At 40.6% G+C, this 57671-nt stretch carries 52 protein-coding genes (1 of these 52 only partly in view); 9 read left to right on the top strand and 43 right to left on the bottom strand.

What is annotated here, in order from left to right:
* Nucleotides 1-92: 92 nt before the first annotated feature.
* From thrS to rplT, 4 genes are all read left to right on the top strand, one after another.
* A complete protein-coding gene (gene thrS, locus I5349_RS02555) occupies nucleotides 93-2057 on the top strand; it encodes a threonine--tRNA ligase (RefSeq protein WP_226389160.1) in 1965 nt (654 codons plus the stop codon).
* 88 nt (nucleotides 2058-2145) lie between these two features.
* Nucleotides 2146-2688, top strand: coding sequence for a translation initiation factor IF-3 (gene infC, locus I5349_RS02560; protein WP_226389161.1), 543 nt, complete (start codon nucleotides 2146-2148; stop codon nucleotides 2686-2688).
* A 24-nt stretch (nucleotides 2689-2712) separates the two neighbouring features.
* The gene (gene rpmI / locus I5349_RS02565; protein ID WP_226389162.1) at nucleotides 2713-2907 is read left to right on the top strand and encodes a 50S ribosomal protein L35; all 195 of its coding nucleotides are present in this window, start codon (nucleotides 2713-2715) and stop codon (nucleotides 2905-2907) included.
* 94 nt (nucleotides 2908-3001) lie between these two features.
* On the top strand, nucleotides 3002-3346 hold the full coding sequence (gene rplT, locus I5349_RS02570; protein ID WP_226389163.1) for a 50S ribosomal protein L20: 345 nt from the start codon (nucleotides 3002-3004) through the stop codon (nucleotides 3344-3346).
* Nucleotides 3347-3531: 185 nt separating this feature from the next.
* Here the strand turns inward: rplT and I5349_RS02575 are convergent, their stop codons facing one another.
* From I5349_RS02575 to I5349_RS02585, 3 genes are all read right to left on the bottom strand, one after another.
* On the bottom strand, nucleotides 3532-3756 hold the full coding sequence (locus tag I5349_RS02575; protein WP_226389164.1) for a hypothetical protein: 225 nt from the start codon (nucleotides 3754-3756) through the stop codon (nucleotides 3532-3534).
* Between the two features lie 206 nt (nucleotides 3757-3962).
* Nucleotides 3963-4313, bottom strand: a complete 351-nt coding sequence (locus I5349_RS02580) for a hypothetical protein (RefSeq protein WP_226389165.1) — start codon at nucleotides 4311-4313, stop codon at nucleotides 3963-3965.
* A gap of 169 nt (nucleotides 4314-4482) precedes the next feature.
* On the bottom strand, nucleotides 4483-4734 hold the full coding sequence (locus I5349_RS02585; protein ID WP_226389166.1) for a hypothetical protein: 252 nt from the start codon (nucleotides 4732-4734) through the stop codon (nucleotides 4483-4485).
* A gap of 166 nt (nucleotides 4735-4900) precedes the next feature.
* Between I5349_RS02585 and I5349_RS02590 the strand changes: the two genes are divergently transcribed.
* Together I5349_RS02590 and I5349_RS02595 are read left to right on the top strand one after the other, a co-directional pair.
* Nucleotides 4901-6424, top strand: coding sequence for a DUF4394 domain-containing protein (locus I5349_RS02590; protein WP_226389167.1), 1524 nt, complete (start codon nucleotides 4901-4903; stop codon nucleotides 6422-6424).
* Between the two features lie 133 nt (nucleotides 6425-6557).
* Nucleotides 6558-6743, top strand: coding sequence for a hypothetical protein (locus I5349_RS02595; protein WP_226389168.1), 186 nt, complete (start codon nucleotides 6558-6560; stop codon nucleotides 6741-6743).
* 4 nt (nucleotides 6744-6747) lie between these two features.
* Here I5349_RS02595 and I5349_RS02600 read toward each other — a convergent pair whose 3' ends face one another.
* The 4 genes from I5349_RS02600 to I5349_RS02615 form a co-directional block, all read right to left on the bottom strand.
* A complete protein-coding gene (locus I5349_RS02600; RefSeq protein ID WP_226389169.1) occupies nucleotides 6748-7260 on the bottom strand; it encodes a YdeI/OmpD-associated family protein in 513 nt (170 codons plus the stop codon).
* An 81-nt stretch (nucleotides 7261-7341) separates the two neighbouring features.
* Nucleotides 7342-7983: a hypothetical protein gene (locus tag I5349_RS02605; protein WP_226389170.1), complete on the bottom strand. Its 642-nt coding sequence runs from the start codon at nucleotides 7981-7983 to the stop codon at nucleotides 7342-7344.
* Between the two features lie 11 nt (nucleotides 7984-7994).
* A complete protein-coding gene (locus tag I5349_RS02610; protein ID WP_226389171.1) occupies nucleotides 7995-8204 on the bottom strand; it encodes a hypothetical protein in 210 nt (69 codons plus the stop codon).
* 139 nt (nucleotides 8205-8343) lie between these two features.
* The gene (locus I5349_RS02615) at nucleotides 8344-8613 is read right to left on the bottom strand and encodes a hypothetical protein (RefSeq protein WP_226389172.1); all 270 of its coding nucleotides are present in this window, start codon (nucleotides 8611-8613) and stop codon (nucleotides 8344-8346) included.
* Nucleotides 8614-8767: 154 nt separating this feature from the next.
* Between I5349_RS02615 and I5349_RS02620 the strand changes: the two genes are divergently transcribed.
* Nucleotides 8768-9658, top strand: coding sequence for a DUF72 domain-containing protein (locus I5349_RS02620; protein WP_226389173.1), 891 nt, complete (start codon nucleotides 8768-8770; stop codon nucleotides 9656-9658).
* Between the two features lie 44 nt (nucleotides 9659-9702).
* On the opposite strand, the gene I5349_RS02625 is transcribed toward I5349_RS02620, so the two are convergent.
* Together I5349_RS02625 and I5349_RS02630 are read right to left on the bottom strand one after the other, a co-directional pair.
* Nucleotides 9703-12165 carry a YbcC family protein gene (locus I5349_RS02625; RefSeq protein WP_226389174.1) on the bottom strand — a complete coding sequence of 821 codons (2463 nt, stop codon included), beginning with the start codon at nucleotides 12163-12165 and terminating at the stop codon, nucleotides 9703-9705.
* Nucleotides 12165-13754 (bottom strand): proton-conducting transporter transmembrane domain-containing protein, encoded by a 1590-nt coding sequence (locus tag I5349_RS02630; protein WP_226389175.1) that lies wholly within the window; start codon nucleotides 13752-13754, stop codon nucleotides 12165-12167. Before I5349_RS02630 ends, I5349_RS02625 begins: the two co-directional genes overlap by 1 nt.
* A gap of 124 nt (nucleotides 13755-13878) precedes the next feature.
* On the opposite strand from I5349_RS02630, the gene I5349_RS02635 reads away from it, so the two are divergent.
* Complete coding sequence (locus tag I5349_RS02635) at nucleotides 13879-14772, top strand: LysR family transcriptional regulator (RefSeq protein ID WP_226389176.1); 894 nt, start codon at nucleotides 13879-13881, stop codon at nucleotides 14770-14772.
* Nucleotides 14773-14861: 89 nt separating this feature from the next.
* Nucleotides 14862-15119: a hypothetical protein gene (locus tag I5349_RS02640; protein WP_226389177.1), complete on the top strand. Its 258-nt coding sequence runs from the start codon at nucleotides 14862-14864 to the stop codon at nucleotides 15117-15119.
* A gap of 307 nt (nucleotides 15120-15426) precedes the next feature.
* Here I5349_RS02640 and I5349_RS02645 read toward each other — a convergent pair whose 3' ends face one another.
* From I5349_RS02645 to I5349_RS02810, 34 genes are all read right to left on the bottom strand, one after another.
* Entirely contained in the window at nucleotides 15427-16068 is a 642-nt protein-coding gene (locus I5349_RS02645) for a DUF6266 family protein (protein ID WP_226389178.1), read from the bottom strand.
* A 178-nt stretch (nucleotides 16069-16246) separates the two neighbouring features.
* Nucleotides 16247-16681, bottom strand: coding sequence for a DUF6943 family protein (locus tag I5349_RS02650; protein WP_226389179.1), 435 nt, complete (start codon nucleotides 16679-16681; stop codon nucleotides 16247-16249).
* Between the two features lie 2201 nt (nucleotides 16682-18882).
* Nucleotides 18883-19263, bottom strand: a complete 381-nt coding sequence (locus I5349_RS02655; RefSeq protein ID WP_226389180.1) for a DoxX family protein — start codon at nucleotides 19261-19263, stop codon at nucleotides 18883-18885.
* A 42-nt stretch (nucleotides 19264-19305) separates the two neighbouring features.
* A complete protein-coding gene (gene arr, locus I5349_RS02660) occupies nucleotides 19306-19719 on the bottom strand; it encodes an NAD(+)--rifampin ADP-ribosyltransferase (protein WP_438865886.1) in 414 nt (137 codons plus the stop codon).
* Nucleotides 19720-19759: 40 nt separating this feature from the next.
* Nucleotides 19760-20212 carry a MarR family winged helix-turn-helix transcriptional regulator gene (locus I5349_RS02665; protein ID WP_226389182.1) on the bottom strand — a complete coding sequence of 151 codons (453 nt, stop codon included), beginning with the start codon at nucleotides 20210-20212 and terminating at the stop codon, nucleotides 19760-19762.
* A gap of 351 nt (nucleotides 20213-20563) precedes the next feature.
* Nucleotides 20564-21664: a trypsin-like serine protease gene (locus I5349_RS02670; RefSeq protein WP_226389183.1), complete on the bottom strand. Its 1101-nt coding sequence runs from the start codon at nucleotides 21662-21664 to the stop codon at nucleotides 20564-20566.
* Complete coding sequence (locus I5349_RS02675; protein ID WP_226389184.1) at nucleotides 21661-22257, bottom strand: hypothetical protein; 597 nt, start codon at nucleotides 22255-22257, stop codon at nucleotides 21661-21663. The genes I5349_RS02670 and I5349_RS02675 overlap by 4 nt, the downstream gene beginning before the upstream one ends.
* A gap of 44 nt (nucleotides 22258-22301) precedes the next feature.
* Nucleotides 22302-23417: a serine hydrolase domain-containing protein gene (locus I5349_RS02680; RefSeq protein ID WP_226389185.1), complete on the bottom strand. Its 1116-nt coding sequence runs from the start codon at nucleotides 23415-23417 to the stop codon at nucleotides 22302-22304.
* Nucleotides 23418-23429: 12 nt separating this feature from the next.
* The gene (locus tag I5349_RS02685; protein ID WP_226389186.1) at nucleotides 23430-23981 is read right to left on the bottom strand and encodes a DUF4287 domain-containing protein; all 552 of its coding nucleotides are present in this window, start codon (nucleotides 23979-23981) and stop codon (nucleotides 23430-23432) included.
* Nucleotides 23982-24000: 19 nt separating this feature from the next.
* Nucleotides 24001-24408, bottom strand: a complete 408-nt coding sequence (locus I5349_RS02690) for a DUF1761 domain-containing protein (RefSeq protein WP_226389187.1) — start codon at nucleotides 24406-24408, stop codon at nucleotides 24001-24003.
* A 9-nt stretch (nucleotides 24409-24417) separates the two neighbouring features.
* Nucleotides 24418-25875, bottom strand: a complete 1458-nt coding sequence (locus I5349_RS02695) for a DUF6265 family protein (protein WP_226389188.1) — start codon at nucleotides 25873-25875, stop codon at nucleotides 24418-24420.
* A gap of 149 nt (nucleotides 25876-26024) precedes the next feature.
* Nucleotides 26025-26852, bottom strand: a complete 828-nt coding sequence (locus I5349_RS02700; RefSeq protein ID WP_226389189.1) for a helix-turn-helix domain-containing protein — start codon at nucleotides 26850-26852, stop codon at nucleotides 26025-26027.
* Nucleotides 26853-26882: 30 nt separating this feature from the next.
* On the bottom strand, nucleotides 26883-28982 hold the full coding sequence (locus I5349_RS02705; protein WP_226389190.1) for a Piwi domain-containing protein: 2100 nt from the start codon (nucleotides 28980-28982) through the stop codon (nucleotides 26883-26885).
* Nucleotides 28982-31936 (bottom strand): type I restriction endonuclease subunit R, encoded by a 2955-nt coding sequence (locus I5349_RS02710; RefSeq protein ID WP_226389191.1) that lies wholly within the window; start codon nucleotides 31934-31936, stop codon nucleotides 28982-28984. Before I5349_RS02710 ends, I5349_RS02705 begins: the two co-directional genes overlap by 1 nt.
* A gap of 4 nt (nucleotides 31937-31940) precedes the next feature.
* Nucleotides 31941-32813: a DUF3226 domain-containing protein gene (locus tag I5349_RS02715; protein WP_226389192.1), complete on the bottom strand. Its 873-nt coding sequence runs from the start codon at nucleotides 32811-32813 to the stop codon at nucleotides 31941-31943.
* On the bottom strand, nucleotides 32813-34849 hold the full coding sequence (locus I5349_RS02720) for an AAA family ATPase (protein ID WP_226389193.1): 2037 nt from the start codon (nucleotides 34847-34849) through the stop codon (nucleotides 32813-32815). Before I5349_RS02720 ends, I5349_RS02715 begins: the two co-directional genes overlap by 1 nt.
* A 154-nt stretch (nucleotides 34850-35003) precedes the next feature.
* Nucleotides 35004-36047: a RhuM family protein gene (locus I5349_RS02725; RefSeq protein WP_226389194.1), complete on the bottom strand. Its 1044-nt coding sequence runs from the start codon at nucleotides 36045-36047 to the stop codon at nucleotides 35004-35006.
* Nucleotides 36026-37270 carry a restriction endonuclease subunit S gene (locus I5349_RS02730; RefSeq protein WP_226389195.1) on the bottom strand — a complete coding sequence of 415 codons (1245 nt, stop codon included), beginning with the start codon at nucleotides 37268-37270 and terminating at the stop codon, nucleotides 36026-36028. Before I5349_RS02730 ends, I5349_RS02725 begins: the two co-directional genes overlap by 22 nt.
* Nucleotides 37271-37272: 2 nt before the next feature.
* A complete protein-coding gene (locus tag I5349_RS02735; protein ID WP_226389196.1) occupies nucleotides 37273-39042 on the bottom strand; it encodes a type I restriction-modification system subunit M in 1770 nt (589 codons plus the stop codon).
* Nucleotides 39043-39044: 2 nt separating this feature from the next.
* Entirely contained in the window at nucleotides 39045-39338 is a 294-nt protein-coding gene (locus I5349_RS02740) for a helix-turn-helix domain-containing protein (protein WP_226389197.1), read from the bottom strand.
* Between the two features lie 273 nt (nucleotides 39339-39611).
* Nucleotides 39612-39980: a DUF3703 domain-containing protein gene (locus I5349_RS02745; RefSeq protein ID WP_226389505.1), complete on the bottom strand. Its 369-nt coding sequence runs from the start codon at nucleotides 39978-39980 to the stop codon at nucleotides 39612-39614.
* Nucleotides 39981-39993: 13 nt separating this feature from the next.
* The gene (locus tag I5349_RS02750) at nucleotides 39994-42465 is read right to left on the bottom strand and encodes a heavy metal translocating P-type ATPase (protein ID WP_226389198.1); all 2472 of its coding nucleotides are present in this window, start codon (nucleotides 42463-42465) and stop codon (nucleotides 39994-39996) included.
* A gap of 12 nt (nucleotides 42466-42477) precedes the next feature.
* Nucleotides 42478-43194 (bottom strand): sulfite exporter TauE/SafE family protein, encoded by a 717-nt coding sequence (locus I5349_RS02755; protein WP_226389199.1) that lies wholly within the window; start codon nucleotides 43192-43194, stop codon nucleotides 42478-42480.
* A 14-nt stretch (nucleotides 43195-43208) separates the two neighbouring features.
* A complete protein-coding gene (locus I5349_RS02760) occupies nucleotides 43209-44411 on the bottom strand; it encodes an efflux RND transporter periplasmic adaptor subunit (RefSeq protein WP_226389200.1) in 1203 nt (400 codons plus the stop codon).
* A gap of 14 nt (nucleotides 44412-44425) precedes the next feature.
* Nucleotides 44426-48802 carry a CusA/CzcA family heavy metal efflux RND transporter gene (locus tag I5349_RS02765; RefSeq protein ID WP_226389201.1) on the bottom strand — a complete coding sequence of 1459 codons (4377 nt, stop codon included), beginning with the start codon at nucleotides 48800-48802 and terminating at the stop codon, nucleotides 44426-44428.
* A 600-nt stretch (nucleotides 48803-49402) separates the two neighbouring features.
* Entirely contained in the window at nucleotides 49403-51349 is a 1947-nt protein-coding gene (locus I5349_RS02770) for a DUF3987 domain-containing protein (protein WP_226389202.1), read from the bottom strand.
* Between the two features lie 92 nt (nucleotides 51350-51441).
* Complete coding sequence (locus I5349_RS02775) at nucleotides 51442-52416, bottom strand: BT4734/BF3469 family protein (protein WP_226389203.1); 975 nt, start codon at nucleotides 52414-52416, stop codon at nucleotides 51442-51444.
* Nucleotides 52403-52699 carry a helix-turn-helix domain-containing protein gene (locus I5349_RS02780; RefSeq protein ID WP_053224400.1) on the bottom strand — a complete coding sequence of 99 codons (297 nt, stop codon included), beginning with the start codon at nucleotides 52697-52699 and terminating at the stop codon, nucleotides 52403-52405. Before I5349_RS02780 ends, I5349_RS02775 begins: the two co-directional genes overlap by 14 nt.
* On the bottom strand, nucleotides 52696-52995 hold the full coding sequence (locus tag I5349_RS02785; RefSeq protein ID WP_073093951.1) for a helix-turn-helix domain-containing protein: 300 nt from the start codon (nucleotides 52993-52995) through the stop codon (nucleotides 52696-52698). The genes I5349_RS02780 and I5349_RS02785 overlap by 4 nt, the downstream gene beginning before the upstream one ends.
* A gap of 231 nt (nucleotides 52996-53226) precedes the next feature.
* Complete coding sequence (locus tag I5349_RS02790) at nucleotides 53227-54243, bottom strand: DUF6617 family protein (RefSeq protein WP_226389204.1); 1017 nt, start codon at nucleotides 54241-54243, stop codon at nucleotides 53227-53229.
* A complete protein-coding gene (locus I5349_RS02795) occupies nucleotides 54240-55334 on the bottom strand; it encodes a site-specific integrase (protein ID WP_226389205.1) in 1095 nt (364 codons plus the stop codon). Before I5349_RS02795 ends, I5349_RS02790 begins: the two co-directional genes overlap by 4 nt.
* Entirely contained in the window at nucleotides 55331-55684 is a 354-nt protein-coding gene (locus I5349_RS02800; protein ID WP_226389206.1) for a helix-turn-helix domain-containing protein, read from the bottom strand. Before I5349_RS02800 ends, I5349_RS02795 begins: the two co-directional genes overlap by 4 nt.
* Before the next feature lie 242 nt (nucleotides 55685-55926).
* Nucleotides 55927-57309, bottom strand: coding sequence for a tRNA uridine-5-carboxymethylaminomethyl(34) synthesis GTPase MnmE (gene mnmE, locus I5349_RS02805; protein ID WP_226389207.1), 1383 nt, complete (start codon nucleotides 57307-57309; stop codon nucleotides 55927-55929).
* Nucleotides 57306-57671: the 3' portion of a thioredoxin family protein gene (locus I5349_RS02810; protein ID WP_226389208.1), read on the bottom strand. It continues 78 nt past the right edge of the window; the window shows 366 of its 444 coding nt (coding positions 79-444); its start codon lies beyond the right edge, outside the window; its stop codon occupies nucleotides 57306-57308. Before I5349_RS02810 ends, mnmE begins: the two co-directional genes overlap by 4 nt.

Consider the following 57671-nt stretch of genomic DNA (forward strand, 5'->3'; position numbering starts at 1 on the left):
AATATTTCGCATTGCAGCGTGATATTTGCATATTTGCGCTATTCTATAGGTCACCTGTTTGTTTAGGTGATTTTTCATTCAAAGATTAAAACATGTTACAAGAAATCATCAAAATCACATTGCCTGATGGTACTGTGAGAGAGTATCCTAAGGGATCCACTAGCTACGAAATCGCTCTTAGTATCAGCGAGGGTTTAGCGAGAAATGTATTAGCTGCCAAAGTAAATGGAGAAGTATGGGACAGTCTACGTCCTATTCATGGTGATGCTACCGTGCAGTTGCTCACTTGGTCGGACAAGGAAGGTAAAGCTACTTTTTGGCATTCATCTGCTCACTTGATGGCTGAAGCGCTTGAGGCGCTTTATCCAGGAATCAAATTTGGCATCGGTCCATCGATTGATACAGGGTTTTACTATGATGTAGACTTTGGCGATATGGACTTTGATGCTAGCCAGTTGGAAAAGATCGAGCAGAAGATGCTTGAGCTAGCTCGTCAAAAGAATGAGTTTATCAGAACTGAAGTAAGTAAAGCTGAGGCACTTCGCTACTTTACAGAAAAAGGGGATGAGTATAAATTAGACCTGATCAAGGACCTCGCTGATGGGACGATCACTTTTTATCAGCAAGGTAACTTTACAGATTTATGCAGAGGGCCGCATATTCCTAATACAGGCTTTATCAAAGCGGCTAAGATCACTAACGTAGCAGGTGCTTACTGGAGAGGAGATGAGAAAAATAAGCAACTGACAAGACTCTACGGGGTCAGCTTCATGAAGCAAAAAGAGCTGACAGAATACCTAGAGATGATCGAAGAGGCTAAGAAGCGTGACCACAGAAAACTGGGTAAAGAGCTTGAGCTATTTGCGTTCTCTGAGAAAGTTGGGATGGGACTTCCTCTTTGGTTGCCAAAGGGTACCATGCTACGTGAGCGTTTGGAGAGTTTCATGCGTAAGGCACAAGTCAAAGCAGGTTATCAGCCGGTAGTGACGCCACATATTGGTAGCAAGGAACTGTATGTGACTTCTGGCCACTATGAAAAGTATGGTGCAGATTCTTTCCAGCCGATTCGCACACCAAATGAAGGAGAGGAGTTTTTCCTCAAGCCGATGAACTGTCCACACCACTGTGAGATCTATAAGACTAAGCCACGTTCGTACAAGGAGCTTCCTATTCGATTTGCGGAGTTTGGTACAGTATACCGCTATGAGCAAAGTGGAGAGTTGCATGGATTGACTCGTGTGAGAGGTTTTACGCAAGATGATGCACATATTTTCTGTCGTCCAGATCAGGTGAAGGAGGAGTTTACTAAGGTAATTGACCTTGTACTCTATGTTTTTTCTGCTTTGGGATTTGAAGATTACACCGCACAGATTTCACTTAGAGATCCAGAAAACAAAGCTAAATATATTGGTGCTGATGAAGCTTGGGAGAAGGCAGAGACTGCGATCATCGAAGCAGCAGCAGAGAAAGGCTTGCGTACTGTCACTGAGTTGGGTGAAGCGGCTTTCTATGGCCCTAAGCTTGACTTCATGGTTAAAGATGCCCTAGGCAGAAGCTGGCAGTTAGGGACTATTCAGGTCGATTATCAATTGCCTGAGCGCTTCAAACTAGAGTACATAGGCGCAGATAATCAAAAGCATCGTCCAGTGATGATCCACCGAGCGCCTTTTGGCTCATTAGAGCGATTTGTAGCGGTATTGATAGAGCATTGCGCGGGTAATTTTCCACTATGGTTGAGCCCAGAGCAGATAGCAGTATTACCGATCTCAGAGAAGTTTACTGACTATGCTGAGAAGGTCTACAATCAACTGCAAGAAGCAGATATCAGAGGAAATATCGATCACAGAGATGAGAAGATTGGTCGTAAGATCCGAGATGCAGAAGTAAAGAAAATCCCTTTTATGTTGATCGTTGGGGAGAAAGAGATGGAAGAAGGCATGGTTTCTGTGAGGAAACATGGTGAGGGAGACATCGGGTCTTTCAAGGTGGGAGATTTCATTCGTTATTTTGAAGAAATTATCCAAAAATCATTGTCTGCGACAGACACTGAGAAATAAATGTTCGTAGGTTTCTTTTTATTGAAGAGAAATTTTTCGGATATTTGCAGACTAATTGTAAAATCAAAGTTAAACGTAAATCAACTAAGTGAGAGGTAGATTCAAGCCGGTCGAAGAACCATACAAGATTAATAACAGAATTAGGGTAAGAGAGGTAAGGCTAGTAGGAGACAATATTCCCGATGGCAACCTAGTGATAGCCACAGACAAAGCCATCAAAATGGCAGAGGAGCAAGGCTTAGACCTAGTAGAGATCTCTCCTAATGCTAGTCCTCCTGTATGTAAGATAATCGACTACTCCAAGTTTAAGTACGAGCAAAAGAAGAAGCAGAAGGAGATCAAAGCCAATGCTGCTAAGACTGTACTGAAGGAGATTAGATTTGGTCCTAACACAGATGATCACGATTTTGATTTTAAATTGAAGCATGCGATCAATTTCTTGAAGGAAGGTGCAAAAGTGAAAGCTTATGTGCATTTCGTGGGTAGAACAATCGTATTTAAGGAAAGAGGAGAGATGTTGTTGTTGAAATTTGCCCAAGCACTAGAAGACTATGGCAAAGTAGAGCAACTACCAAAAATGGAAGGTAAGCGAATGCATATCTTCGTAGCTCCTAAAGCAGCTAAGAAATAATTCAATTTTAATTAAATAAATAAAATGCCTAAAGTTAAAACCAAATCTGGAGCGAAGAAAAGGTTTAAATTGACAGGTACTGGCAAAATCAAAAGAAAGCATGCTTTCAAAAGCCACATCCTGACCAAGAAAACCACCAAAGCGAAAAGAGCTTTGACGCACATGGGTCTTGTAGACAAGACTGACGAAGGAAGAGTAAAAGATATGTTACGTATCTGATCAGTTCCCCTTCTAAAAAAGGTTTATTTAAATGTTTCACCAGATGCTTGGCTTTAAGAGCAAATGAGCCGCCAAGAATCAAAAAATCAACACTATGCCTAGATCGGTAAATGCAGTTGCTTCAAGAGCAAGAAGAAAGAAAATCCTCAAAGCTACGAGAGGTTACTTCGGAAGAGGTAAAAACGTATGGACAGTAGCCAAAAACAAGTATGAAAAAGGTCTTCAGTACGCTTATAGAGATAGAAAAGCGAAGAAGAGAGATTTCAGAAAAATCTGGATCCAAAGAATCAACGCGGGTGTAAGGCAGTTTGGTTTGTCTTATTCTCAGTTCATGGGTTCTTTGAAGAAGTCCAACATCGAATTGAACAGAAAGGTATTGGCTGACTTAGCGATGAATCACCCTGAAGCTTTCAAGGCGATCGTAGACAAAGTAAAGTAAGTCGATCTTATCGATATTTTGAGAATCCCAGTCTTTTGACTGGGATTTTTTTATGCACTATATTTTTTAATCTTTTGATTTGAGCTTCTCAAACTGATTGTGAATCAATAAAATAAATAATCCGAATAGAAGAGAGGAGAATATCAAAACGGTGTTTACCAAGCCACTTGCTGAAAATGAAAGTCTCAGTAATATGGTAGAGATGATAAAGCCTGAGTTTCTGATGACCTTATGGAAACTGTCTGTATAAAAAATGACATCAAGAGTAAAAGCACATCTACGATGATCAGGATATTGAAGAACTCCTCAATGAAGATGTTATTGACTTCTACTTCTCCAGAGGATAAGAGTTTCATATCTGAGGACCAACTGAGTGTTCCTATCCAGTCAGTCAGAGAATAAGCTGCCATGAATACTAGTCCTGGAACTAGCAAAATGGCTAGTAACTTTTTTAGTGTGATGAAAAAATTAAAATTTACTTCTTGCTCAACTGTAAGCTGCGATTGAGGGATATTTTTCTTAAATAAGTAAATGATATAAAACAGTAAAAAAGACAGAATGATGTCATAGGTAAACTGGAGATCACCTTTGATATCTAGCCAGTTAATTGAGAGTTCTAAGTTTGCAAAGTCTTTGAAAGTCTTCTGATGACTATCAGCGTGATGATTTCGTATTGTTTTCTCACATAGGTAGTGACTGACTGAGGGATATAAAATACCAAGAGGTAAACCTCATAGATCAAAATGAAAGAAAATGGGGTGTAAATAGCTGCTATCGGATTTTGAAAAAACTCCTGTTCAACCTCCTCACTAAAGTGTATAAAGTCATGATTCACCAAATAGATCAAGGCCAGATGTCCTAAGAAGCCTATGATAGCGAAAACTAGGAATATGCGCTCAATATGCTCTTTGGTATGAGCGGAAAGTAGTTTATTGAAAATGCGCTGTATAAGTAAGCTACTTTTCATTAGCGAGTATTTTTGGCTCATTTACAGAGGTTTAGTATCGCTAAAGTCTTTGTAAGCTTATATTGTTTGAAGTAAACGCTGATATCTGACTTGGGAAGTGTTGTTAATGAATACTTTAAAAAAGGCGCACCTGATGAAGATGCGCCTTTCGTATTGATATGACTTTAGGTTAATAACTCTGTGAGGATAAGAATGCAGCCCCTATAAACATAAAAAGCAGAATATAAAGACCTATTCCTATAGCCAGCCAGATGAGACTAGCTTTAGCCCATGTTTCTTTGCTAGGGTGTGCATTTCCTCCAAAGGCCCATACAAACAACATGACGAGATTGACTAAAGGGACAAAAGTGATCAGCATCGTGACTACCCAGTCACCTACTGTCATTTGATTGTGTTGATTTGTGGTTATTGTGTTTTCCATAAGTTTGTTTGTTTTGTTACATAATTATAAAAGAAAATTTTTGAAATCAAAAGTATAATGGTTTGAAATGCTTGATAATCATACTGATGTGAAAATAATCATCTAGCTAGATCCAGCGGTTTAGATCGCTTCGTATATAAGGCGTTAACCTAAAATCATTTATATCATGTCTTATAACAATCTAAAAAACAGCCTTCGTTTAGCAGGATTATTAGTGCTCTCAGGAGTGATTTTTTCATGCAACGATGATGACACACCAGCACCCGTAGAGATGCCTGGGATGGCACCTGAAGTGGTGATCACTACCCTCACAGAAGACAATCGAATACTTTGGTACAATGCAGATCAATTAAACAATCCAACTTCCTCAGTAGAAGTAAGTGGCTTAGCTAGTGGTGAAAGCCTTCTAAGTATTGATTATCGCCCAGCTACGGGACAGCTTTATGCACTTGGGTCCTCCAGCAGAGTATATATCATCAATGAGACTTCAGGAGCAGCTACTGCACTTGGTCAGTCATCATTTAGCCCTGCTCTAGCTAGTGAAGTAGCTTCATTGGATTTTAATCCTACAGTAGACCGTATCAGAGTCGTAACTGGCAATGGACAAAATCTGAGATTGCATCCAGAACTAGGTACTGTAGTAGCTATTGACGGCTCAATCAATGGTGGGATGTCGCCTAGCATAAGAGCGGTAGCTTATACAAATAGCGTGGCTGGAGCTAGCAGTACGCAGCTCTATGATATAGACTTTAATGCTGATAAAATTTACTTACAAAATCCACCAAATGATGGAGGTTTACAAGAAGTGGGAGACCTTGGAGTTGATTTTGAAGGAGTTGGAGCATTTGACATCCAATCGGATAATGAAGTTGCCTTGGCAGTAGTGAGAAATGATGTTGATAGCAGACTATACACAATCAATTTAGAATCTGGAGCAGCTGAGTGGGTTGGTACTTTTGGTCAGCCAGTGATTAGCTTAGCGATCAAAACTGAACCTGTAGCCTACGCTAGTACAGCTGACAATCAGTTGCAACGTTTTAATCCTACTACAGCCTCTATGAACCCAATAGCATTTGCAGGTTTGATGGAAGGCGAGACGATTATAGGTCTAGATTTCAGACCTGTCAATGGTCAATTGTATGCTTTGTCTAGTATGAGCCAGTTATATACTGTCAACACAGCTAATGGACAATTGACTGCCGTTGGAGATGGATTAACTCCACAGTTAGAAGGGGAGGCATTTGGCTTTGATTTTAACCCTACAGTAGATAGAATCAGGCTGGTCAGCAATACTGGACAAAACCTAAGATTGCATCCAGACCTTGGTACAGTAGTCGCTACCGATGGAGATCTCAACCCTGGAACACCAAGTGTCACGGCAGCAGCATATACCAATAGTTTTGCAGGCACAACGAGTACAGTGCTCTATGTCATTGATTCAGAAAACGACATGCTTTATAGACAAGACCCACCAAATGATGGGGTACTTGTACCCATAGGCGCACTAGGAATCGATGTCACTTCAGCCAATGGCTTTGACATAGGGGGGCTTTCAAATGAAGGCTATGGATTATTGACAGTGGGTAATACAACAAGTGTTTATCGCATCAATCTAAGTACTGGCGCTGCCACCAAGGTAGCAGATTTCCAATTTGCTGCACAAGCAATGGCGCTTGGATTAGGCTTTTAAGCGAACCGTTTGTGGTTAGACGTGGAGCTTCTCTCTTCGGAGGGGGCTCCTTCGTTTTGTTGAATATACCTACTTATGGGTATTGTAGAGGCATTTTAGGAGTATTAGCTTGCTGTAGTCCAAACGTACGCTTATGAAGATCTACTACATTGATCGCAGACCTGACAAAGAAGGTGTATATCGAATTCATATTCAAGGCTGTCCTGATATTCCACTGGATAGACTTTTCCTTGGGAGATTTGAGGAAACAGCTGCTGCTATATCAGCTGCTAAAGCTAATCGATCTCAAATAAAATGTTGTGAGACTTGTCATACATAGCTTCTCATAAATTGTTGTAGTATTTGATGAGGGTATTTAGCTGCTTGAAGTCTAGTTTACCTTCCGATTCTTTGAGATGTCGGATGATAGCAAGTGATTTATTGAGTCTGCTTTGTGAGTTTTTGACTGATGTGACGATATAGATGAGACTCCTTTGCTTACCCATCGTCAATTGTTTGAATATCTTATAAGCCTCTCCCTCTTGATCGAATAAGACTTGTAGCTCTTCTGGGACTTCATGCCCATATTCTGAGTGATCTTTTTCTAGTAGAACATTGACTTTATCACCTTCGTAAATATTTAGTTTCGTCCTTATCTCCTTATTGACAAGAACATACCAATAGTCTGTAGACTTCATCAAGGCAGTTTGATAGTGAGTTTGTTCATTGAGTCGGCAGATGACACGCTTATTATCTCCTATGATCAAACTCAGGGCTATTTCTTCTGGAATGGGCAAGTGATATTGCCATAGATTGGAGTCAAATTTCTCAAGTATACTTTCGAAAATATGCATCATGACATTTGAAAAATATAAAAAATAAGACTGCCAGTGATGAGCTTGGCAGTCTTATGACATTGATACTTTGATAGCATTGGATTACTGATCAGCTTCTGTCTCTTCGACTTTCTTTTTCAGCTCCTCAACTTCCTTCTTATTCTTTTCCACGATTTCTTTCATTTTCTTCACTTTCTCTTCTGCCTGCTTGATTTTTTCAGATTTAGCAGCTTCTTCTGCGGCTGTGATTTCTCCTTTTTCTTTTTGTTGCTTTACTTTTTCTTTTGCAGCCTGAATTTTCTCCTCATTAGCTTTCACTTGATCTTCTTGAGCTTTTATTTTAGCTTCTGCCATGGCTCTTTTTTCAGTAGCCATTGCTTTGGCTTCTGCCGCTCTAGCTTGACCAAATTCCTTACCTGACATCTCACCTTTGTTTTTACCATAAGCATTGCCTTTAGCTTTTACACTATCTGCAGTTGCCTCAGATAGACTGTCCAAGCTTTGATTTGCTTTTTCTTTCGCTTCATTTTTCTTTGTCTGAGCAGCTTCCTTTTGCTCATTAGCTTTTTCTTTTCCTTTGGTCTGTAAGCTATCAGCAGTTTTTTCTACTTCATCAGTAGCTTTTTTGCCTTTAGCTTGAGCTTTTTCCATTTTCTCTTTTTGAGGGCCTTTACCTTGACCTTGTGCATAAGCACCAAATGCTGTGATGCTTAAAGAGAGGGCTAATACGATGATTTTTTTCATGGTTACAGTATTTAAATGTCGTTTAATAATGAGTCAATATCACTTTGAGTTTGCGACATTTCTGCTTCAGATGACTCGATGGATTGCTCTAGCTGTTCAGTAGATTGCTCGATGACTTCTATTTGTTCGGGAGTAGCTTCCGCTGACTCTTCTGCTTTTTTCTCACCAGTACAAGCAAACATTAACGCAATGACTGGTAGTAGGAGGGCTTTCTTTTTCATTTGTTGAGTTGTTTTGTTAGATTAAGTTGTTGCTATTGAAAGAATAAAATTAAAATAAAAAAGTGTGAGTCACAAAGACTTTAGAATTAAGGATGGATCATTATAAAATATGTGATTAAATATTTTGTGAAACCTGTAATTAAGATATCTTTTCAATAACTATTCCTCCAAAATAAGCTTCATCTGCGTGGCATGCTATGCCATCTATGTAGCATGTATGACTGTTATAAAGCTCACCTGATTCCTGATACTTAGCTAAGAATCCCCCGTGATAGTCGAGATTGCTAAACTTTAGGAACTTTCCATTTTGATCGGTAGCTTTGGTAGCACAGGTTGAGCAGACATAGTTAGGATAGCGGTTATTTGGCTTGACCGCTGTACGGCAAATGGAGCATGATTGATGAGACATATTTTGATGGTAAGTTTAGTCATTATACCTTTTTTCAGGCATTTATTCAAGATTTTCAAGCTTTATTAGCTTATTCAAATCTCACTTCATGGTATGTTCAAAAGCCTGATTTTTCCTACTTTAGGAGTGTTAAGATAAACTAAAGAAACCCATTATGATATTCGGAAAAGTTGATGATCCTGATAATGTTAACTTCAATTTGCCACCAGATCATCTACAGACCAAAGAGGTTTTGAGTCGATATCCATCTGATCAAAATTTGGAAGTGTATGTAGGGTGCGCTAAGTGGAATAAGAAAGATTTAAAGGGATTTTATCCAAAGGGCGTAAAAGATGAGTTAGCCTATTATGCTACTCAATTTAATTCGATCGAGATGAACTCCACTTTTTACAATATGCCTGGTGCTGCACAAGTAGATGTCTGGGCTAATAAAACGCCAGAACACTTTAAGTTTTTTCCAAAGATTACCAATTCTATAAGTCACTTTAGTCGTTTGAAAGATGTGGATCAGGCCGTTGAAATGTACTGTGATGCGATCAGTCATTTTGAAGATAAACTAGGATCTGTCTTTCTTCAACTTCATGATAAATTTTCACCAAATGAATGGCCTAAACTGGAGTATTTTATCAAATCTTTTCCAAAGGGTATTCCACTTGCCGTAGAAGTGAGACATGAAGATTGGTTTAGCAAAGCAGAAATAGCTGATGCGCTGTCTGAAGCACTCATAGCTGCCAATCAAGCAAATATCATCGTAGATACTGCGGGTAGGAGAGATATGCTACACATGCGCCTGACAAATGATGTGGCATTTATCCGCTATGTAGGTGCTAATCACGCTAAAGACTATGATAGACTCGATGAGTGGATAGAGCGTATCAAAGTCTGGAGATCTCAGGGTTTGCAAAAGCTTTATTTCTTTGTACATCAAAATGTAGAGCTCGAATCCCCACTTTTATCAGCACATTTCATTAAGGGATTAAATAAAGCACTTGCGCTAGATATACCTGTGCCTAAGATGGGAAGTGTAGGGTCTCTATTCGATTGATATGATGATTGCGTTTTTTACTTCCTGATTTTATTGGCATTCAATTACTGTACTCTCCCCCAATTGAGATCACCAGTATATTGATGAGATATTTTGCCCTCTTTATCCATAGCGAAGAGAAATATCCATTGATTGTCGCAAAGTGCTTTTACATTTTGATGCTTCTCTAGGATATTATTCATAGCATCTATAGGTGCTTCTATGACTACATTGAGTCTTAGTGGTTCGTGTTGATATTTGATGCCATCATGCACTGACTGCATCGGTAAGCCTATCCTAAGATCACCAGAGAATCCTTCTAAGACTCCCAGACCACCAGTTACATTATGTAGCGTCTTATTGCCAGCACCATATACTTTGTTATCCACTGTAGAGGCGTAATACTGCAAATTAATCCAACTAGTTACCACCATCGGTGCAGTCATGATCAATTCTAATACGCTATAATTAGTGTCTAACTGAGATTCATAAGAGTGAAGAAAGGATTGTCCACCTAAATCCAGATGTTTGGTTCTTTTGCGTGAAGCTACGATGAAATTAGAACATCCAGCCAGTCCCCACTCAGGTCTCACTTGTGACCAATCTCGGCTTCTCATGAATATGTTTTCTGAGACAGGTCCATTTATAGACATTCTGACTGCACGTTCTGTTCTTGTAGCTTCTCCAGCCTTTTGCAGGGAAATTTTGAGTGATTCTAATTCAGTGATTTTTTCATTTGGTACTGCGTACTCATTGAAGATACTGACGATATCCGTAGTAGTATCATGTAGACAAGCTAGAAAAGTAGTAGTTTTTGGAATATCTATTCCTAAGTCTTTCAATCTTGTTCTGACTTCTGCTTCATTCAAAATAGCAGCAGCTACTTTGGCGTTAGGTTCGCCAGAATGACCTCCGCAAGCACCACAATCAAGCCCTGATGCATGTGGATTATTTACAGAAGTAGCACCATGCCCTACGATGAGCACAAAATCTGCAAAATCAGCTGTGAGGGACATGGCTTTCAGGGCGTTATAGGCCATTTGTACTTGCTGATCAATAGACAAGCCCATTTGCTCATGCTGCGTTATTTGGACAGATTTCTCTGCAATTTTCGACTTGCTCATACTCATTTTGTATGGATGAGGAACTGGTCTAGAGAAACCAAAAGAATCAGAAATCAATTTTGGCAGATAGGTGATACCAAGTGGGCTTACAAAGCTAAAACATGTTACTGCTCCTGATTTGAAAGATTTCCAAATCTGCTTGAAACTGCTTCGGAGTACACGTTTTTCTACGATGGTACGATCTACTTCTTCTGAGATGGTCTCCTTTATTTTTGGTCCTGACTTGATCAGTACTGGGCATTGATCGATTCCTTGTGTATGTGCTAAGGGAGTAAAAGAAATAGGGAAAGCAAAAAAACCAGCAAAACCTAAAGTGTCTATTTGATTATCGACTAGTTCTAAATTTCTTCTGTAAACCTCAGACCTGACATCTATACAGAATATAGCTTGTGCTTTGGGTGTGTAAGTCTCTCCTGATACTTGATCGCTTGATTTATTTATTTTGGATATCAGGGATTTCTGTGCTGCTATATCAAAAGCTTCTTGAAGGATCAGCAGATCTGCTAATGTCTCATTTGTTAGCGAGCTATCTTCTAACCTCTTCTTTGCGTCTAGCCATGAGACAAATAGTTTGGCACTTTCTTGACATTGGTAGACTGTGGCTTCCCAGCTGACAAGTATGGCCAAAAATTGTAACGTCTTATCAGATTCTTGCCCATTTAGTCGAGCTTCCCAATCAAGTCGTGCTGCGTGCGCTGCCCAACCACCCATTTTGAGCAAAAGGCTATGGAGATAGCTATCAAGACCCTCTTGAGGAACAAATAAGATGTCTAGTGCTAATTGAGTAGCTTTAATATAATCTTTTGGGAATGACTTTATTGTTTTTCGAAATTCCTTCAAACCTGCGATTTCAGGAGTCAGATCATTTTCTGCTTCCAATCGCCAAGCTTCATAGAGATCGAGATTTGTATCTGCTGCAGACCATTGTGCTTGACCATTATCAAAGTAGGAGGATGCCCAAGCAGATATTCTAGCGATCATTAACCTGTTGTAGTCCTTATTATCCACTCGTGATGCTACATCTAGCATGGTGAGAGTAGTATCAGGTAAAAGAGGCCTTTGTTGACTTTTTACTCTGTTAATAAAGTCTGTTTCCCGCTCGTTGACTAGTGTATGCTTACTGATGGCTTGTTTGATATCCTCTTTTGTGATGATACCTTCGGCTATTTTTTCAAGATAAAAGGAGATAGGCAAAGTCATATTGATACCACCAAGCTGTGATAGCTGCTGGGCAGCAGCACCAAATGACTGATCAGCTATTCCTTGATAGGGATTGACCGCTACAAAGTGTTCTAATGGCCAAACAGGGGCTATTTTTTTACATGCAAGCTCTAGTGTTTCCTTCAATGTCTCAGTATCTATTTTCTTTCTATACAATAGCATCTCTTCTTTCATCAGATTCATTAAGCTTTAGTTGATTTACTATTGTTTAAATCAAGAGCACCGATGAGTTTGTCAAAGAGTGCATTGGCATAAAAACCGTTTCTAAAGTGTATCGCAAAAGCTTTATACTTTGGATTTGATTTTAGTGTAGGTGCTATCATTTGGATGATCACAGCGATTATGGAAAAGAAAAGAATGAATCCAAACAAATAGAGCTTTGCCTGACTTGGTGTCGTCAAAAATGGAATTTGACTTGCTATGATATGATGCATGGCTGATTCTAAAGAGAAAAAGGCTAAGCTGACAACTGACGCAAGGATGATTGCTTGCAGTATCAGCTTTGGATTCCATGCTGTAGAGATAGCATCAGTGAGTATTCGTGTTAGTCCAAGACTGATCACTGCTCCGACTAGCAATAATGATAATTCTTTGTCAAACTCTATTCCCCAGAGTAAAGCAAATCCAGTGTACATAAGTATGGCTAAGCATAAGCCTAATAAGACTTTCCATAATTTAACTTTTTTAGGAAGCTTGCCCACTCTTGCGATTTTAACACGATCTATGACACTGCCAGTGGATAAGAAAGCATGTGCTTTATAGAAAGAATGCGCAACTAAGTGGAGCATGCCAGCAGCATATACACCCAAACCACCTAGCATTAAACTAAAACCCATGTGGCCTACACTGGAGTAGCCCAGTGCTGTTTTGACGGAAGTTTGTGTCATGTAAGCGATGGAAGCAAAAATAGCTGTGAATCCTCCTAAAAATATCAAGAACAGAGGAGCTACTGTGCTGACATCAAGCACGTATGCCATCCGAATGATAAGAAATGGTCCAGCATTGAGCAGACCAGCGTGGAGTAAAGCTGAAACTGGTGTAGGCGTCTCCATGACTTCTACCAGCCAGCCATGCGTAGGAAATTGAGCTGATTTAAGTACTGCTGCTAAAGCTAGAAAGAGTGCCGCAACTTCGATTTGCCAAGAAATCATAAATGCTCCTGATTGGATCGACTCAAATATCAGTTGAAAGTCTCCACTGCCAAATGCCTTGTAAAGTAATAGTATAGCGATTAAGAGACAGGCATCACCTAATCTAGCCAAGATAAATTTCTTTTTGGCAGCATTTTGAGCGGTAATTCGCTCTGGATAAAAGATCAAAAGTCTGTGCAGTGTCACACTAGCCATCACCCAAGCCAAGAAAAGTAAACCTAAATTACCAGCAGTCACTAATAGGAATACAGTAGCAAATGTAGCTGCAAGACGACCAATAAAAGCTCCATGCTTGGCATCTCCATCTAGGTAATTGATGCTAAACTTGATGATAAAAAAGCTTAGAATGGCAATCATATTCATCATCAAGACGCTTAGTGCATCGAACCGGATGCTTAAACCAAGCTCATTGATACCCAATGTTTCTGAGGTGAAATAACCGTATTGATAAACCCCAAAGGCGCAGATCAAAGCAGCAAGCATACTGATGATAGAGGCTATCTGAGCAAAAAAGATGGTTTTTAGTGGCTTGATACCTGGCTCAAACCATGAGTAAAGGGCTACTAACAAAAAACTAATTGGTGCTGACAAACCAATAAAAACTAAAACATCTTCTGACATGCTATTGGGTTTAATGAAACTGAGATAGTGAGTCCAAAACGTTATATTTTTCTCTCCACAAAATTGCCTCAAAAGATTGATAAGTTTTTATTTATATTAGCTATCTGAATCATAAACTATTTTTATGAATTACACTATTCATCAATTAAAGATCTTCTTGAAAGTCGTACAAACGAGAAGTATCACCAAGGCATCGGAAGAGCTTTTCATGACACAGCCTGCTGTGTCTATACAATTGAAAAATCTTCAAGATCAGTTTGATATCCCATTGACAGAGATCGTAGGCAGGCAGCTTCACATCACGGAGTTTGGAGAGGAGGTAGCCATCATCGCTGAGCGTGTGATCCAAGAATTGGAAAATATCAACTACAAGACCCAAGCTTTTCAGGGGATTTTGACAGGGAAACTCAAAATCTCAGCGGCCTCTACGGGTAAGTATGTGATTCCATACTTTTTGAGTGGGTTCTTAGAAAAGCACACCGGTGTAGACCTTGTGCTAGATGTGACTAATAAAGGGAAAGTCATCGAAAGTCTAAGAAACAATGAGATTGACTTTGCGCTCGTGTCAGTGCTTCCTGAGAAGCTCGCTGTAGAAGAAGAGATCTTAGTAGAAAACAAGCTTTACCTGATGGGCAACGAACCTGATCGGGAAGAGGGCAAGCCACTCATCTATAGAGAAGAGGGATCTGCTACTCGTGTCGTCATGGAAAAGTACTTTATCTCTCAAGAAGGGCAGCATCGCAAGCAAATAGAACTTACTTCCAATGAAGCAGTCAAACAAGCGGTGATCGCAGGGATGGGTCACTCGATCATGCCACTGATCGGTATGAAAAATGAACTCATTAGTCAAGAAATATACATTTATCCTGTAGAAGGTTTGCCGATCAAGACAGACTGGCGCTTGGTATGGCTTAAAGGGAAAAAGCTCTCTCCAGTCAGTCAAGCCTTCCTAAAGCATGTCCAATCAGCCAAAGTGGATATCATCGAGAAATACTTTAGTTGGTACTTGAGGTATTAGATAAATGCTGGCAGACATGTGCTTATGAGAAAATTATTTCTATATTTATTCATATTATTAAAGTGGTACTGTTTAAAATTAAGGTAATTATGAATAGAATAAAGCTTATAAATATAATCTCTGCCATTTTGATGGTCATGATTTTAGTCATCGTATTTATGCTTAAAAACTTTGTATGGGTGATTCCAGTATTTGCAATAGGTCTTGTCTTACAAGTGATGCTTTACCTAGAGCATAAGAAAAATGGAGCACATCAAGCTTACCTAAAAGAAAAAGGCCTAGTAGTCTTATGCTCTATTGGCTTGATTGTTTTCTTGTTCATCAAGCATACTTGGATTGATGGGTAAATCACTCGACTATTCATTTAAATAAAGAAGCCTTCCAGAAAGCATTTAACTTTTAGTAAGGCTTTTATCATTTAAAGAGATTGACCTTTGAATGATAGTGCTTTAAGAATTACTTCCCGATGCAAAATATTTGAAACGCTTTTAACATACTGAAATTCAGCGTGTTGCTAAAAGTGTAGAAACGCATTAGCAACAAAAAACGCTTAGGAATGTCAAACTAAGCGATAATAAAGGAAAAATCGAGAGGTACGGACATAAAAAAACCGCTCCACAAAGGAAGCGGTTTTCAAGGAAAACACCAATCGCTTTACGCAACTGTTACAGAGCCTAAATAAACGCTGTTAGCGACTTTAGTTCCGTCTTCTGATACAAACCCTAAGAAGACTTCAACATCTTCTCCTGAGTACTCAGAAGGCACTGGAATGGTCGCTGATCCGGCAGACCTTGCTGGTCCCGCAGTGGTGAACACTGCTTCCCCTCGGGTAGTGTTCAAAAGAGCAATCAGAGCCTTGTCTGTTGCTTGAGCACTTCCGCTTCCTGAATTGTCTGTCCAGGTTGCTTCTACGTTTCCAGCACTTGGAGAAGTAGCTGCACCGTTGGCCGAACCTGTCAAGTTACCACGAGTAACCAATGCACTTGCATAGTCAATCATGAAGTTTGGATAAGCTCCGGTAACTGCATTGTTCAGGTTGTAAGACATGGCCGCATTGAATTGGGTCATACGGTTTGCATACAACTTGAAACCTACTCTCAGGAAGTCTGTCATTGGTTGCAAGAACCTTAAGACAGTTGAGAATTTCGAACGCTGGTCAACTTGACCTTCTGTTCTTGGGTTCGCTACACTGGAAGGTTTGATGCGCAGGTAATCGATGCCCTTCCAAGTTCCACCGATTACATTCCCTACTTGGCCTGATACGCCACCGAGAATACCTTGATTAATTTTTCCCATCTCTTTACGATTTTTAAGGAGTTAAACATTTGCTTGGACTTGACACGGACTTACCATGGATTTGCCCTTCGCCAACTAAATTACTTCAAGAATTAGGCGGTAGTTCTCTTTTGGGTGCTGTTGCGGTAGAGTGCTTTATTTTGCTTTTGTTGCCCTGTTTTTTTGGCAGGGCAGGAAGTTACCCTGCACCTGTTTCTTTCATCATGTTATAAAATATGGCTTGTCTGGCAGTATCAATCATCTTTAGTGTGACCTTGATTTTTTGCTCGTTGGTATCGAGTAATTGAAGGGCTTGAATTGCCTTTTGAAATGCCTGGGCTTTGCAGCTTGCTTTGGTGGAGCTTTCCCGGATCAGCTTTCGGATTTCATCAATAGTCACAAATGGAATCACGGAGCCTTTCAGGAGATAATGAAATGATTTTGACCTCCATAATCCAAAGCAAAGCCAAAAGAGAAATTCCCTGTCCTCTTGGTTGTCGGTGAGGCAAACAAAGCAATTCGGGCAAGCGTTGTTGAGCGGTTTCCCGCTATTCAATCCTTTATTCAGGATAAAGAAGTGCGGCTGTTGGTAGCTGCTTTCCAGTCGGTGTGTTTTGATACGAAACGATTTCATACAGTGAGCCATTAAAGTTTTGCTCGCTGCGCTTCGCATAGATTTTTTCAAAAGAGAAAAGAAAAAAGGGAAAAAAAGAAAAGAGAAAGCTGACTTTTAGGAGGGTGAGGCTCGGCTGTCAAGGTTTTTGGAAAAAATACTACCCGAAGGGTGGAGATTTTTTTCAAAACCCGTAGGGCTTGACCTTGACTGTCCGAAAGTGCGGTTGGCATGTGCGAGCCCGCCTATCTTTGCTTTTCTCTTTTTAAAATTTTCCCTTAACGAGTAAAAAAAAGAGCCCCCTTAAAAGGAAGCTCTGAAAGGCACAACTCGAACCAAAAAACACGAAGCGTATAATCTGTGATACCACAACGCTGAATGCCTGCATGGAACGGATGGCCTGAGGTGCGAACGCCCGCCAACAACCACCGGCTGCCGAAACGGACTCTGAATAATAACTTAAACATAATGCCCTGTCAATACAGGACGGTGCGATTGCAGCAAGGGCTGTGGGAAAAAAATACTACCCGTAGGGTGGAGATTTTTTTACCAAACAGGCGAAGCGAACCCTTGCAGCTCTCGCATCCGCACGCCTGTAACTTTGCTTTATGTTTGAGTTATTTATTGACCAGAATTAAGGTCGAATTGAAGGATTAGAAAATTGGAATCTGTTGCTATGAAGATGCTATTGCAAGCATGAAACACATAAATCCTATGAAAGCTACTATCAGAATTTTAACCCACAAAGGACTGTCGGTATCTGTCTTGTAAACACCTTCTTCATCCCTGGGAAATATCAGATAATAAAAATCTTCAAATAGATCTTTCATGGTCAACGAATTTACTGAATTGTGCGGTGGGAAAAAAGCGGGAAACGCAGGTAAACCAAGGCGAAGCCATTTCTGCGAGCCGCCTGCGAGCGGAGCAAGGGTGGTGGCTGCAAAAGCCCGAAGAATGAGGGCGGCAGACGCCTACCGTTTACGGCAGGGCTGGCGTGTTTTTTTGCATCAGGGTCGGCAAAGGCAAGGGTAGCGACTGAACGGAACGAAACGATTGTTTGAAAGGAATGGAGCAATAACTGCCTGCAATAGCATTGGTAGGGTTTGTATTTTTTGATTGTAGTACAAACCCATTGGAGAAGGATTGCAGGCAGATTGCGGAATGACGGTGCGTTGGCTCGTGTAGTGAAGTGAAAGAGCTACTCTTGTGAGCGGTGCTGAAAGTGGCTGAGTTGAAGGAATGAGGAACGAATGACTGAAACGAAGCGACTGAAAGCACATTGGGGAAAGCAAAAAACATGACAGCCCGATCAGCCCGCAGCGACCCGCAGGCGAGCAAAAACAATAAGCAGCGGCAGACCCCCAATAAAAAATATTGTGAGTGTAGCGAACACCTTAGAAGGGGTTTGGGGGGATGAAATAGCTGCGAGTGAGGAAGGAGAGAGTGTGTGAAGCAAAACAAGTGAACGGCAGTGAGTGAGCACCCACTGGAGCGCAAACGAACTGGTAAGTGAACGGTATATGCAAGGGTGACCACCGATAAAAATCGGCATAAACTCAGGGAGTGCATTTTACCCTTGCAGATATGTTTTTGCGGAACAAAACGGAACGACTGACGAACACCGCTTTACCTGCGTTGGGGGGTGCGTTGGGAAAAGCAAGTGTGGCACGGTATGGAATGCAGCGTAGCGGAATGGAATAACGGGCTACTCTTGCTGTGCGGTGCTGGAAGTGGGTGAATGAAGAGAGTGAGGCACGAACGAGCGAAATGAACCTACTGGAAGCATTTGGGTGTGGGATGCATTAGTGAATGAGTGATTAATTTAGTCTTTTAATATGGATATTTTAATCTCCTATTCTTCTAAAAGATTAATAATTTCTGAAAGGTTAACCCTTGACTTAGATTCGATTCTTAGGATATTGTCACAATCGTCTAAGTCAAAATTAACTTTATAATGCGGAAATCTTTTGGTCAACGAACGAATGATTTTTAGTGCGAGTTTTTCTGAATCTACGTTGGTTTTGAAGACTTCTACAAAATTGATAACCGGGCTGTTGGATAAATATTTAAAAGTCAATTGTTTAATGGATTTGTCTTATAAAATATTATTGAGAACATTATTTTTCTTCTTGACATTGAATATGGGTACTATTCTTCTTAAATACATAAATACCACATTGCTCTATCAAAAAAGCAATGTGGATATAGGAAAAACCTACAGATTAGTTTTTCTGAACCATCGGCAAATACCTTTGTCGATTCTCTACAATCACCCAAACCAAAATTGCAAACAGGATAACAGGGAAAATAATATTATCGCCCAGTGTAAAGTGTTGAGCAAGTATCCCGACCATGATGGGTGTAATAAATACTGCTCCAAATGGACGAAAACGAGGAATAATAAATAGAAGTCCTCCTATGATTTCTGTGATGCCAAGAAGAGGCATAAGCCATGTGATTTCTTCCATTGCTCTAATCATTCGCATGGTATCTTCTGGCATATTATCAGGAACTGGGATGTAATTAAGGAGTTTGTTAAGACCTGCATTGATAAAGACAATACCCATTAACAGGCATACCACGAATTGAATTTTATTTTTCATTTTGATTGAGTTTTTACGTATTTATATTCAATGGATATAGCTCTATTCTATTGCACCTATTCCTTGTGCGTTTAGTTTGGCAATGCCTTCTTTCATTGCGGTAATCTGCTCTGAAGTGTGACCACTCCAAATCGTTACTTCTCCAACAACCTTTAGAGGATGTTTTGAACGAAAAGACATAGAAGGATTCCCCTCGTATTTTTGATTGGTTAGGTTAGGATCATTTTCTATTGGGCCAGTTGGTTCAACCAAATAAATTCTTTCTTTTCCATCACCAACCGCTAATTCTGCACCCCATACAGCTGGGTCTAATGTTGCAGTGAAATAGATGTATTTTGCATTGTCCTGTTTGCCAAAATTTGAATTGTATCCCACTTCAAGCAAGTCTCCAAGTTTTAAATCTGCTTTAGTACCATGTAAATAAACCTGGGTGAATGGGGTGTGTATAGTTGTCACACCATAAGGTATTTTATTTTTTTGAGTCATATATCTTTCTTTATTTTAGTTTTCCTAACGTGTCATCTGTTAATTGAAGAGCTTTGGTTAGGTATGCTTTAATTGTTTTCCTTTCTTCTGAGGTGAAAGAAGCAATCAGCTTTTCGGTTTCATCTTGAAAAGTTTGGTAGAAAGGCTTCATTAATGCCATGATTTTCTCTCTTTTGGGTACTATGAATACTTTTCGCCTATCCACCGAATCATGTTCACGGTGTACTAAGCTTTTTTTTTCGAAACGGTCTATTAGGGCTGTAACTGACCCTGTTGTTAAACCTGTTAATTCGGCTAATTCACCGGGAGTGAGTTTTCCTTTTTGAAGGAAAAAGCCCAAATACTTGTGGTCTGTACCAGAAAATCCAGCTTTTTTAGCGATGCCTGTATGCATTTCTATGGAGTTATAAGCGTACTTCTGGCTTAGCTTACGGATTTCCAAAACTTGCTCATCTTGTGTCATACTATCTTTGCTATAAAGTATCTTGATTACAAAGATAAATAATTGATTTGAATTTGCAAAGTGCTACTACAAAGATTTAGAATGGGTAGTGAGATTATTTAATTGCAACGAGATACTCGAAAGACCTGAAAACACTGAATAATAAGTATCTAATATGTAGGCTTTTAAATACGCTGGGGTGTACTTTGGGAAAAGCAAGTGTGGCACGGTATGGAATGTAGCGCAGCGGAATGGAATAACGGGCTACTCTTGCTGTGCGGTGCTGGAAGTGGGTGAATGAAGAGAGTGAGGAACGAACGAGCGGAATGAACCTACTGGAAGCACATGGGTGCGTAAGGATTGTGGGCAGGCTTAGTCCGATAATTTTTTATATACTAGTCCTCCGATTAAATAATCATCTCGTTTATCTGCTTCTAATTGAATGAGATACGTTCTACTATTTGAGAGAACTGTAAAAATCAGGACATTATTTTTTGCCTTCCTAATTTCTCCGATTTGAGGATTCTCAAGACTGTTAGAGATTCCTTGAACAAAGCCTTTCAGATCAAATGATTCACGAAAAGATTTGTAAAAAACTTGCTCCATGAATTTATCAGTGACTTTATTTGAAGTAATTGCGTCCATAAAAAGGTTTGCTTTTTTACCAATTTGTGTATCTGGAAAACCCCAATTTGATTCAGTCTTTTCAAATGTATATTGTACCTGAATTTTTCCTTCTATTACCTCTTCTATCCATTGAGTGTATGATGAAACCCTAGTGTAGTACTCAATAACTCCGTATTTGCCTTCCTCTACTCCAATTTGTTCATTCAGTTGGTTAGAGCTGATTCCTGAAAGAAATTGCTTTCCGTTTATTTCAATAAATGCTGGACCTCCACTGTCACCTGAGCCGCTAATTCCTTCCAAATCTGTTGAGTTGGGATTGGAAGGTTCATCAAATCTAAATTTTATCCAATAGGACGAAACACTATCTATTTTATTAGTAGCTATTCTGAATTTAGAGTCATATTGAAGTGGACCCGTTTCACCTGTACCTGAACCACCTCTTCCCATAATGGTTATTAGTTTTCCCAATTCATTTGTGTCACGGTACAATGGAATGGGTTCAATACCAATAATTTTTCTATCTAGTTTTATAAGAGCAATATCATGTTCAAAACCTTCAAAACTTGGATGAGTGATAATTTGAGATATTTGATAAAGGCTATCAAGAATGGATATTGTTTGATTCGCATCTACTGAATTTAAACCATGAGCTGCTGTTACAATCCAATTTGGAGCAATTAGAGTACCTTCCATTTCAACTAATCCCGTTAAGTCACGAAGCCGTAATTGAATAGCGGCTGGGTAATCTGAAGGATTTTTGAGAAATAGATTTTCGTCCTTATCATGCCTAGTTACAATTGGTGGAAAAAAGTATAGAACAATTAATATGGTCGTTAAAAGTTTCATTGGTAATTTGACATTATTTTTGATGAACCTGTTAATGCTTTAGCTATCATAATCCACTGAATAACATTTATGGTAATGGCTACCTTTATAAGCAAATTAAAACCTGAACCCAAACAGAAAAAAAAATAGGAAACAGGAACCAGTGCGATTACCCACATAGTTTGTTTTAAATTAATTTGATTCCATTGGCGTGTTTCTATGTGCTCAATAACGCTACGTTCCTTCACTACATACCAAACAGTTAAAGCAAAGAAGAATAAAAAAGGAATAGTAAGCCAAACAACCGCCATATTAATGCCCCATGCACCAAACGTTATTGTTGAACCGCTATCAATGGAGGAAATGGACGTTCCGAAAAGTAATGCAAAATGCCATATCAGCAGCATTACATAGAACACTCCCCTGGCTCTTCCTCGCCCTTCTAAATAAAATAAGATTATTGAGTAAATAATTACTACAATAGGAAACCAGAAATCACCTGAAAACCCTTTTCCTGAAAACCCAAATACTGCCCATTCTGAAATTTCAGGTTTGTAAAACAAGCGCATTGAGGTTGTCCAAAAAAAGGCCGTTGTTATGATTGTCCAAATCATAACGAAAGACCTTAATTTATTTATGTTTGACTTCATCCCAATTATCAGTTTATAAACAACTCTGCGATTTTAAACACAAAGAATTGGTCGAAATTTGTACTTAAATTACAGGTTATAGCAATGACCAATTCTTGATCTGGATAAATTAGAAGAAAAGAACGGCCACCTATTGAGCTGCCTCCATGATGGACGTATGTTCTTCCTTTATCATCGGTATCGATTCTCCATCCTATTCCGTAGTTAGTCTTATCTCCATTCGAAAGTGTATTTGGAGTCCATAACTTTTGCCGTGTAGCTTCAGAAAGAAAATTATTACCTAATAGGTTTTGTCCTAAAATGGCCAAGTCTAAAGAAGTGGAAAGATAACCTCCTCCTGCCCATTTGTTAGAATTGTCAACATAATATCCGTTTACAATTTCTCCGTTTGATTCGTCATAGAAAGAGGATCTATTTGCTATGATTGGTTTGTTTTCATCTGGGACTGTATTCATCATACCTAAAGGTGTTAGAATGCTATCCTGCATGTACTCTAAATATGGCTTTCCCGTAATGCCTTCAATCACACCACTCAATAACACATAGCCATAGGTTGTGTAGCTAAATTTAGTACCAGGTTTGTATAGGAGTGAATCATTTTTGAACACATTGATGCTTTCTTCAACAGATTTGAAATTCGTTCTACTAAGAAATTCTCCGTTTCTGTAATTGTAATCTCTGATTCCTGCGGTGTGGTATACAAGGTTGCCAATAGAGATTGGCCATTTGTTTTCAGGGAAATAGGAGACGTATCGTTGAATGGGATCATCTAAACTCATACGTTTATTCTCCAAAAGTTTGCTAATTGCTATACCTGTCAAGGTTTTAGATATACTACCAATGCGAAATTTGGTATTCAATTTGATAGGTACTTTTTTTTCCAAATCAGCGTATCCAAAACCTTGCGCCCAAATTATTTCTTCTTTTGTTGCTACCGTAATTGAGAGGCCGGGTATTTTTTTCTGACTCATTAATTCAGCTATGACCTTCTTGCTTTTCTCAATATGAGTAGAATAATCATTTTGAGCAAAGATGGTGTCTGTTTGGTTTATCTGACCAAAAGAATACTGATAGGACAGAAATGCCCATAAAAAAACAATTATTTGATGGCTTATTTTACCCATTGAATACTCTCCTTATCCAGCTTTTTCGTAGGCTATATGTAGCCAATCCAATACTTCTTTATCAACTTCTTCAACACTTGAAATACAAATCTTATGAGTACACATAGCATTGGGTTTTTCTGCCTCTAATTTATCGGAAGCAGCAAAACCTTTCAGATTTAACCCTATTTCAAAACGGGTTTTCGTGGCAGGATTGAGAATTGCAAACTGCTTTTTCCTTCGCAAACTGACATATGAATTTTTAGGAGAAACTTCAATGTCTTTACCAAAGGATTTGATTTTTGACATTAATTCTTGGTAAATGGGTTTGAAATGCTCTTTGCCCTGATATTGTTTTGTTATTAAGTCGCTTGGGCTATCTGCTGAATCAGCATCAGACTCTTTCGCTTTATGAGCAATCAGATTTGCAAATCCATGTGTTAAACCGTGTGTTTTCTTTAAGAAATTAACAGCTTCACCATGTTTTGAAAAGCTTTGAGATCTGACTATTTCTACCCAATCTTCTAAAGATGTGCCTGTATTTTTATACAGGTTTTCAATCATTGTTTGTGTTGCTTGATCCATATCCAATTTTTTTAATTACCTATCTCCAAACACCTAAAATGAGACCCATAACAATAAAACTTATTGTGACATACCCTCCGTGAATCAACATGTATTTAGTTGACTTCCTTTCAAATTGACCTATTACAAATAATGCCATGGCTACCCAACCAAACCCTGCTAGGAATCCTGCAATAGCTCCCCAAGTTATTGTTGTAGCTTCATCATTAAGAAACATTGCCAGGTTAAATGCCATCACTATTGAGAATAAAAAAGTAAGGCCAAATATTTTAGGCATATTACCTTTTTTAAGTGATTCTTCCGTAAAATTATTTTCCTTCATCCATGCCTTTCCAAATAACATTGGTGAATACCATAGTCCTCCAATCAAGAAATTGGAAAATGCAGCTGTAATAACTGCAAGCCAGTTGAGTGTTGATATATCCATCTTTTCAATTTATTGTTCTACAAACTTCTTTAGATTGTTCAAAGTCATTTCATTACCCTGAATGAAAAATTTCAGTAAGTCCAACCAGCGTTGTTCATTTTTATAACCTACACCATAGAGCGTTACTTTGGTTGTACTGTTGCTTATTGCTGAAAACTCAACTATGCTATAAAGGTTCTTTTCTTCGCCTTTCATGAACGCAGGGAAGTTTTCGGCAACCTCTGCTTGCATGGTTATCTGTTTGTTAGGAATGTAATTCAGTATGTGAATCACAATTGTGCCTTTGTCACCAATTTTTGCTTTGGGGTCATAGTGGGATTTTATCGTTCCGTTTATCTTAAAATCCATTTCTACAATAGGAGTTACCCATTCTTTCCAAGATTCAGCAGTAGTATAAGCATTCCAAAGTTTTTCAACCGGAGCGTTAAGAGTAATTTCCTGTTTCAATATCAATTCTCCAGATTGCAATGTATCCACCTGGCTAAAAGCCTTGTCTGATTGAGATGTAGGATACCATTTGTAAGTTCTGTTTGTGAGCCAATTGCCACTTGCATCCATTGTGAATGAAGTAGTAATATGCTCAGTTGGTTTAGTAATGCTTTGGTGCTTTGAACTTTCTGATTGGCCATTGCTATAATGAAAAACTCCTAAACTTTGTTCTATTGAGTCTGAGAGCATTTCTGATTCTGCTATACCGTAGGAACCATTTGGACTGATTTGAAATACAATTGCTTTCCTTTTTACAGCATCCCAGAATGTATTAAAATGCCAAAATTCCACTTTTTCTTCACCTTCTTGAATACCGTATAACTTTCCAGTTAAAGAGTTTCTACCTTCGTCAAACTTCCATTGAAGTTGGTATTGATTATAAGGTTCATTTTGGCTTTTGTATTTAGAATTGTCTGTAGTCCAGATACCCGAACTACTGGTGAGAATTTTCCAATTTTCCATCAATTGAGTTGGTATAGCGGCTTGTTTACTTTGTGCGCTATTAGCGGAATTGGAAATATTAACTTGATTTGTGACTTTAGATAAAATGTATGAAAAGCCCTTTTTGCCTCCATCTGAAACAGTGACTTTTACTTGATTTTGATTTAAAGGTTGGTAAACGATTCTTTTTGGGAAGTCATGAGAAGGATTTTCAAAAACATAGGCGCTATCTGATTTCGTCAGTGAAAATGGAATACCTTTACCTTGATTCTGATTAATAACCGTTGCGGTATAAATTATTTTGTCGGAATTTGAAGAGATTGTAAGGAACTCAGAGACTTTCATTTCTCCATTTTTTAATTGATACGAAAAACCATTAAAGCTTGAATCATCTAATTTGCTCCAATGCTCATAGGTTTCCCGGTTTTCCATTTTCCAAGTTCCTTGAAGGAAATTTGATATGTGGATTTGAGCAAAAAGCGTATTCCCCAATAATGGGAGGAAGAATATGCTAGCTAAAAACAGTTTTCGTTTCATAAAATCTGATGATTAGTGCTTTTAATGACCTACAAGATCCTTGGCACTTAGAGGCTCATGCAGGCTTTTCAAATACTCAAACACTCTAATCCAAAGAGTTCAGAGAGTTGTAAAGGTAGTTAGACCAAAACCTCTTGTATTGTAAAAAATTAACCTTCTGGGTCTAATGGGAAGAAATTGGGAATTGATTCATTATAGCCCATTTTGATGTACTTGGAAGGGTTAAAGCCACTGAACTCCTGAAATTCTTTGATGAAATGAGATTGGTCTGTGTAACCAGTTTCGTAAACAATATCAGTCCATTTAATTTCCTTGCTTTGATTAATGATCTGAAGGATGCTGTTGAACCTGATTATTTTGTGCAGTGCTTTTGGCGAAAGGCCACTGTATTTTTTGAATTGATTAATTAGATGCTTTTGAGTGTTTGGATAATCCTTAATTAATTCACCATGCTTTGAGAAGGGGTTACCTTGCAGCACAGACAACATTTCAAGTAATGATTTTGATGGGGCTAACTTCTCATCAATCAGGCTATGTAACCAATTTTTAATTATCTCAAACTTATCGTTTATCGAATTTTTGGTAAGTAGAGTCTCACGAATATCTAGTATTTGATCACCAAAATAATTCTCCGCTGGCATTATGGATTCACTGAAACTTTCGATTGGGATTTTGAATAAAGGATAAGCACCTAATGTTTTTAGTTGAACCACAAGCATCTCGGAATTTTTATGGGCAGAGATGTTGAGGTATTTTTGGTTTATTCCAGACACCCAAACTTTAGTAAATGTAGCATTTGGTTTAAGATTATGGTCGAATGTGTGCCTTGGGAAATTGTCAAGCTCAAAAAGAATAAAAATGTGCCCGGTAGGAACCACTCTTTCAATACTGTGTTCAGGCATGTAATCTTTATGGTAAAATATGCTCTCTACATATTTTGTCAAGGGTTTTTCTATATTGTAAAATTCAAAAATCATAACTGCTTTATTTTCTGTTTATACCTTCTCTCACAAAAACCAAAGATTGTCTTTACCGTAATCAGGAATCTCGTTGCCTTCAAAGTAGGGGAGCATTTCTGCAACCATTTCAGGGTACTTGATTGTTACGGGTAAATTTTGTTGTCTTACTGATTTCCAGTACATGCGGCTGAATTGATATACCTGGTCGATAAGCTCTTTGACTGTTTTATACTCTTCAACCAACTCTGGCTTTGAGCAAGTTATTTTGAGCTTTACAGGAAATGAAAAACCATCATGGTAATTAAATTCCGAATCAGGGTACCTGGTATTATTGAAAAGCAAAAATCGATTGTAGCCCAATTTGATGAATGTACCGCTTACAGGCATTAAGTCCATCCATCCCATATCAAAAGCAACAATGTCTGAGGATTCAGTTTTGTTGATTGTAACAATAAAGACTGGGATATTTAATTTTAATTCTTTCAATCCTTTTTCAATAGGTTCAACCTCATTCTGACTCATTTCTTTGAAGAAATGGATTATCAAGCGACTTATGTGGGAATTTACACTTACATAATCCTTAACCGCTCTAAGGATTGAACCTGCCAACTCTTTTGTTTGATCTTTCTGAAAGCACTCAAAGCGATTAAATTTTCCTGTATTAGAGAAGCTAAAAGCACTGCCGATATATTGAACGTCAATATCAGTATGTTTGAAAGCACCTACACCTACTACAAGTTCGTTTTTTGGCTTGGTGTTTAATCTCCAAGGAATGCCATTGAGCTTTGCGAGAATCGCAATAGCGATATTTGGAAGGCTGTAATGATACTTGTCGTTGGTAATTACCTTTTCGGGGTCAATAACCTGAGAGGACACGCCTTTTTTTAGAAGAAGTTCTTTCAACTTATAATAAACTAACCGTTGAGATTTGACAGGTACATTCTTGCTTATTGGGCTAATGTATATTGCTAAATGCTGAACGTCCGGGTCAAAGTCTTTATCGTTGATTTGGTCGTAGAGTTCTGGCCAAGGATTTTCCCTGTCATTAAAATAAATTGCAAGGCTTTTGTCTGGATGATATGGTATACTTATGAATTTGGTAAGTCCTTTGAATGTTGAGAAATCACCATTAAGGTAACGATGAATAGTAGCAGCTACTTCTTTGTCGTCTTCATGAAGAATGAAAAAGAAATGGATTTTTACAGTTGGACTAAGCGCAAATGGCCCGTGTTTAGATATTCCGCTGAAAGGGACTACATGAAGATTTTGCTCACCAAAGATTAGTTTATTACTTGCTTTTTCTACGGAACCAATTCTTTTTTCATCTACCTCAATAAATCCATTAGAAGACAATGGAATAATTGCTTTAAATTCTGGGGTATTTAAGAATTGGCGGTTAAATTTATCTATTGCAATTTTAAATTTTTTGTACTTGTTGGTTTTGTCAGGTGCTTCAGTGGACTGGTGGAGTGCATCACGAATGTCAAAATTCCATACTGGATAAACCTGATCGTATTGCCTTCTGGCCTCTTCAGGTAATTCATCATAGTGGTAAAGGCATCTATCAAAAACAACCCAATTGAAAGCCTTCTGGGGTACTTCTTCAAATAAAGCCGATACAGGTGTTTTAAAAATCTTAGACTTGCCTTCAAAGGTCACCAGTAATTCGAGTTCCTTTGATACTGTTTTGAATTGGACTCTAAGCGTAAATTTATCAAAGGTTTTATAGATTCCTTCTTTGTCTTGGGTATCACTTTTTAGCCAAACTTCTGTATCTCTCACAAAATTAGGTTTGACCAAACAGCCCTTAGTTTTGAAATGGTTATGGATTAATGAATTGTAGTAGCGTTTGAGAATAGATGAAGACAATGCCGAATTTGAAACCTGAACGGATTTTTCAGTTCCTTCTTCGGTAGTGATTTTCTCATAGGTGGGTATGGTTGGCTTAGTGACCGGAATGAATCCTTCTTTTTCTTGGCAAAACGAAGTGTAGTAATGCTCCTGCTCCCCATACTTATTAATGACCTCATCAGGAACCAATTCATGGAATATGCGTGTGGTTCCTTCTTCCTCTTTATCCGAAAAATAGAAGGTGAGCGAATTGCTCGGGTGATTGAATGTTAGTATGTTGAAACAGTGCTTAGGCATTATTTAGGTCTGTTTTGAAGATTAGATTGTTGGTTCCAAATCTTGTCGAATACAAAGTCTAAATACTGACGTTTGAAGTCTGGGTCGTCCGTGAATTTTTTATACAAGTCGGTGTATTGGAAAATGACGTCCTGCATCAAATCCTCTACCTTTTTATCAGACGTTATTTTTGCATTCTGTTTGTCGCTGTTCTTTACGGCATTGACAGTAGCTTGATCACGGGCAAAATCTGCAGGCAACTGCTCAAACAGAAAATTCTTTACCTTATCATCATCAGTCCAGTTATCAATACCAAACTTTGTATTAAACTCTTTGAGGATAGCATCCAACTCATTAAAGCCGGGCTCACCTTTTGTTCCTTTCATTACTGGTGGTGTAGGGTCTAATTCTTCATTACCACTTAGTTTGATATTTTCCTGAGTTGTTCGGGTTAGTCTATAACTATCCAAGTCAATTGCTTCCAGAATGCCTTTGGCTAAATCCTCAATTTCATCTGGTTTGATTTTTGGAATCAGGAATTTTAGAAACCAATACAACCTTTCCCAATAGGAATTATTGAAGGAAAGCAGCTTAGAAAGGAAGGCATACATTCTGAAAAAGGATTTCGCCTTTACATAGAAGTCAATCTGGGCATCTTCATTCAATTCATTTTTATACTCTGCAACGCACTTATCAATGATTGGGTCTAATTCCTGTCTTTCCGCTTCTTTGAAATACAATTCGGTGAAGTTTACCACATCATCCTGTGAATAGACCTGAGCTTTGTCCAAAGCATCCTGTAGGTCATTTAGTTTGTTTGCATCTGTTTCCTCACTAAGGATAGTGGTAGTATAGAATGGCTCAAATGCCTTTTTAATATCTTCTGTGGTATTAAAGAAATCCATTACAAATGTGTCTTCTTTGTAAGGTTTGTATGCTCTATTGAGTCTTGATAAGGTTTGTACAGCCTGAACATCCGCTAATTTTTTATCTACATACATGGTATGCAAGAGCGGTTGGTCGAATCCTGTTTGAAACTTATTGGCTACTATCAGAAAGCGGTATTCTTTTTTCTTAAACTCGGTTGGAATGTCATTGCTCGGGAAACCGTTTAATCTGGCCTCATCCCAATCTTCTCCGTCTATTTCTTTTGTGCCTGAAAAAGCAACAATGGCTTTGTAAGGTGAGTTTATTTCTTTCATGTATTCTTTGAAAGCCTGATAGTAAAGAATGGCGTTTTTAATGCTTTTGCAAACAACCATCGCTTTTGCCTGACCATTGATGAGCTTTCTAATATCCGCATGGAAATGGTCTAACATGATTTTAGATTTTTCCATGATGGAGAAAGGATGGCTTTCTACATAAGCACGTAGTTTCTTGTTGGCTTGGCGAGTTTCAAACTCGGGGTTATCTTCAACCGCTTTATCTAATTTGTAATAGGATTGATAAGTGGTGTAATTCTTCAGTACATCAAGAATAAATTCTTCCTCGATGGCTTGCTTCATGGTATAATTATCAAAAGCAATGAATTTACCTTCGGCTGTCTTTTCACCGAAGGTTTCTAGAGTCTTGTTTTTTGGGGTGGCCGTAAATGCAAAGTAGCTACCGTTTTTAAGCATTTTACGGTTCTCAATCAATTCATTGATAATATCTTCAGATGTAGGGGGCTCTTTTTCTTCACCGTAGGCCTCTTCTTTATCGGAAAGGACCCAATTCATTTTGCTGGCCGTTTCACCACTTTGGCTACTGTGGGCTTCATCAATGATGATTGCAAACTTCTTTGCCTGTAATGTTCCAATTTCATCTATTATGAATGGGAATTTTTGCACTGTGGTTACAATAATTTTCTTTCCATCTTCAAGGGCTTGCTTTAATTGACTGCTACCTTTATCTATGGCTTCAACCACGCTGCTGACCTGAGCAAATTGTTTGATATTATCTCTAATCTGCTTATCTAAAACACGCCTGTCTGTCACCACAATAACACTATCAAAAACGGTCTCAGTATTTTCGCTATCATGTAAACTCACCAGCTGGTGTGCTAACCAGGTAATTGAATTTGATTTGCCTGAACCAGCTGAATGCTGAATAAGGTATTTTTGGCCAACACCGTTTTCTTTGGAATGGCGCAGTAGCTTTTTTACTGCTCTGAGTTGGTGGTATCTTGGAAAAATGAGTTTGCGTTTGATTTTCCCTGTGTCTTCATCCTTTTCTTCAACAATTTGAGCAAAGTTCTCTACTATGTTGCTCAGGCTTTCCTTGGTTAAAATATCCTTCCATAGGTAATCAGTTTTTAAACCTTCGGGGTTAACAGGATTGCCAGCACCATCATTGTTGCCTTTGTTAAAGGGTAGGAAAAAGGTCTTTGAACTATTGAGATGTGTGGTCATGTAAACCAAATCTGCATCTACGGCAAAGTGAACCATACATCTACCAAAGGCAAACAAGGGTTCTTTCGGATCTCGGTCTGTTTGGTATTGGCGAATGGCGTGTTTTACATTCTGACCCGTCCATTGGTTCTTTAATTCAAAAGTGCTCAACGGCAAACCATTAATAAATAACACCATGTCTAAAGAGTTGCTATTCTCCAGACTGTAGTACAACTGGCGAGTAACAGAAAAAATATTGCTGCTGTATTGCTTTTGGGCTTTATCGTTAAGGAGTGAGGTTGGCTTTTTAAAGTAGAGCTGTACTCTTAAATCCAAATCTTTGACTCCATTGCGCAAAATTTCAATAATTCCTTTCTGACGAATTTGGTCAGAAAGGCGTTTCAAGAATTTGTCTTTGCCTCTTTTGATTATTGTATCATGGGCATTAGGTTGCGTTGCTGCCAAAAACTCGAACAACAGCTTTTCATTAATGCAGAGGTCACGGTCATAGTCGGCACTATAGCTTGCAATAAAGCCATTGTGATTGATTAAATGCTTTTCTATGATCGTTTCTAAGCCCTTTTCTGATGTATCTGTTGTATGCATAATTCTACACTAAAACTTTCTTGATTGTTGCGAATATTTGTTTGCAAACATCATTAGCTAAAATCTTTTCTTGATTTAAGTAGTCAGTTTGGGCAATACAAACTGTATTGGTCATTCCCGATTTCTGTAACTGTCCTACAGTTCCTACTAATGATTTTTTATGACTGTATTTGACTTTGTTTACTTTAAGTAATACAGTGCCACTTTCATCATAAGTTAGCTTCTCTTTGAATAGATTGCAGGATGTATGAATACTTAGGAATTTTTCTGCTTCACCGAAAATATCATCATTATCTTGACGCATTAATGGAATGATAACATCTTCTAAATTCCCACAGTCTGTTTCACCTTCTTGAAACACATACAGGCCAATCTTGATGTCCTCCAATACGGGGAATTGACTAAAGTCTGGTATAGGGTCGAAAGAAGCTTTTTTGAAAACCTCTTGACATTCGTCAAGTACTTCTTTCGCTCTCCGGCCATATCCTTTATCATCTGCATCTAAACAATAAAGCACTGAAATGGTGGTATCAGGTAACGCTTGAATTTGATCTTCATCAGGCTCATTCAAGTCATTTAATCGTTGAAGCAATTCCTTTCGTTTTAATGATGTATCTCCGCCAACTGTATAGATTATGACATAGTTGGAGTCCTTAACCATGACATATTGTGGCATAAAACGAGAACGAGCTTCTTGTATGTTAATCGAATCAACATCACTTAGGCTTAAATCTTTTAGAAAGAAATTAGCCAAGTAATTCGGGTACTCATTGATTTTCTTTTCTTCTCTTTTGAGACCGTTCGCTTTTAATATGCGGTACAAAAATGCTGCATCATGGGAGCCTTCCGTTAATATGTACAATAAATTCTGAGCCATTATCTTATATCAAAATTTATTGAATCAATTAATCTTTCTAAACGGCCTCCTTCAATGTACTTGCAAGCTATTTCGCCATCTACTTCCGAAAGGGCATAAGCTCTTATGAAATCATTGTGGTAATCATTCTTTACAAAGGCGTCAATACATTCTTTGCTGTGGGTAGAAAGAAAAACCTGAACATTGAATTGCTCTGCTGTTTGCTGGATGAACTTGGTAAACTCTATCAATAAGGACTTGTGAATGGCACTGTCCACCTCATCAATACATATCACCCCATCCTTGCTGTAAACCATTAACAAGGCTATCTCGAAAACCCTTTGTAAGCCTTCTCCATATTTGGTAATATCCACTACCTCATTAATGCGAGAGGAAGAAACCATAAATCTGCTTTCACCCTCATCACTAATCATCTCAATCTTTTCAATGCTTGGGTCTAAATTGACTTGTATGAACTCTATCACCTGGTCAAAGTATTTTTCTTTTACCGCATTGGCGTGGGCTTTTTTGAGCAATTCAGTGTTGTATCTGAAAGGACTTGTAAAAGTGGCTGGACACAATACCTGAGACTTTGTGAAATGAAGTTCCGGGGCTTTATTGGTGTATAGATGAATAGAACTCTCTAAAGTAAGGTCGTTTACTTTGCCTTCTGATTCTATGGTAGATAGGTATCCAGACTTTTCTATATTCTCCTCGGTTTCTGTTTTTGAAAGGAACAGACTGGTTTCAGCTCCATTAAATGAGCCTTCTAATTCAATATCTGAAAGAAAGTTTTTATGAATCCACTTTGAATGAAAATCAGAATAGAACTTACCTCTGTATTTTTCTAAGTCCAGAAACGCATTTATGTCATTCAATTGGCTCAATAGGTAAAAGCATTCCAGTATGGATGTCTTTCCTAAATTATTGCCACCTACAAATATGTTGACCTTAGACAGGTTCTTAACTCTTATTTTACGGAGCTTTCTGTAACTGTGGACGAATATTTCACTGAAGTGATTTTCAACGGAAGTAAAGTAGCTTGCCAATCGTTTATCGTTGATAGCGACAATTGCTTTACTTGAAGGTATCAATCGGTCTAACTTATCTTTTAGACGCTGTATTTCTCCATAATCAGGTTCTGTTAAATGCTCACTAAAATTGAAAGCGACTTGTACCTCTTTGCGAAGGGTATCTAAAGCATTTCTTAGTCTATTCTCGCCAATTACATCACTGTAGGAATAAGCCTCAGCTATGCTGCGGCTTTCTTCCATAAGTTCTATTGCTCTAGGGTCGTTAATAAACTTTGCAATCTCCTTGATTTGTCTGTATTGGCTGATAATGGCCTCTTTGGTTGAGATACGTTCATTACCATCTTCATCAATTTCAATATCTTCGCTTTGAGATATCCAGCTAAACAGTCTTTCTAGGTTTACTGCATTATGAGCGGTCATATCTTCATTGCTCCATTCAATCCAGCTTCGCATTTCAGGTGTAGAAATAACTGTCTCAAAAATGGTGTACATGGGCGATTCAAATTGATCACCATAGTCACTCTGCTTGTATTGTTGGATGAGGCTAAGTGTTCTTAGACCTCTACGCAGTTTTACTGTAGATATACCAAGCGCATCACAGACCTCTTGTTCTGTTTTGTTATGGTTACTGATGAGGTCACTAACTAATTGAGATTCGTTTACGGCATTCCATCTCTTTTTACCACTAATGTGGTGAAGCCCCATTGAGATTAAATGCTGAATTGGCTCTTCGTCTTCTATCGATACAAGGTTGACACTTTTAAAGTCTGATTCTGAAAGACGACCGACATCATTTCCTTTTTTAAATTCGTCATATAGATACTTTAAGGTGGCAATTCGTCTGTTTCCCTCAAGTACCAAGAAATTTTCACCAACTTCTGTTACTTGTATTTGGTCAATATCTAAAAAGCCATTGGTAGTGAAGCTGCTTATCAGGTCCTTTACATTACTGTTGTTTTTGCCAAGGATAAAATTTAGCGTCCTCTGTTGTACACGAGGGTCTGCAACATTTTCCAGTTCCACAGGTCTGTATTCTGGTCTGTCTTTGAACCTATAGTTGTTAGGATCAAGTATGAGACGGTCGATATGTCTGGTTATCCGTTTACTTGGCATGTTCCATTTCTTTTTTAGTGTGAACCTTTAATTCTCGTTTTCTCAGCATTTCTTCTGGAAATTATTAATCATCTTTTGATTTCTTCCCTTTCTTCAATCCCTTCACCATTTTATCAAAATCAGATTCTATTTTTTGGGTTTTGTTAAACTTGTCGTATTCGGAGTGGGCTTTATTCTCGGCCTGCTTTTTAGATTTCTTACCCGATCCTTCTAATACCTTATATTCGTTAAATTCTAAAAACTTGTTGACGCTCAATGCCAATTGCTCCATGGTAAAGGTGTTTTCTCTTTCTATCAGTCCTTCTATGTAATCAAAGTAGCCGGTTACGGTGCGTTCCAATTGTTTGATTTCTTTTTCCTGCAAGTAGTTTTTGGCAATGCTGGTATCCGATTTCAGGATTCTGCCTTCAGGAGCATTTTTCCAGGTGGTTAAGCCCATGTTTTCTTTTTTGCTATCGGCTTTTAGGAAAATGATTTCGGCTGCTGTTTTGCCTGTGATGGCATAATGAAATTTGTTTTGAACCGTAGCATAAAATTCTTTTGTAATGGGCGATTGGGGGTCGTAATCGATGCTACACTCGGCAAAGATGTCGGTCACTTGTTGGTAAATTCTTCGCTCACTGGCTCGGATAGAGCGTACCCGCTCCAATAACTCTTTGAAATAGTCCTTGCCAAACAGGGTTTTACCTTGTTTCAGGCGTTCATCATCGAGGGTGAACCCTTTGATGATGTATTCTTTCAGGGTTTTGGTAGCCCATATACGGAATTGGGTTGCCTTGGCAGAGTTTACCCGGTAACCTACCGAAATGATAGCGTCTAAGTTGTAATACTCTAAGTTTCGGGCAACCTCTCTGCCGCCTTCCGTTTGAACTGTTCGGAATTTCCGAACAGTTGCTTCTTTTTCCAACTCTCCGCTCTCATAGACATTGCTAAGATGCTCACTGATAGTAGATTTGGCTACCCCAAAGAGGTCGGCTATTTTTTGCTGTGTAAGCCAAACGGTTTCGTTTTGCACATAAATCTCCACCTTCACTTCACCCGAAGGGGCGGTGTATAAAATAAACTCGCTCAGTTCATTAGTTGGTTTTACAGGCTTGTCGTTTGACATACTTCCGGCTTTATTATTTTATGATGTAATTTCCCCAACACCGCTTCGGCTATCATGGCTTCCCGATACTCTTTGATGAGTTCTATTTCTTTCTCTGCTTTCGCAATGGCTTGGTCTATTTTGGCGGTTTCGGTTTTGATCTCTGTGATTAACTCCATTTGGCGTTCAATTGAAGGAGTGTAGATATAGTAGTTTTTTAAAGTACTATTCGTTAAACCTTCTCTGGAAGCTCCTTCAATAGTTTTTATCTGATTTTGAATCACATCAGATTGCAATTGAAGCATCAAGAATTTTGGTAAGATTTTATCCTTGATTGGTCTCAAAATGCAAACGTGTTGATTGACGTTTGCTTCTTCGTCTAATTCAAATACATAAGTTCTTCCAATTGAAGCACCAGTGATATTTATCAAAACATCATCTTTTTTGACCTGGGAGCCATTCATACTATTGTGAATGTCTTCTGTGATAAAAGCAACATCATCAAGTCTCAAGCCATCATTATGAATATTTTGGCTTCTTAAAAAGATGACACCACTGTTCTTGTACACTGTAGCTCCACCCGTAGGAGTTACGCCAGCTCCAATCTTTGTAACGCAGTACTTGATTTTTACCTTTCGATCTTCAATAATTAACTTATGGTTTATTACCGCCTGACGTTGCTCTTTCAGCAACTCAATAAAGGCTTGCTTTTTCTGGATGAAGTGTTTTATTTTTTTGGATTGCTTGTCTAAGTAGTTGGCAATTGAGATTTGTTCATCTAATGGAGGACAAGGAACTTTTATGTATTTCATATCGAAATACTTGGTGCTCCACATATCATCAACTATGCCTTTTCCAAACTTGTAGAACTCCTCTTGGAAGAGAACATTTGTAAGTAGATAATTGGTGTACCTATTGTCGTATTTTTTATTCGGTTTCAATACCGTGTTAATCAAGGAAACTGAACCATCATACTTTGACATACCGCCACTGCCTTTTCTATCACTTCTGCTATTGATAACAAAATCGTTTATACAAACTCGCTTTCGATTTTCACCATTTGTTGTTTTCGCAACATTTTCTAATTGAGGCACAACACCCTTCATTGTTACAGAAAGAGGGGCATAGTCTTCATCACTCACTTTTTCTGTACGTTCAACAAAAACGCTCCCAATTCTAAATGAGTCCCAATGAGCAGGTAAGTGCTTTGTTAATATTGATATGTAATTACTTTCTACTATCATAACTACGCTTCAACTATTTCTTTTAATAGATGCTCGGTTTCTTCCTCAATCTTGAAAATATCGGCAGATATTTCCTCTAAGCTCCTTGGGGCTTTGTGCTGGTAGAAGTACTTGGCAAAGTTTATTTCATAGCCAATTTTGGTTTCGCTCTTTTTATACCAGGCATCCGGCACAAAAGGGGTAACCTCCTTGGCAAAAAAGGCATCAATATCGTCCTTTAAAGGAATGTTTTCTTTGTCTTTAAGGGCATTGTCGCTCTTGGGTTTGCCTTTGGCATCTTTGATGATATTGCCTTGTTCATCACGCTGTGGGCGGTGTACGGTTATCTGGCTGTAGCCAAAATCCTCGTTATCCAGAATGATGCTATGCTCATTGTTCTCAAAATTCAAAAACAGGTCGGTAATCTTGCGAATATGGTCTTTGCTAAACTCTACCCGCTTTTTACCCAAAGGCTTGCGCATTTTGCTGTAAAACTGCTCCGAGGTAACATTGATGAGTTGTAGTTTTCCCTTTCGCTTTTCTTCCTTTTTGTTGTTAAGGATAAAAATGTACGTGGGAATGCCCGTGTTGTAAAACAAATCATTTGGTAGCGCAATTACCGCTTCCAGCAAATCATTCTCAAAAAGGTACTTGCGTATTTCTGTTTCTCCTTGACCTGCATCACCAGTGAACAATGCGGAACCATTATGGATGGTGGCTGCTCTACTGCCCAAATCACTATTGGTTTTCAGCTTAGAGACAATGTTCATTACAAACAGCAGTTGCCCGTCATTTACTCGGGGGACACCTACTGTAAAGCGAGGATCTATGATGTCTTTTTTATCAAGAATGGCATCTGCATCTACTTTCCATGTTTTCCCATAAGGTGGGTTACTTATCATGAAATCAAATTGCAGGTTTGGAAAACCATCTTTACTCAATGTAGAGCCAAAAGCAATCTTTTCCGGGTCTTCATCTTTTATCAGCATATCTGCTTTACAGATGGCATAGGTCTCTGGGTTTACTTCCTGACCGTACAAGTGGAAAGTAGCTTTGGGGTTGAGTTTCTTGGCGAAGTGTTCCGCTTCGGTAAGCATGCCACCACTACCACACGCAGGGTCGTAAATCAAATACGTACCGTCCTTAATCTTTCCTTTGAGCGGTTCAAAAATAAGGTGGGTCATTAAGCGAATGATTTCCCTTGGGGTAAAGTGTTCTCCGGCTTCTTCGTTATTCTCTTCGTTAAACTTGCGTATCAGTTCTTCAAACACATAGCCCATCCCTAAATTGGTCAAGCCTTCCATGACTACATTGCCGTCTTTATCTGTGATAGGCATTGGGCTCAGGTTAATAGTGCTTGAGCAAAACTTTTCAATCAGTGGAAAGGTAATGTTGCCTTCTTCCAAGGTCTCCAATTGGTTTCTTAACTTGAACTTACTGATGATGTCCTGCACATTGCTACTAAAGCCATCTAGGTAAGTTTCTAAGTTTTGACGAATATTGCCCGGTTCGTTTAATAACCTTTTGAAGGTGTATTTTGAAGTATTGTAAAAGACATAACCAGAGGTTTTACGCAATTGAGCAGATTGGTTATCAATCTTCATTTCGTTTAGTTTTTGATGCATTTCCAAGACTGTGTCTTTGGAGGGTTCCAAAATGGCATCTAATCTGCGAAGCACGGTAAAGGGCAAGATTATATCTCTGTATTTTCCTCGTGTATAGACATCACGTAACACATCATCAGCAATACTCCAGATGAAATTAACGATAGCGTTATGTTGTACTTGGTTCATTCTTATTTGGTGTTTGCTTGGTTTATATCCTTTTGAGCGATTTTCAATGCTTGTAATGCCTGATCTTCGTCTATTACAATTTCCTTGATTTGGTCTGCTAACCACAAAGCCAATAATTCCTGTTCGCTTGCTTTGAGGATTTCGGCAATTTTCAGTACCTGTTCCCGTTTGGCTTTGCGTTCGCCACGTTCAATTTTACTAAACATGGGGGTGTCTATTTCAAGGTTTGCCGCTAACTGTCGTTGTAACAATCCCTGGCTTTCTCGCAGCTCTCTTATCCTTTCACCAAAGTGCATGACCTGTTAATTTATGACTTGTCAAATTTAGGACAATATAGGAAAAGAAAAAGATAGTAAGAGAAGAAAGAGTCCTTTTTTTGATTTCAGGATTTTGAGGAAATGGAGGAAACTAAGGATTATTCGTCCTTAGTTTGATCAAAGGTGTTTGATTTCAATGGTCTGGTCGAATCTTCGGAAGAAAAGCCCAACGGGCTTATTCTTCCTTGGTTTCCTTAGAATCCTGAGATTCCTTAACCCTGTTCCAGTAGCGGATTGATTTAAGAATTGCTATCATACCTTGTAGTTGTTCATGATCTGCTGCAGGTCTTCCGGTATTTCCATTGGCAAAAGGGGTGGTACATTGGCTCCTCCTGTATTACCGACAGGAACCTTTCCTACGAAAGATTTTACACCTCCTACAAAGAGCCGGAGCAACTGCCCCCGAATTTCTTTCCAGTCTTTGATTTTAATACCAAACCGGAGCATCAACCAATGCGCTTCGGAATGTTCGTAAGGATAGGGCTGACCAAGTATGTGTGCCCGCTCCAAATGATGCCAGGCTTCCTGGAAGTAACCTTTATTCAGCTTTTTGCGGTAAGCGTCCAGTTCCTTATGATAATGTGGTTTTAAGCCTTTCGGCATGGTGGTATTGAATCTCATAAAATCCATTTTATTAGGGCTTATACGCCAATAATCTCAACGCATTAAATACAACCAACAGGGTAGACCCCTCGTGTATCAACACGGCCGGGCCTATGGTAGCAATGCCTGAAATGGTGAGGGGAATGAGCAAAGCTACAATGCCCAGGCTCACCCATAGGTTTTGCTTGATAATAGTCTTGGCCTTTCTGCTCAGTCCAATGGCAAATGGTAAAGTTTCCAGCTTATCGGCCATCAGTGCAATGTCGGCTGTTTCCAGTGCCACGTCACTGCCGGCCGCACCCATAGCGATACCTACCGTACTGTTGGCCATAGCCGGGGCGTCATTCACGCCATCACCTACCATGGCTACTTTGGATTCCTTTTGCAGCAGCTTCTGGATGGCTTCTACTTTTTCTTCGGGGAGTAAACTGCCCCAGGCGTCTGTAAGTCCTATTTCTTGAGCTACTGCATCGGCTACTTTCTGGTTATCACCCGTGAGCATGATCATACGCTTAATGCCGATCTTTTTGAGTTGCTTCAATGTATTTTTAGCTTCAGGCCTGGGCGTATCCATCAGGGCTATGATACCGATGTATTCGGTATTTCTACGGATCAACATGGTGGTGTTTCCGCCTGCCTCCAATGATTTTACTTTTTCTTCTGTATTTTTTTCAGGCTTTTTATCATCCAATGATTCAAACAAGTCCAGGTTGCCTATGTATATTTTGTTGTTGTCCAGTGAGGTTTTGATCCCTTTTCCAAGCACCGCTTCCAGGTCTTTTGCCTCGGGTACCTGAACACCTTTCAATCGCTCTTTTCCATCTCGTACCACGGCTTTGGCCAGGGGATGGTCGCTGAGATTTTCTACGGCTACTGCTATTTTTAACAGTTCTTCCTCGGTTACACCATCTAAAGCAACCACCTCAGTCAGCTTGGGCTTACCTTCGGTGAGTGTGCCTGTTTTGTCGAATGCCAATGCTGTAAGTACACCCAGGTCTTCCAAAGGACGACCACCTTTGATAAGTACCCCGCTTTTGGCTGCCCGTGCTACTCCGCTGAGTACGGCACTGGGTGTGGAGATAGCCAAAGCGCATGGACTGGCCGCTACCAATACGGCCATGGCACGATAAAAACTCTCGCTGAACGATTCGTCTATAACCAAAAAAGCGAAGTTGAGTATAACCACCAATCCCAATACAGCCGGAACAAAGTATTTCTCAAACTTATCGGTAAACCGCTGGGTGGGCGATTTCTGTGTTTGGGCTTCATTGACCAACTTGACAAGTCGCGAAAGCGTGGAGTCTTTGGCTTCTTTGATCACTTTGATCTCCAATGTATTGTTGCCGTTGATGGTACCGGAGAATACCCTGTTTTCGTCTTTGATGTCGTCTTCCTGCGACCAGTCCTCTTCGGGATTTTCTACTGCTACTTTATCCACGGGTACGCTTTCTCCTGTAATTGGAGCCTGGTTGACAGTGCTTTTGCCATTTACCACGATGCCATCGGCTGCTATTTTGCTATTGGGTTTTACAACAATGGTGTCGCCAATAGAGAGTGCTGAAATATCCACCTCCTCGGTTTTGCCATTTTTCTTGAGCAATGCCGTCTTAGGTGCCAGTTCTGCCAGTGCCGCTATGGATTTTCGGGCTTTATTCATGGCGAAATGTTCCAGTGCGTGGCCAATACTGAACAAGAACAGTAAGAGTGCACCTTCGGCCCATTCGCCTAAAATGGCTGCTCCAATGGCTGCCACCAGCATAAGAAAATCTATCTCGAAACCTCCTTTTATCACCGTTTCTATCGCTTCTTTAGCTGTAAAAAAACCACCAAAGAAATATGCTCCGATGTAGAGTGCCAGGCTTACCCATGAGGGGACAGCTTCTACGAATGACAGGCCAAAACCCAGCCCCAATAGAGCCCCGCAAATCAGGGAGAAGTAGAGTTCGGTATTTTTACCCAAAAGCCCTTCATGAGCGTGGGCATGTTCGGCAGTTTTTTCTTCTGAAACACCTTTACGATCTGTTGTTTTCTGGAGATAGCGGTCTACCGCTACTTCAGTGGCCAGGATAGTAAGCCCTTCTTTCCGCAGGAATTCCCGGATTTGCACTTCGCCTATTTTTGCCGTTTCATATTCCAGGCCAATCATCCCTGATGCAGAAACGGCTGCTTGTAAAATTCCATTGAGATGGTTGAGCGATTGCTCTATTTGCCGTGCGTGTCGGGTATGGCGTATGCCCTCTACCTCAATCAGCTTATGCCCGTATTTTTCAATTATGTCAGCACCTGTTTGCTCGGCCAATGCCCGAACATGTTGTAGAGAAATCACATCAGGGTCATAATGAAAACATAGCTGCGGTACACCACTATCAGGTTTATCGACTATATGTACTTCCTCAAGGCCTTTTTCATTTTGAAGTCGGCTGATCAGCCGCTTCACACATTGGTCTTTTTCGTCTGCCACTTCGGGCAGTATTAAGGGTATATCAATCTGTATTTTTTTCATTGTATCTGCATTTTAAAATGAACTCCAAAGCATTTGCAGCCCGGAAATAACGAGCAAGACTTCCACAATAAGTAGGAAGTGTTCCCGCCTTATTCGTGTGATAACCTGCTTACCTGTCCAGCTCCCTGCTATCATCGCCATGCCTAAAATAGCCCCCCGGATAAAGCCATCCAGATTGATGAGGCTATACTTATTGTAAATCACCGTTTTGGTAAGGTGGGTCACCACAGCGGTGAATGCTTCACTGGCCACATACGCCCCCGCTGGCAACTGAAAGCTGAAAAAGAATGTGGCAGCTACAGGGCCGCCCACGCCTGTAATACCGGAGAGGAATCCGCTTAAAGCTCCACCAAGTCCCAGTAATCTGAGCGGTATGGGCGGAAGATCTTTTTTGATCCTCCGCCAAAGCACAAGTCCGATCAGCAGGACTCCAACTATTCTTGAGATGTGTACTGCCGGCATGATGCTCATTACATAACTACCCAACCATGCTGCCGGTATGGCTCCTAAGATGAAAACGCCTACGGCCTTCCATTGAATCTCTCCCCAGCCAAAACCTGCCCTGGAAAGATTCCCAAATATTTGAGCTACGGTAAGTACAGGTATGGCGGCCTTAATGCCTATGAAATAGGTCAGCACCGGAAGCAAAATGAGTGACCCTCCAAATCCTGCAATACCGGAAATGGTGGAGGCAATAAGACTAACGATGATGAGGATTAACCATTCCATAGTTATTACCTTACTTAATGCCCATGTCCTCCGCCTTCTTCTTCGGTGTTTTTGGCTTTCGCCAAAAGTGTGAAAGCACCTTTGGTTACCAATTTCAGGCTGTTGATATCCAATGAACTATCTGCCGGACTGATTTGTGTATAACCGTCCTCCGTATATCCTTTTTGTACTTCTACCATTTCAAAGTCATGCACCTGTTGGCCGTTCTCTGACTTTTCGCCTGAATAGGCAAAGACGTAATGCTTGCCGCCAAATCTCACGATGGACTCTTCCGGTGCCGTCCAGGTTTCATTGCTGTCGGTCTCGACCTTAGCTGCCACATACATGCCCGGTTTTAGATCCTCATACATCTGCTTCAGGTGGCCGTGTACGGTAACAGAGCGGTCTTCTCTGACCCCACTGCCTATCAGGAATACTTCGGCCTCACGCCACTCATCGGGTGAATTTGCCAGGGCAAAGCGGATGCGCTGACCTTCCTTGACCCGTGGAACATCGTTCTCATAAACGGTGAGTTCCACATGCAGGTCTTCCGAGTTGGTTATGTCCATGATGACGTCCTGTGGGTTGATGTATTTGCCCACGTTGGTGTACACCTCACGAACAGCGCCTGTTACCGGTGAATAAATGTTGACGGACGCAGAAACGTTACCCTCTTTGATCTTGGGGATGCTGAAACCGATTAATTTCAGCCTTTCCTCCATGCTTTTAATACGGGCTTCATTGGCAAGGTAGTCGCTTTTTGCCTGTTGAAAGGCTTTGCCGGAGGCCACCTTTTCATCAAACAACTTCTTTTGACGGTCATATTCTGCTTTGAGAAATTCCTGGTTGGCTAAGCCTTCCAGGTAATCTTGTTGAAATTGAATGAACTCCGGATTTTCAATCACCACCAATAGCTGGCCTTTTTTTACTTTGCTACCGGGCAACATCTCGGTGTATTTCACAAACCCGCCATAGGGCATGTTGATGGAAACATTGCTTTGCGGAGGCACGTCAATCACTCCGTTGACCCGAAGTTCTGAGCCAATAACCCGCTGTTCCACGTTTCCTATTTTGATACCCGCCTGCTCAAATTGTGCCTGCGAAAGTTCCACTGTATTTTCACCTTCTTCGTGGTGCTCTTCTGTTGTTCCTTCGTTTTTTGAACCACAGGAAGCAATGGTCAATCCCAGGAGAAAAACCATTGAGATGCTTTTGATGTATTTGAATGTATTTTTCATTGTTGATTTCTTTTTTATTGAATGCCTGAGATGAACTCGATCTGAATGATGGTTTGGTTGTATTGGTTGAGGATGTCCAGGTAGTTGAACCGGACGGTTAAAGCCCGGTTGAGTCCCTGTATGTATTCCACGTAACCAATTTCCCCGCTTTCAAAACCTCTTTGAGCTTGTTTGAGAATTAGCTCTGCCTGAGGCAGGGCGTTTTGCTCATAATAATCGAGACTGGTTTGAAATTTTTGGTACTGCTGAACGAGCGACCTGAATCTGCCTTGCAGTTCATTTGTTATTGCTTGCAGCCGTGCTTCACTTTCCTGTTTCCTGAGTTCAGCAGCTTTGATTACCGACCCTTGTGCTTTTGCTCCAAAAAGGGGAATGGCCACACCCACCTGAAAACCTGTAAAACGGTCGCTGGAAGTGAAAGTGATAGGATTGCCATCAATATCCTGGTTAGGGCCGTTCAACGATTGGTTAAAATAACCCACTGTCAGGTCTGGCAGTAGTCGAGATTTCTCCACTGATTTTTCCCTTTCGGCCACTTCCATTTGTTGGCGGAACCATGCCAAGGTAGGGTTGTTGGCAATACTTGTGGTATCAAGAAGGACAGTGCTTTCCCGTACTTCGAGCTTGCCCACCGTGATGTCCACCGGACTTTCTACATTGAGTAGGGTTTGTAACTGCGTCTGATAAATCTCGATATCCGACAAGCTTTGTTGCAGCATGGCCTTGATCTCAGCGACCTGCGATTCGGCTGTGGCCTTTTCAAGCAGGTTGCTTTCCCCTGTTTCGTAGCGAAGGTTGGCAGCCCTCACGAAGCGTTGGTAAATGCTGTCCTGCTCCAGCAACAATTGTCTTTTGCTTTTCTCCAGCCAGAGGAAATACCAGGTTGTTTTTACTTGCTGCACCAGTTCATTTTGGGTGGCGTTTTTTCGCCACTCGCTGGCTTCCATTCTCGCTTTGGCCAACTTGCTTTGGTTGGCATAAAAAGAGGGAAAAGCAAAACTTTGGCTAATGAACAGCCTACTGTCATTATTATATATGCTGTTGGTCTGCCCATATTCCATTCCTAAATCAGTTTTGGGCAAATTCCAACTTGCCCCTTTTAATGCTCGTTCCTGCTGTGTTTGCAGGTCTGCAGCTTTCAGGTTAGGGTTATTTTGAATTGCTACCTGAACTGCCTCTTCCAGCGATTGATAGTTGACCGGTGATTCCTGCGCCTTTACTTCCGTAAACTGGAAGAAAAACAGACCGATGATCAACAAAGGTGCTACGGCTCCCGGTTTTACTTTTATTCCTCTTTCAAAATAGTAGTAAAGGATGGGCAGCACCACAAGCGTTAAGAAGGTGGCTGTAATTAAGCCGCCAATGACCACTGTGGCTAAAGGGCGCTGAACTTCCGCACCCCCTGATTGGGAAAGCGCCATAGGCAAAAAGCCCAGAGAAGCTACGGAAGCTGTCATGATCACTGGTCGCAGACGTATGCTTGTGCCTTTGTAAATCCGCTCGAAAATATCTGTGACCCCTTCTTTTTTCAGGTGGTTGAACTCGCTGATCAGTACGATTCCATTCAGTACGGCCACCCCAAATAAGGCAATGAAGCCAACGCCTGCCGATATACTAAAAGGCATATCCCTTAGCCATAAGGCGAAGATGCCCCCGATGGCAGAAAGCGGGATGGCTGTAAAAATGAGTATGCCTTGCTTGATGGAACCAAAGGTGAAATAGAGCAAAACGAAAATCAGTAACAAGGCCAGAGGCACGGCAAAAGCAAGGCGTTCACGTGCTTCCACGAGGTTTTCAAACTGGCCACCATAGGTAACTGAATAACCTGGTGCGAATACGACTGATTCGTCAATTTTATTCCTGAGCTCATCCACCACGCTTTCCACGTCCCGGTTGCGCACATTAAAAGCTACAATGATTCTTCTCCGGGTGTCGTCCCGCTGGATCTGGTAGGGGCCTTCCTTGATCTCCACATCAGCTACCTGGTACAGCGGTATCTGATGGCCATCTTTTCGGGCAATGTATAAGTTTCGGACAGACTCCACATCCTCCCGATTGGTTTTGTCCAGTCTGACTACAAGGTCAAAACGTCTTTCGTTTTCATACACCAATCCTGCGGAAGCCCCGGCAAAGGCTGCCTGTACCGAGCGGTTTACATCCCGGATACTGAGCCCATATTTTGAGAGTTGGTCTCTCTTATAGTTGATAACGATTTGCGGAATACCCGTTACCTCCTCTATGTACAGGTCTACTGCGCCTTCTACAGACGAAGCAAGCTGACCAATCTGTTGGGCATATTCAGAAAGCTCGTTGAGGTCTTCTCCGTAAATTTTCACAGCCACATCCTGACGAACCCCGGTCATCAGCTCATTAAAGCGCATTTGGATAGGCTGTTGGAAGCCAAAGGTTACCCCAGGTATTACTTCCAGAGCTTCAGCCATTTTATTGGCCAGTTCTTCCCGATTGGAGGCCGTGACCCATTCGCTCTTATTCTTTAAAATGATCATCAAATCTGCCGCTTCTACGGGCATAGGATCAGTGGGTATTTCACCTGCTCCGATTTTTGAAACCACTTGTGTAACCTCAGGAAATTGTTCCAATAAGATTTTTTCTGCCTGAGTTGTAGCATTGATTGTGTTTTGCAATGAACTACCTGTCATTACCCGGGTCTCCACAGCAAAGTCGCCTTCTTCCAGAGTAGGTACAAATTCACCACCCATATTTGAAAATACCCAAAGCGATACCCCAAATAATCCCAATGCAATGCCTAACATCAATGGTCGTTTATGCATAGCCCAACGAATGGCCGGATCATACAAGCGGTGGAAGAAGCCCATGATCTTGTCTGAAATATTGGGCTTGTATTCCGTCTTTTTGCTCAGTACAAGTGCCGACATCATGGGCACATAAGTGAGTGAAAGAATAAATGCCCCAAGAATGGCAAAGCTCACCGTTTGTGCCATTGGGCCAAACATTTTTCCCTCTACACCCACGAGTGCCAGAATAGGCAGGTACACAATAAGGATGATGATCTCCCCAAAAGCGGCTGAATTCCTGATCTTACTGGCAGATTGATACACTTCCTCGTCCATTTCCTTCTGGGTAAGTTTCCTGCCCAGTTTTAACAAGCCCAGATGGTGCAAGGTGGCCTCCACAATGATTACCGCTCCATCTACGATTAGCCCAAAGTCAATAGCTCCCAGGCTCATGAGGTTACCCGAAACACCAAAGAGGTTCATCATGCCAAAGGCGAAGATGAGCGCAAGGGGAATTACCGATGCTACGATCAGGCCAGCCCGAAGATTTCCCAGCAACAGTAAGAGGACAAAGATGACGATCAGCGCGCCTTCTGCCAGGTTTTTGGAAACTGTGCCAATGGCGGTATCGACTAGTTTGGTGCGGTCCAGAAAGGGTTCGATGGTCACGCCTTCAGGTAATGTTTTGCGGATTTCGGCAATGCGGCTTTTTACATTTTCAATGACTTCCGCTGAATTTTCTCCCTTTAGCATCATCACGATGGCACTAACCACCTCGCCTTCACCATCTCGGGTAGTGGCACCATACCGTACAGCACTCCCCAATTGCACCTTGGCGACATCATTTATAAGGACAGGAATCCCATTCTCGTTGTTCTTGATCAGCATGTTGCGGATGTCGTCCAGGTCACCGACCAATCCCTCGCTTCGAATGAAATAGGCATTTAGGTTTTTCTCGATGTACGCCCCTCCTGTGTTTTCATTGTTCTCTTCCAGTGCTTGAAAAATATCGGCAATGGAAACGTTCATGGCCTTGAGCCTGTCGGGATCAATGGCAATCTCATATTGTTTGAGGTAGCCTCCAAAACTACTTACATCGGCTACTCCCGGAGTGCCGAGCAACTGTCTGCGCACAATCCAGTCCTGAATTGTCCGCAGTTCACGGGCGTCATATTGGTCTTCATAGCCGGGTTCGGTGCCGACTACATATTGATAGATTTCTCCAAGTCCGGTAGTGATGGGAGCCATGCCCGGCTGACCTACCCCCGGTGGGATTTGGGCTTGCACATCGCCAAGGCGTTCGTTTACCTGCTGCCGGGCCCAATACACGTCCACATCTTCTTTAAACACTATGGTCACTACTGACAGTCCAAAGCGGGAGAATGAACGGATCTCGTCCAACTCTGGGATGGTGGCCATCGTAATCTCGATGGGGAAAGTGATTAAACGTTCTACCTCCTCGGCAGCCAGTGAGGGAGAAGTAGTGATGACCTGCACCTGGTTATTGGTAATATCCGGCACGGCATCAATGGGAAGCCTCGTCAGTGAGTAGCCTCCCCAAATGATCAGGCCTAGCGTAAGCAGGCCAATGATCAGTTTGTTCTTGACTGAAAATTGAATGATTTTATCCAGCATTTATTTTGCATTTTATATCCTGATTTAATGAATTGATTGGGGCGAAAATGCCCGTCAGAGGGATGCCGGACTGCAATAGAAAAAACAATACCTTACTTCATTGCGCAGTGCGATGAAATAAAGACTGATTTTAAAGTGTCCGGTAAATCAGGCCTTGGGGGGCTGGAAAGGGGATTCTGAGTACTCAGAACAAAGAGAAAAATTGTATAGACTACCCTTTGTTTGGGTAGAAAAGTGTAAAGTGGCTATTTCTGGTTGACCCAGTAAAGGGGTCATGAAAATGTGGACGTGACAGCACTGGTGCTGACCATGAAAGGGCAGGTTTTCGTCATGCTCATCGTCATGGTGGTGGTCTTCCGCATCCTGTCCATCACCATAATGAAGGTCTAAAAATGAAATAAATGATAGCCCGTCATGCTCAGCGAATTCTTCGTAGTGCTCAAATAAATTAGGCAGTTTAGGTAACTCGCAGCATAAATCCATACCAGGCGCCAGTCCCTGTATAAGGAACAGAAAACTGAACGATATGGATAAGATAGAATTCATTTGCCCGCAAAGGTACAAAAAATTAATGTGCAAGGGTATTGCAAATTTAATTTTTTAATTTGATTCCTCAAGTGAGGTGTTTATGTACTGGTCGTGTGCCTCACGATGGATAAGACCTGATTTCACAAAGTTGGCAATGTAGCCTTCGGCTGTCTTTGCAGGAATGCTCATTACTTTTGCTACTTCGAGGTACTTCTGACGGTTGAAGGTACGTGGCAAGGCATACAGAAACTTCTCCTTCTTATTCATGCGAGTTGGCTTAGGCTCTTCTTGTGGAAGTTCTCCAAACACTTTGCTTGAATGCTTAACCAGTACTTTGACCATTGAAAGCGAAGCTTGAAAATCCCTTTCCTCACAAATCAGTTTATGGGAAGTGTCGCCTGTTTGACAGCTATTGGATAATATTTCTCCAGTGGTGCTGTCGAATGCGCCAATATTTTTATCGTGTATAATGTGGCGCATTTCCATGATCCGCAAAGCGGAAAATATCATGCAGATGCGGTAGGCAATCAAACCTAACCTTCTGATAGTAGCCATGTAGTCCAACCCTTGAAGGTTCATGTATTTCTCCTGTATTTGTCCGAAGAACTGGTTGAATTGTTCCTGCTGGTCTGCCGTAAGGTAGAACTGACGGGATTCATCCTCCATGATTACTTTATAGAGTTCATAGAACTTATTGCCCAGGGCTTCAAAGTAATCGTCTAATCCGTTATCGGTCTGGCTTGCAAAAACATTTTTCCATACCGGGCGAACGTTCATGAAATAGAAGATGAAACGGCTGAATAAGCCGTTTTCAGCGTTGGGTATTAAAGCCGAAACTTGTTTTGGCGTTCCTGAAAGGACAGTAGAAAGACAAGGGCTTTCTATGTCCACAAACTCACGGTCGGTTCTGCGATAGTAGGAAATGGTTTCATGGTGAAAGGCTTTTCTAAAGCCATCACTGTAGTTTCCGTAATCGCTCTTGAAGGCATGGGCTAAGGTATCACCTTCGGTCTCGAATATCAGACCTCTGCCATCACTATCACCCAAAAGCTGATAAGCTCCCGTTGAACTATTGTTGGCCGGAATGAACAGCATTTTTTCAGGTGGTTTGGCTGGCTTCTCGATACCGTCTTCCTTTCCCTTCTTGGAGTTGTATTCTGCCATTTCCAATTCATAGTGCTGTTTATGGAGTTTGGCTTGTTCCCTCAATTCTTTGTGAATGGGGTTGACTAACTGACGACAATGCACCAAGCGGCCTTTACCTGCGGATGCCTGGGCTGTAATGAATAGGAATAGATTGGGGTATACTCGTTTGCCATCATAGATGCCCGATACTTTGGGCAAACATGCGCTGATAGCACCGAGGGAACCGAGGAGAAGAATATCTCTTTCCTCATTGGAAGTGGCAACCGCCACAACCTTTTGCAGAAATTCAGGAAGTTCAGGAAACAAGGAATCTGGAAAGGTTGGCATTTGATAGCTATCCTCTGTTTGCTTTTCAGCGGTGCTATCGAATGCGCCATTTTCTTTATTTAAATTATGGTCGCGCATTTCTTCCGGTTCCTGATTTTCGAGCTGGTGGTATTCAGATTGACTACCATTCAGCTTTTCACTTTTGAAGGTTCGCTGATCCTGTTTTTCTGTCCGTGGAGGTGCGATGTCAATTCCTGCATCCTTGGCGAGGTAGAAAAAGGTCTTTAGTGAAACGCCATGACCCTTTGATTTCAAGCAATTGTCAAATTGCTTGTCGCACTCCGGGGCGGAATAGCCTGGATAAAACTGGCTCACCCTATGAAATAGGGTACGTCCATTTTCTCCAAACTCATCTGAGAAAGCAAATCCGATATTTACCCAATCGCTATAAGTGGACGTAACATCTGTTCGGTTGGCTTCAATGCTTTGGATGATGCGCTCTACTTCGTCTGATTGGGAATCTGTATTGAAAGTTGGTTGCTCTGTAACTTTCGGTTGCGGGGTTGGCTGATTAAGCCAATCCTGCGGATTGAATGTTTTTCTCATGTCACTTTTATTTTTTATGGCATTCGAGAACCCAAATCACTTTTATTGAATTGCTTCGCATTAAGGGTGTGATTTAGGTTTCTTTCCATGTCCTACAAGTATTTAGGATTGATGAATATTTCTGAATCATGCGGAAGAAAACAGGCTCTTGAAATGTCCTTCCCTGATTGGTCTATTTCGAGTTGGTAGGTGTGGGAAACGTAGTTTGCTACTGCCTTGAAATAGTCCTGGTGTTTTGCCTGCGTCAAGTCAATTGGGATTACCCATTTTAAGCCATCACCTGAAGGAGATACAAACAGTAGCTCCGTTTCAAAGTAATGGTCGTTGAGTAGTGCCGTCTTGAGTGTAGGAATGTCCTGAATGTGGTCAAAATCGATTGTGAGCAAGCTTGAATGTTTTTGAAGGTTTCCATCATTTCTCTTTGAGAAAGTGCCTGAAAAGGTCACATAATCGAAATTTTGAGCCTTGTACCTTCTGGCTTCCTTCTGATCGGGAATGTTGCGGAGTGTACTCGTACACGAAGCAAATTCATTGCCTTTGATAAGGTGGTACACCTCAACCAAAGAGGCTTGCCGACTTGGTGTTACGTTGGTGACAGGCTTATTGAAATAGCTGAAAACTGGCGCAGCCGGTTTGACTATTTCAGGAAGAGCAACCGCAGGTTGCGATTCGGTCTGAGCGTAAAAACCCTGTTGCTTTCCGATACGCAAATGCAGTTCTTCATTCAGCTTATCGAGAAGGGCTTGCCCTTCGAGGCTGAAATGCAGAGCTGCAAAATCAAAGACATTGCCTTGTGCAATGGCTTCTTCTGAATCGGTGTGCGTAGCACAACCCTCAACAACCTTTACCAACAATGTAGGCTTGTCCGCATTGAATGGGTTTTTCGCAGGTTTGCAGTCCCTTCCCGAAAGGGAAAGGACTGTTTGAGCACCTTTTGATTTATCTTTATTCGGTGTGCTCGAATCTTCTGAGTCGATTTCACCCGGATAGTACTGTCGTAGCACATAGGAGTAGATATTCAAGCCGTAGTGCGTTTTGTCGAGAATGGCTTTTCTACTTACCTCCATAGTGCTTTGATTTTGAAGGTGAGTAATTGGATTCCAGCAAGGCTTCTATATCAGAAACCTTGTAGTAGAATTTGCCATTGATTCGGCTGTAGGGAAGAACCCCGCTATCCCGAAGGGATTGGAGGGTTCTTTTGCTGATGTGAAGCGTTTGCATCACTACCTGTCCATCAATCCATTCTTCGCTGAATTGCTCCAAGCGTGATTTATGGAAGTTGAGGAGGTAGGCTTTGACTGTTTTTATGTCTTGAGTTAGCGTCAAGATCATATCCATTATCTCGTTCATAGCTTCACCCTCCCTTTCTTGATTAGGTAATCCGCAGCTCTTTGGTCTATTTCTTCCTGAGTGGAATTGCGGTTGCGTAGTAACCAGCTTTCCAACTCGCTTCTTTTGAAATAGAGCTTCTTTCCATTGGGCTTGTAGTGCGGAATGCTCCCTGCACTTGTCAACTTGTACAAGTGAGATTGGGAAAGCTCCAGATACTGGCAAGCTTCATTGAAGTTTAAAACTTCCTTTGTGTAAATCCCCTGGCTCTCAATTAGGCGTTGGAGATTTTCAAGACGTTCAATTATTTCGTCCATGACTTAATCAATTATGAATTAGGAAATGGACATCTGGCCAAATGTCATATTCGATTGTCGAATACAGGGCTAAATTAGAATGGCTAACAGGGCGTTATGAGTGCAGAAAGGAAGGTGCAGTGCAGAGTGCAGAGTGCAGAGTGGGGCATGAAAAATAAAAGCCCCCTTTTTGAGCAAAAGAGGGCTAAACAAAAACAGAAAAAAGATAGAAGGTGTAAAGTGCAGAGTACCTTATTTCAGGTTGGAAACAGACTTTTCAATTTTGTGGGCTGTTAGTTTCGGCTTCTTCTGCGACCTAAATTTTGTTCTTTCAAACGGTTTTCCAGTTTCATCAACAAAGCATAGGCAAGTAACTTCCCATTGCTTCTGCTTCAAGTTTTCAACCAATTGGAGGTCGTTATGTATGAGTTTGATGAAGTAGAACAATTCGCTGATTGTGCCTGTCCAGACTATAGGATTTTTGATTTCAGCATTAGAAAATACTCGCTTTAAATTTGGAACGGTTGTGTCTTGGCTTATCAGGTTGTTGAACTTTAAGCTGCTGCACAAATCGGAAATCTTCTCTTGAGCGGTATTGAGTTGCTTGTAGGTAAATGAATTGAATGGAATGTCCTTTGGTTTGGGTTCCGGCTTTTTAACTTGTTTCTCCGTTGCTTCAACCTCAATGATTTGAATCTCGGTCAATAATGGTTTCTGCGGTATTGGTTCATGTAGTAGCTGAGTGTAAAAATCCTCTATCACCAAATTGTCATCAATCCAAGTGCTGAAAGCATCTTGGATTTCAAGATAAAGCTGCATGTATGCAAGCTTTAGCAATTGGATGATATAGGTGTTGGCTTTGTGTGCCTGGTCAAACTCAATGGAAGCTTTCTTGGGATCTATGTATGTCAAATCAAAGTCCTTCTCTTTAATCAGCTTTCCAATGTCTTTTAAGCGGGTCTTTAAACGCTTGTTGAGGGTGTCGTCCAGCCAATAGCGGATTAGGTTTTCAGTATCATCTTCACTGATGAGGTTGTAGAGCCTTTCAACGTCCGTTTTGAGGGTGTTTAGAATCAGCTTTGAGTAGTACTTGGTTTTGTTGTCAAATGGCCTTTCAAATTTGATTTCATACCGGAATTGATAATCAGTGGAGGCTTCTTTCAGGGCACGGAACTTTGGAGCAAACTTTTCGTCCACGCTGTTTTTCTCTGACCAAGGGCGAAGCCCCTGGTAGAGAATGTCGTCAAGTATTTTTGTTTGATTGCTCATAGGTCAAGTTTGATTTTACTGGCGGCCTCTTTTTTCTTGTCGTCTATGATTTTCGCATAGACTTGGGTTGTTTTCAGCTCCCTATGGCCTAAGAGCTTTGAAACCGTGTAAATGTCGGTTCCCATTGTAAGCTGCAATGTGGCGTAGGTATGACGGGCGCAATGGAAAGTGATTGTTTTGGAGATTCCGGCTTTCATCATCCATTGTTGCAATTTCAGGTTGTGCCATGCAGAATACTTCAAACCTTTGAAAACTCTTTCTTCTCTTTCCTCACGTTCTCCAAGCAAGCCGAAGGCTTGTTCTGAAATGGGTAGGGTTTCCGCTCCTTTGGTTTTCTTCTGTCTGAATCGGATGTAGTAGCCCATTTCATTTGAGTGCTGCACCTCCGACCAAAGGAGCTTATTTATATCTGACCAGCGAAGCCCTGTAAGGCATGAAAAAATGAATGCCGTTTTCAGGATGGGAATTTCACATTCTGCCTTTACTGCCGCTTGCAGCTCTTCCAGTGTCAAAAACTCTCTTTCCGGTTCTCCTTGCTTGAAAGCTTCTACACCTTCAGAAGGATTTGTTGGAATGATGCCATCTTTCACGGCCTGTTTTAGTGCTGCCCTAAGCTTGTTGAAATAGGAGTATTTGGAGTTTTGGGATAGCTTCTGATTTCCATGGGCTATGGCCTTCTTATCAAGGTACTGTTTGAAGTCCTGGACAAATTGCCTGTCCACTTCCGTGAAAGATAAATCATAGGTGCAAAAGGCTTTCAGGTGCTTAATCATGCTGGTCCAATTGCCATGATTGCCGGGGCTGTCATCCCTTTGCTGTGCAAGCAATTCAATGTAGGAAAGGAAGCTGCCTTTTTGTTTCTCCTGATCCCTAAAGCCATAAACACCGTTTTGGATTTCGATTTGCCTTTGCGCCCGAATGGTTTCGGCTAATTGCATGGTCTTTTTATTGACCTCTTTTTCCTCCTTTGTCTTTGCATTGGGGTTGAGGTACAATTTCAGGTATTCGGTTTTCCGCTTGCCCTTATGGTAGTAGTCGAGGTACAAGCTGGTTTGACCGCCCTGGTTGCGTTGTCTAAGTGTTACCTTCATATCTGAAACAGTTTATCGATTTCGGTTCTCTTGATGATTGTGCGACTGCCTATTTTGGTTGCCTGGATCTTTCCGTTCTTGATTTGTCTGTATAAGGTCATTCTACTTGCGCCAAGGAGTTTGCAAGTTTCAGCGATGCTGAGAAAATCTTTGTCCTTCAATTGTTCCTGATTGTATTCAATTCTCTGTACCACGATAGGGGCAACCTCCTCAACCTTTTCTTCTCGCTTACGCTTCTTGTAGTTTCGGGAGGCGCACTTGTGGCTGCAAAATTTGGTTACGGTTGTCTTTGCGATGAAAGACTTTCCGCAGTCCTGACAAATTTTTGGAACTTCTATACTGCTGCTCATGGTGTTTCCTTATTTGGCTTAAAAATGTATCAGAGCATATCCCTTTGTATCGGGTTGTATCTCTATGTAACATCATTTCGCCTGTTGCTCTGAATCTTGTTGCTACCAACAAACTTGTTGTTGTTAGTAACAGATTAGAAACAAATATAAGCAAAAAATAGGAAAATTAGCAACAAGTAAAGGAAGTAAAAACCGCCTAAAAGCAAGAAAAAGAATGGTTTAGAGTAGTAAAGGAAATTTAATTACTTCCCGATACAAAACTTGCTAAAAATATTTGCTAGCAGGTCATCTGTCGTGATTTCTCCAGTGATTTCACCTAAGTGATGTAGAGATTGGCGTATATCCATTGCTAGGAAGTCATTGGTTACTTCCATATCTAAACCATTGATGACATCATTTAAGGCATTTTTGGTACTGATCAAACTTTGGTAGTGTCGGATATTGGTCACTACTGTACTACCTGTTTTGAATTTATCTAAGTTGACCAGTTCCATGATGCGCTCTTTCAGATCATCTAGGTTTTCTTTTTTCCCAGCAGAGATAAAAAGCATGTCTTTATGTTGAGATTTGAGTGTATCGATAAGTGAGGCTTCTGCCTTATCGATTTTATTGGCCACTTTGACAAAAGGTATTCCTAAGTTTTCTAGTTTGTTGATGTCTTGATTGATCTCTTGGATACTTGTGTCTGTCAAGTCAAACAGATATAGGATGAGCGATGCTTGCTTCATCTTCTCTCTAGTACGTGACACACCGATGGCTTCTACCACATCTGTAGTGTCTCTCAGTCCAGCTGTATCTATGAATCTAAAGATGACGCCATTGATATTGATTTCATCTTCGATAAAGTCTCTTGTTGTACCAGCTATTTCTGACACGATGGCTTTTTCCTCATTGAGCAGTGCATTGAGTAGGGTGGACTTTCCTGCATTGGGCTTACCAGCTATGACCGTAGGCACACCGTTTTTAATTACATTGCCTAGATCAAAACTCACGATCAGCTTTTCGATGACTTGGAGTAGTTTGTCGATTAGCTTTCTCAAGTCATCTCGACTGGCAAACTCCACATCTTCTTCTACAAAGTCCAGTTCTAATTCAATCATTGAGGCGAAGTGAATCAATTCTTCTCTAAGTTGATGAATCTCTTGTGAAAATCCCCCACGCATCTGATTCATAGCTGCGCTGTGAGCCGCTTCACTATCAGCACTAATGAGATCTGCTACTGCTTCCGCTTGGGCAAGATCAAATTGACCATTGAGAAAGGCTCTTTTGGTAAATTCTCCTGGTTTTGCAAGTCTCGCTCCATGCTTGAGTAGTACATTGATGACTTGCTTGATGATAAAATTAGATCCATGCGTAGAGATCTCTACTACGTTTTCCTTAGTAAATGACTTAGGTGCTTTGAAGAGGGATATGAGTACTTCGTCTATGATCTTACCCTCATCTCTTATCGTCCCAAAGTGAATCGTATGAGACTCTTGCGCTTCTAAGTTTTTTCCTTTGAATACTTTATTGGCTATAGTGATGGCATCCGCACCAGAAAGTCTGATAACTGCGATGGCACCTATGCCTTGCGGTGTAGCTAGGGCGACTATGGTATCTTGAAGGTGCTGATAGGCTAAACTCACTCTGTCGTTTGATTTTCGTGTACTTGTTTTAATAATAAGAGGAAAGTGTTCTTGTCCCTATATCCAGGTGCATGAAAGATGTTTTCCAAGGCGGCATCTATAAATACAATAGTAGGATAGGAGCTGACCATCATGGTTTGCGCCATTTTCTGCTCTGTATAAGTCTCTCCTTTGAAGATAAAGGGTCTTTTGCTTTCTGCATTGAGCTTGACAGCATAGAATCTGCCATTAACAAAGTCACCTACTTCAGTGTCACTAAAGGTCTCTTTGTCCATTTTTTTGCACCATGAGCACCAGTCCGCATAGACATCTACGATGACCCCTCGCTGTTCTACTTTTTGTAGGCTATCCAAATCTTCAAA

The sequence above is a fragment of the Penaeicola halotolerans genome (assembly GCF_016464625.1).
Lineage (GTDB): Bacteria > Bacteroidota > Bacteroidia > Cytophagales > Cyclobacteriaceae > Penaeicola > Penaeicola halotolerans.

Coding starts and splice junctions, on each gene's coding strand:
- thrS (WP_226389160.1), top strand. CDS start 93: ATGTTACAAGAAATCATCAAAATCACATTGCCTGATGGTACTGTGAGA.
- rpmI (WP_226389162.1), top strand. CDS start 2,713: ATGCCTAAAGTTAAAACCAAATCTGGAGCGAAGAAAAGGTTTAAATTG.
- rplT (WP_226389163.1), top strand. CDS start 3,002: ATGCCTAGATCGGTAAATGCAGTTGCTTCAAGAGCAAGAAGAAAGAAA.
- I5349_RS02575 (WP_226389164.1), bottom strand. CDS start 3,756: ATGGCAGCTTATTCTCTGACTGACTGGATAGGAACACTCAGTTGGTCC.
- I5349_RS02580 (WP_226389165.1), bottom strand. CDS start 4,313: ATGAAAAGTAGCTTACTTATACAGCGCATTTTCAATAAACTACTTTCC.
- I5349_RS02585 (WP_226389166.1), bottom strand. CDS start 4,734: ATGGAAAACACAATAACCACAAATCAACACAATCAAATGACAGTAGGT.
- I5349_RS02590 (WP_226389167.1), top strand. CDS start 4,901: ATGTCTTATAACAATCTAAAAAACAGCCTTCGTTTAGCAGGATTATTA.
- I5349_RS02595 (WP_226389168.1), top strand. CDS start 6,558: ATGAAGATCTACTACATTGATCGCAGACCTGACAAAGAAGGTGTATAT.
- I5349_RS02600 (WP_226389169.1), bottom strand. CDS start 7,260: ATGATGCATATTTTCGAAAGTATACTTGAGAAATTTGACTCCAATCTA.
- I5349_RS02605 (WP_226389170.1), bottom strand. CDS start 7,983: ATGAAAAAAATCATCGTATTAGCCCTCTCTTTAAGCATCACAGCATTT.
- I5349_RS02610 (WP_226389171.1), bottom strand. CDS start 8,204: ATGAAAAAGAAAGCCCTCCTACTACCAGTCATTGCGTTAATGTTTGCT.
- I5349_RS02615 (WP_226389172.1), bottom strand. CDS start 8,613: ATGTCTCATCAATCATGCTCCATTTGCCGTACAGCGGTCAAGCCAAAT.
- I5349_RS02620 (WP_226389173.1), top strand. CDS start 8,768: ATGATATTCGGAAAAGTTGATGATCCTGATAATGTTAACTTCAATTTG.
- I5349_RS02625 (WP_226389174.1), bottom strand. CDS start 12,165: ATGAATCTGATGAAAGAAGAGATGCTATTGTATAGAAAGAAAATAGAT.
- I5349_RS02630 (WP_226389175.1), bottom strand. CDS start 13,754: ATGTCAGAAGATGTTTTAGTTTTTATTGGTTTGTCAGCACCAATTAGT.
- I5349_RS02635 (WP_226389176.1), top strand. CDS start 13,879: ATGAATTACACTATTCATCAATTAAAGATCTTCTTGAAAGTCGTACAA.
- I5349_RS02640 (WP_226389177.1), top strand. CDS start 14,862: ATGAATAGAATAAAGCTTATAAATATAATCTCTGCCATTTTGATGGTC.
- I5349_RS02645 (WP_226389178.1), bottom strand. CDS start 16,068: ATGGGAAAAATTAATCAAGGTATTCTCGGTGGCGTATCAGGCCAAGTA.
- I5349_RS02650 (WP_226389179.1), bottom strand. CDS start 16,681: ATGAAATCGTTTCGTATCAAAACACACCGACTGGAAAGCAGCTACCAA.
- I5349_RS02655 (WP_226389180.1), bottom strand. CDS start 19,263: ATGAAAAATAAAATTCAATTCGTGGTATGCCTGTTAATGGGTATTGTC.
- I5349_RS02665 (WP_226389182.1), bottom strand. CDS start 20,212: ATGACACAAGATGAGCAAGTTTTGGAAATCCGTAAGCTAAGCCAGAAG.
- I5349_RS02670 (WP_226389183.1), bottom strand. CDS start 21,664: ATGAAACTTTTAACGACCATATTAATTGTTCTATACTTTTTTCCACCA.
- I5349_RS02675 (WP_226389184.1), bottom strand. CDS start 22,257: ATGATTTGGACAATCATAACAACGGCCTTTTTTTGGACAACCTCAATG.
- I5349_RS02680 (WP_226389185.1), bottom strand. CDS start 23,417: ATGGGTAAAATAAGCCATCAAATAATTGTTTTTTTATGGGCATTTCTG.
- I5349_RS02685 (WP_226389186.1), bottom strand. CDS start 23,981: ATGGATCAAGCAACACAAACAATGATTGAAAACCTGTATAAAAATACA.
- I5349_RS02690 (WP_226389187.1), bottom strand. CDS start 24,408: ATGGATATATCAACACTCAACTGGCTTGCAGTTATTACAGCTGCATTT.
- I5349_RS02695 (WP_226389188.1), bottom strand. CDS start 25,875: ATGAAACGAAAACTGTTTTTAGCTAGCATATTCTTCCTCCCATTATTG.
- I5349_RS02700 (WP_226389189.1), bottom strand. CDS start 26,852: ATGATTTTTGAATTTTACAATATAGAAAAACCCTTGACAAAATATGTA.
- I5349_RS02705 (WP_226389190.1), bottom strand. CDS start 28,982: ATGCCTAAGCACTGTTTCAACATACTAACATTCAATCACCCGAGCAAT.
- I5349_RS02710 (WP_226389191.1), bottom strand. CDS start 31,936: ATGCATACAACAGATACATCAGAAAAGGGCTTAGAAACGATCATAGAA.
- I5349_RS02715 (WP_226389192.1), bottom strand. CDS start 32,813: ATGGCTCAGAATTTATTGTACATATTAACGGAAGGCTCCCATGATGCA.
- I5349_RS02725 (WP_226389194.1), bottom strand. CDS start 36,047: ATGTCAAACGACAAGCCTGTAAAACCAACTAATGAACTGAGCGAGTTT.
- I5349_RS02730 (WP_226389195.1), bottom strand. CDS start 37,270: ATGATAGTAGAAAGTAATTACATATCAATATTAACAAAGCACTTACCT.
- I5349_RS02735 (WP_226389196.1), bottom strand. CDS start 39,042: ATGAACCAAGTACAACATAACGCTATCGTTAATTTCATCTGGAGTATT.
- I5349_RS02740 (WP_226389197.1), bottom strand. CDS start 39,338: ATGCACTTTGGTGAAAGGATAAGAGAGCTGCGAGAAAGCCAGGGATTG.
- I5349_RS02745 (WP_226389505.1), bottom strand. CDS start 39,980: ATGAGATTCAATACCACCATGCCGAAAGGCTTAAAACCACATTATCAT.
- I5349_RS02750 (WP_226389198.1), bottom strand. CDS start 42,465: ATGAAAAAAATACAGATTGATATACCCTTAATACTGCCCGAAGTGGCA.
- I5349_RS02755 (WP_226389199.1), bottom strand. CDS start 43,194: ATGGAATGGTTAATCCTCATCATCGTTAGTCTTATTGCCTCCACCATT.
- I5349_RS02760 (WP_226389200.1), bottom strand. CDS start 44,411: ATGAAAAATACATTCAAATACATCAAAAGCATCTCAATGGTTTTTCTC.
- I5349_RS02765 (WP_226389201.1), bottom strand. CDS start 48,802: ATGCTGGATAAAATCATTCAATTTTCAGTCAAGAACAAACTGATCATT.
- I5349_RS02770 (WP_226389202.1), bottom strand. CDS start 51,349: ATGAGAAAAACATTCAATCCGCAGGATTGGCTTAATCAGCCAACCCCG.
- I5349_RS02775 (WP_226389203.1), bottom strand. CDS start 52,416: ATGGAGGTAAGTAGAAAAGCCATTCTCGACAAAACGCACTACGGCTTG.
- I5349_RS02780 (WP_053224400.1), bottom strand. CDS start 52,699: ATGAACGAGATAATGGATATGATCTTGACGCTAACTCAAGACATAAAA.
- I5349_RS02785 (WP_073093951.1), bottom strand. CDS start 52,995: ATGGACGAAATAATTGAACGTCTTGAAAATCTCCAACGCCTAATTGAG.
- I5349_RS02790 (WP_226389204.1), bottom strand. CDS start 54,243: ATGAGCAATCAAACAAAAATACTTGACGACATTCTCTACCAGGGGCTT.
- I5349_RS02795 (WP_226389205.1), bottom strand. CDS start 55,334: ATGAAGGTAACACTTAGACAACGCAACCAGGGCGGTCAAACCAGCTTG.
- I5349_RS02800 (WP_226389206.1), bottom strand. CDS start 55,684: ATGAGCAGCAGTATAGAAGTTCCAAAAATTTGTCAGGACTGCGGAAAG.